This window comes from Massilia niabensis (genome assembly GCF_042655085.1).
GTDB lineage: Bacteria > Pseudomonadota > Gammaproteobacteria > Burkholderiales > Burkholderiaceae_D > Telluria > Telluria niabensis.
Genome location: NZ_JBHSMU010000008.1, coordinates 53,663 through 111,333, shown reverse-complemented (window position 1 = coordinate 111,333; position 57,671 = coordinate 53,663). Strand labels below are relative to the sequence as shown.

Genomic DNA, 57,671 nt, shown 5'->3' with positions numbered 1-57,671 from the left:
CATTACGGGCGCCCGGGGCACGATGGCGGCGCCGCCGGCTCATCAGTGCGTGGCTTAAATATTGACTCTTGTATAATCACTCTCCCTCATTCCGCTTTCCTTACTGGCAACTTCCTTCGATGCGAACCAGGACCCGTTTCCTGCTTTTAGTCCTATCCGTACTGGTTCCCTCGTTCATCGCGGCGGCGCTGGCCGTTGCCTACGTTTACCGCGACGCGCAGGCTGCGCAAAACCGCAGCATGGCCGAGACGGCGCGCGCCATGGCCTTATTGGTCGACAACGAGCTGGAAAAGAAGGAGGAAGTGCTGCGCGTTCTGGCGGCGTCACCCGCGCTGGCGGACAACCGCTTGCCCGTCTTTTACGATTACGCCCGGGACGTGGTGATTGCACCGGACGCGCATATCGTCCTGTTCGACCTCGAATCGCGCCAGTTGCTCAACACGCTCCGCCCCTACGGCAGTGTCCTGCCGATTCGCAACGTCTCGAACCTTTCCCAGTTGATGACAAAACATGGAAACGGCGGCATGCTGGTGTCGGACTTGTTCACTGGGCAAGTGGTCAAGCGCCATGTGTTCGCGATCCAGGTGCCCGTCAAAGCGGGCGGTTCCGTACGCCACCTGCTGGCCATGGCCGTCAGCGCCGGTTCGCTGCAGGGCCTGCTGATGCGCCAGCACCTGCCCGCTGCCTGGCTGGCGACCGTGGTCGACCGCAAGGGCGTCATCGTGGCCCGCACTCGCGATCCGGAACGCTATGTCGGCAAAATGGTGCGCGAGAGCTCGCGCATCCGCATGGCCCAGGCCCCGGACACGATGTACGAATCGCGCACCCTGGACGGCATCGATTCGCGCGTATTCGCCAGCACGGTGCCGGGCGCGGAATGGAAAGTGCTGCTCAGCGTTCCGCACAGCGAGCTGCGCCAGGCGCCGCTGCGCGCGGCCGCCCTGCTCGGCGGCCTGATGACCCTGCTGCTCCTGATCGGCCTGGCCGCCGCACACCGTTTTGCCAACCGCGCAATGGCCCCGCTCGAAGCGCTTGGCGAAAGCGCGAAGGCGCTCGGTGACGGCGTCGAGCTGCCTTACCGGCCGCTCGGCTGGGCCGAGCTCGACACCGTGGCGCAGCGCCTGGCCGAGGCCAGCACCCGCATCCGCCATGCGCAAAGCGAGATGGAGGCGCGCGTCGCCACTGCGATCGCCGCCACCGAACGGGCGCAAACGGCGCTGCTGAAGAACCAGAAGCTCGAAGCCCTCGGGCGCCTGACCGGCGGCATCGCCCACGAATACAACAACCTGCTGCAAACCCTGACCACCGCACTGCAGCTGGCGTCCTTCAGCACCCGCGAAGACAAGGTCAAGACCCTGATCCAGACCTGCCAGCGCACGGTGACCCGGGCCACGGTCCTGACCGGCCAGCTGGGCTCCTTCGGGCGCCAGCAGGAAGCGCGCGTGGCGACGGTCGACATCTGCGACCAGCTGCACAGCGCGGTCCAATTGATAAAAGGTTCGCTGCGCAACGATGTCACCGTCGAGGTGCATTGCGAGAAAGACGTGTGGCCGGTGACGCTCGAGCCGCTGCAGTTCGACATCGCCCTGCTCAACCTGGCCCTGAACGGGCGCGACGCCATGCCTGGCGGCGGCACGCTGCGCCTGCAGGCCAGCAATGTGTCGCACGATGGTGTCGACGGCACCTTGCTACGCGGCGACTACGTCCTGGTGAGCATGACCGATACCGGCTGCGGCATGACGCCGGACGTCATGGCGCGCGCGCTCGATCCCTTCTTCACCACCAAGCCGCCCGGCCAGGGAACGGGCCTGGGCCTGCCGCAAGCCTATGCGTTCGCGGTCCAGGCCGGCGGCACGCTGGTGCTCGACAGCATTCCCGGTATCGGCACCCGGGTCGACATGTACCTGTTGCGCGCACAGGAGGTGGTCCCGGTGGTGGCCGCCCCCCCGCAGGCCGCGTCCTCATCGCGGGCCAGCGGCACTGTGCTGTTCGTGGAAGACGATCCGCTGGTGCGCGAGGCCGTGGTGCGCGCCCTCGGCGACAGCGGCTTCGAGGTGCTGGTGGCCGACAACGGCGAGGCCGCATTGCGGCTGCTGGAAAGCGAGGGCTGCCGTCCCGACGTGGTGTTCTCCGACATCGTGATGCCGGGCCAGGTCAGCGGCGTCGACCTCGCCACCATCCTCAAGCAACGCTATCCTGGCCTGCCGATTGTGCTGGCGACCGGCTACACCGAACAGCAGGTAGCGCTGCCGGGCATCAGGATCGTCGCCAAGCCGTACCGGATCGAGGAAGTGGTGGACTTGCTGTCGAGCGCCGTCCGCGGCCAGGCAGGCAACTGAGCAAGAGGGCCTGCCGCACAGCAGGCTTTCACACCGTTCACGAGCCGAAAGCGGCCGTCCAGCACCGCGATCTCCCGGCGGTATCCAGCTTGGCGATACTGGTTGTGCCCCGGCCATGCCGGCCACTTACCCTGTCGCCACTGGATTCCCGTGACCTTTCGCCCCTCCATTCTCCCTTGCCTCCTGCTGCCGCTGGCAGTCTTTGCCACCCCTGCCCTCGCCGCCGGGCAGGCCCCTGCCCTGCCCCACGCCGCGGTCCGGGTGCAGGACGACCTGTTCCTCGCCGCCAACGGCGCCTGGCTGGACCGCACCACCGTTCCCGCAGATAAGTCCGAGGTCTACGCCGCCGACTTGCCGGCAATTATCAACGCGCGGGTGCGCGCCATCGTCGACGACTTGCGCCGCCAGCCGCAGCCGGCGGGCAGCGACGCGCGCAAGCTGGTCGACTACTTCGACAGCGAGATGGATACCGCGGCGATCGACCGCACCGGCCTGGGTCCGGTGCGCGCGCAACTGGCGGCGATCGACGCCATCGCCAACCCGCTCGAGCTGGCACGCTGGCAGGGACGCGTGCAGGGCATCCTGAAAACCCCCTTGTGGCTGTGGGGAGGCTTTGCCGACTTCAAGGACCCCGGCACCAACCGCGTGCTCGTGATGCAGGGAGGACTGGGCTTGCCCGACCGCGACTACTACCTGAATAAAGGGGCGCGGATGGAAAGCGCCCGCGCCGCCTACCTGGCCTACCTGGCAACGCTGGCCAAACTGTCCGGCGAACGCCATCCCCGAGCGGCAGCGCAGCGGGTGCTGGCCCTGGAAAAGCGCCTGGCGGCGGCGCACGTGCCCGCTGCCGAGGCTACCAATCCGGCCCGGGTGCAGCCGCTCGCCGCCGCCGGGCTGGCCGGTACGGCGCCCGGTCTCGACTGGCAGGCCTTCCTGGCGGGAGCGGGGATCAAAGCGGGCGAAACGGTGAACCTGGTGCATCCGCCCGGGGCCGCGGCGATTGCCCGCCTGCAGCACGAACTGCCGCTGGACGACTGGAAGCTCTACTTCCGGCTGCGCACGCTCGACTCGGCGGCGCCGCTGCTGCCGGAACCGTTCCGCGCTGCTCATTTCGCCTTCCGCGGCAAGGCGCTCGGCGGCCAGGCGGTACCCGCTCCACGTGCCGAACGCGCGCTCGACTCATTGAGCGCAGCGCTGGGCGACGCGCTCGGACAGGCCTATATGCACCGCCATTTTTCCGCGCAGGACAAGGCGCGCGTCGAGCGCATCGTGGAGGTCGACTATCTGCTCAAGCCGATCAGCATGGAACGCCTCGGTCAGGCCTTGCGCAAGCTGGAGGCGCGTGCCCTGCCCAATGGGCCCGTTGCACCCAAAGCGCCACTGGAAGAATCGAGCAGGATTTTTATCAAGGACGGCGAGCGCTGCCACATGGTGGACCTGGCGGCGATCCGCTGTTTTGAGAGTTGCAGGAACCATGTGCAGGTGTATTTCGGGAACCAGCATGCCTATATCCGGAAAGCCCTGAATGCCGTCGAGGAGCGCTTTGACCATCCTTTCAATGCCGCTCGGAAATGCTTGATGCCGCTCGTCACATGTTGCGTCGCGAAGAGCCAACTCATCAGGAAAATTGCAAACAATTGTGCTTCGTTGTTGTTCACTTATGCCTATAATCGATTTGCTTTGTTAAGCCCGGTGCTGGCGTTACGCGTTTCATTACCGCAAGCCCAAGCAAGGCAAACACAAATAATCTATAGGGGAGCAACAACATGACGAGCGGTACTGTTAAATGGTTCAACGATGCGAAGGGTTTTGGCTTCATTACCCCGGACGGCGGTGGTGAAGACGTATTCGCGCACTTTTCGGCTATCAACTCCACCGGCTTCAAGTCGCTGGCCGAGAATCAGCGCGTGAGCTTCGAGATCACGACCGGCCCAAAGGGCAAGCAGGCTGCCAATATCCAGCCGCAGTAATGGTTTAGCTGTACGCGTTGCCACGAGCGACGCAGTGCGGTTGGAATCCATGCGAAAGCGCCCTTCCAGGGCGCTTTTCTTTTGGCGGCGCCGTTGATAGCCGCCCTCGCTTGGGCGTTGTAGCAATCAGGAAACTGCAATACTATGCAGAAACCTGTGGCCTGCCGCAACGGCTGCCCGCCCTATCCCAGGAAGCCAATGACATGAAGACTATTCCATCGACCCTCTTGCTGGCCGCGTGTTTTACCTCGGCCTTGACCTCGGCCGTCGCGCTTCCCGCACATGCCGCAAAGCCGGCACAGGCCGCGTCCAGGGCGGGGCTGAAAGTGGACTTCCAGAAGTTCACGCTGCCAAACGGACTCGATGTCATCTTCCACATTGACCGCTCCGATCCGGTCGTTGCCGTGAACCTGACGGCCCATGTGGGTTCAAGCCGCGAGAAAGCCGGCCGCACGGGCTTCGCCCACCTGTTCGAACACCTGCTGTTCCTGGAATCTGAAAACCTGGGCAAGGGCGGCCTCGACAAGATGAGCGCCCGCATCGGCGGCTCCGGCGCCAACGGGTCGACCTCGCAGGACCGCACCAACTACCTGCAGACGGTCCCCAAGGACGCGCTCGAGAAAATGATCTGGGCCGAAGCGGACAAGCTCGGCTGGTTCATCAACACCGTCACCGATCCGGTACTGGCCAAGGAGAAACAGGTCGTCAAGAACGAGAAACGCCAGGGCGTCGACAACGCGCCCTACGGCCACACCCGCTACGTCATCAACAAGGCCCTGTACCCGGCGGACCACCCGTACAACTGGCAGGTCATCGGCTCCCTCGACGACCTGCAGAATGCGACCCTCGACGACGTCAAGGAATTCTTCCGCCTGTGGTACGTGCCGAACAATGTGACCCTGGTGCTGGCCGGCGACTTCGATCCGGTCCAGGCACGCAAGTGGGTCGAGAAGTACTTTTCCGAGATCAAGCGCGGCGATCCGATGAAGCCCATGGCCAAGCGCCCGGGCGTGGTGGAGCAAACTGTAAAACTGGCCCACGAAGACAATTTCGCGAAACTGCCCGAGCTGACCATGGCCTGGCCGACGGTCGAGGACTTGCATGCCGACGCCTATGCACTCGAAGTGCTGGCCGAATACCTGTCGCAAACGAAGCGCGCGCCCTTTTATAAAGTGCTCGTGGAAGACGGCAAGCTGGCGCCGAACGTCCAGATCGGCAACCAGAGCTCGGAACTGGCGGGCCAGTTCATGCTGCGAATTCGTGCTTTCGAAGGCAAGCCCCTCGACGAGGTGGCGGGCGCGGTCGACAAGGCGTTTGCCAAGTTCGAACAGGAAGGCATTTCGCAGCGCGACCTGAACCGGATCAAGGCCGGCCTCGAGACCCGTTTCTATAACTCGGTGTCCAGCGTGCTCGGCAAATCGGCGCTGCTTGCGGAATACAACTATTTGACCGGCAATCCAGGGTATGTCGTGGAGAGCGTCAGGAAAACGCTGGCGGTCACGCCTGCCGACGTGCGGCGCGTGTATGACACCTATATCAAGGGCAAGCCTTACGTTGCGACCAGTTTCGTCCCGAAGGGCAAGCTGGCGCTTGCCCTCTCCGGCTCGGCCAAGGCCGACGTCGTCGAAGAGAAAGTCGTGCAGGGGGCGGAGAAGACGGTCGATGCGAGTGGAAATGCGGAATATACGAAGACCGCGTCCAGCTTCGACCGCAGCAAGGAACCTGCCTACGGGGCTCCTGCCGCCCTGAAGGTGCCGCAGGTGTGGGACACCAGGCTGGCCAATGGCATGCGCGTGGTCGGCATCGAGAACAACGAAGTGCCGCTGGTGCAGTTCGATATCGCGATCGATGGCGGCCTGCTGCTCGACAAGCTCGACAAGGTGGGCGTCGCCAACCTGATGGCGCGCATGATGACCCAGGGCACCGCCACGAAAACCCCGCAGGAGCTGGAAGAAGCGATCCAGCAACTGGGCGCGACGATCAATGTGTCGGCCCGGGTCGAGGATGTGCGCATCAGCGTGACGACCCTGGCGCGCAATTACCGAGCGACCCTGGACCTGGTCCGGGAAATCCTGTTGCAGCCACGCTGGGACGAGAAGGAATTCGCCCTGATCAAGCAGAGCGTACTGAGCCAGATTCGCCAGCAGGAAGCCGATCCGAACGCGCTGGCAAGCAGCAATTTCGCCAAGCTGGTCTACGGAAAAGACGACATCCGTTCGCGCAACATCCTCGGCACGGCCGAGACCGTGAATGCGATCACCATCGACGACCTGAAGGGCTACTACCGGGCCAACCTGACGCCTTCCAACGCACGCATGCACGTGATCGGCGCCCTGCCGAAAGCCGCCGTGGCGCGTTCGCTGGCCGAACTCGGCCGCGAATGGAAGGCGCGGCCGGTCGCGCTGCCGCCAGCATCGAGCGCGGCTGTCCCGGCGCCTGCCAAAGTCTACTTCGTCGATGTGCCGGATGCGAAGCAGTCGGTAATCCAGGTGGGCTACCGCGCGCTGGCGGTCACCGACCCGGACTACTACCCGGCTACCGTGATGAACTACATCCTCGGCGGTGGCGGTTTCGCGTCGCGCCTGACCCAGCAGCTGCGCGAAGGGAAAGGCTATACCTACGGGATCAATTCGAATTTCTCGGGCAGCAAGAGTGCCGGGCCATTCGTCATCGCCAGCGGCGTACGCACCAACGTCACGCTCGAGTCCACCCAGCTGGTGAAACAGATCCTGCAGGACTACGCCCCGACCTACACGGCGGCCGACCTGGAGACGACCAAGAACTTCCTCATCAAGAGCAATGCGCGTGCCTTCGAGACGTCCACCGCCAAGCTGGGCATGCTCGACAACATCAGCAAGTACGGCTGGCGCGCCGACTACATCAAGGACCGCGAACAGACGGTGAAGGCGATGACGCTGCCGCAAGTCCAGGCCTTGTCGCAGAAGTATCTTGATCCGTCGAAGATGGTGTGGCTGGTGGTGGGCGATGCGAAAACGCAGCTGCCGAGGATGAAGGAACTGGGTTTCAATACGCCTGTGCTGATCGAGAAGTAAAGTGGGCACACTGCTGCATGCGACTGCATGCGGCTGGAGCCAAAGCAAAAAGCGCCCTTTCAGGGCGCTTTTCTTTTGAACACGCCGGCGGTAGCGCCGGACCCGCTTTATCAGTGGCTATGCCCGCCGCAGCCGCCGGTACGCACCGGCGCACCCGGCAGCACGGTGCCCGGCTCGCGTCCGCTATCGCCCTCGAACCCGGCCGCATGCAGGCGCGCCATGTAGTCCGCCCACAGCGCATCGTGCTCGCTGCCCAGCTTGTACAGGAAGTCCCAGGTATAGATGCCGCTTTCGTGGCCGTCGTTGAACAGCGGTTTCACGGCGTAATTGCCGACCGGCTCGACGCCGCGGATGCCGACCTCGCGCTTGCCCACTTGCAGCACCTCCTGGCCGGGGCCGTGGCCCTTTACTTCGGCCGAGGGCGAATACACGCGCATCAGCTCGAACGGGATCGAAAACGCGCTGCCGTCATCGAAAGCGATGTCGAACAGGCGGGATTTTTGATGGACGGTGAGTTCGGTCGGCGTTGGCATGATGGTTCTTTACGATTGTTGCAGGCGGCGCGCGATGGCCTCCTGCAGGTGCGGCAGTTGCGCGCGGCGCGCTTCGAGAACGGATTCATCGCTCTTGCGCACGGCGGTGGCCCAGACCGGCGCCGGGAAATGGGCATCGTCCGCATAGCGCGGAATGATGTGCCAGTGCAGGTGCGGCACGACGTTGCCGAGGCTGGCCACGTTCATTTTCGTGGGCGCCATCGTTTCGCGCACCGCCTGCTCGACATGGAAGACCACTTCGTTGAGCAGCAGGCGGTCTTCGCGCGACAGGTCGCTCATTTCGCGCACATGGTCTCGCCAGATCACCCGGCAAAACCCGGGATAATTCGCGTCGTCGACGATGATGACCGACAGCTTGTCGTCGGCGTACACCGCCGGCGTCGCATTCGGCCCCCCCTGCGCGCACAGTTCGCACCCTTCTTCCTGCATTGACGTACCACTCACACTAACACCCTTTCGATACCGCCGTTATTGGCGCGTGCCACATAATCCGGCAGCCAGTTCTCGCCCAGCAAGTGCTTGGCGATTTCGACCACGATGTAGTCGGCCGAGGTGCCGGCGTCGCCATTGTAGCGCGACAGCCCTTGCAGGCAGGACGGGCAGCTCGTCAGGATCTTCACTTCGCCCTCGAAACCGTCTTCACGCAGCTTGGCCGCGCCCTTCTCGACTTCGCTTTCCTTGCGGTAGCGCACCTGGGTGGCGATGTCCGGGCGCGTCACGGCAAAGGTGCCGGATTCGCCGCAGCAACGGTCGTTCTTCTCAATCTTGACGTTGTCGAAGGTCTGCACCAGCGCGTTCACGGTCTTGATCGAGTCCTGCATCTTCATCGGCGTGTGGCAGGGATCGTGGTACATGTAGCGCGTGCCGCTCACGCCTTCAAGTTTGACCCCTTTTTCGAGCAGGTATTCGTGGATGTCCATGATGCGGCAGCCAGGGAAGATCTTCTCGAACTCGTAGGTCGCGAGCTGGTCGTAGCAGGTGCCGCAGGACACCAGCACCGTCTTGATGTCGAGATAATTCAGGGTGTTCGCCATGCGGTGGAACAGCACACGGTTGTCCGTCATCATCTTGTCGGCCTTGTCGTACTGGCCGGCGCCGCGCTGCGGGTAGCCGCAGCACAGGTAGCCGGGCGGCAGCACGGTTTGCACGCCGACTTCCCACAGCATCGCCTGGGTCGCCAGGCCCACCTGCGAGAACAGGCGCTCGGAGCCGCAGCCGGGGAAGTAGAACACCGCCTCGCTGTCGGCATTCGTCGCCTTCGGGTTGCGGATGATCGGGATGACCTTGTCGTCCTCGATGTCGAGCAGCGCGCGCGCCGTCTTCTTCGGCAGGTTGCCCGGCATCTTCTTGTTGATGAAGTGGATCACCTGCTCGCGGATCGGCGGCTTGCCCGTGGTCGGCGGCGGCGCCGCGGTCTGCTCTTTCGCGAAGTTCTTCAGCAGGCGGTTCCCCAGGCGCTGGGCCTTGAAGCCGATGCCGACCATCGCCGCGCGGGTGGCGTTGATCGTGGTCGGGTCGGTCGCGTTCAGGAAGAACATCGCGGCGCGGTTGACCGGCTTGAAGCTGCGCTTGTCCATCTTGCGCAGCAGATTGCGCATGTTCATCGAGACGTCGCCGAAGTCGATGTTCACCGGGCATGGCGTGACGCACTTGTGGCAGACGGTGCAGTGGTCGGACACGTCCTCGAATTCTTCCCAGTGCCGGATCGAGACGCCGCGCCGGGTCTGCTCTTCGTAGAGGAAGGCTTCGATCAGGGCCGAGGTGGCGAGGATCTTGTCACGCGGCGAATACAGCAAATTCGATTGCGGCACGTGGGTGGTGCAGACCGGCTTGCACTTGCCGCAGCGCAGGCAGTCCTTGATGGAGTTCGCGATCTCGCCGATATCGCTCTGCTGCATGATGAGCGATTCGTGGCCCATCAGCCCGAAGGACGGCGTATAAGCGTTGCGCAGGTCGGCGTGGGCGCCTTCCAGATTCAGGAGTTTGCCCTTGTTGAAGCGCCCTTCCGGATCCACCCGCAGCTTGTAGTCGCGGAATTCCTGGATTTCGTCATCGTGGAGGAATTCGAGCTTGGTGATGCCGATGCCGTGTTCGCCCGAGATCACGCCGTCGAGCGAGCGCGCCAGCTTCATGATGCGCTCGACCGCCTTGTGGGCGTCCTGCAGCATGGCGTAATCGTCCGAGTTCACCGGCAGGTTCGTGTGGACATTGCCGTCGCCGGCGTGCATGTGCAGCGCCACGAACACGCGCGAGCGCAGCACCCGCTTGTGGATGTCCGTGCATTCGTCGAGGATGCATTTGTAGGCGGCGCCGTTGAAGATCTGGCGCAGCGGCGCGCGCAAGTCGTATTTCCAGGACACGCGCACGGTGTGGTCCTGAACCACGTCGAACACGGTCGCATCCGGCTGGTTGCCGATGCGGTTGTCCAGCACGCCCGACAGATGGCTCAAGCCGAGCTCATTGAGCTGGTGGTGCGCGTCGACCAGGCGCTGGTCGAGGTTCGCCAGCAGGTAGGTCCAGCGGGCGCGCACGCTTTCCACCAGCGCCAGCGCCTGCTCGGGACGGTCGCCCATGATCTCGTCGCGGGCCACGCCGTCGCCGCTGGCGTCGTCGCTCTTTTCCAGCGGCAGGTGGCCGTTCGAGAGGTAAGCGTGCAGTTCGCCGGCCAGTTGCAGCTTGTTGCGGATCGACAGCTCGACGTTGATGCGCTCGATGCCGTCCGTGTACTCGCCCATCCGATTCAGGGGAATGACGACGTCTTCGTTGATTTTAAAAGCGTTGGTATGGCGCGCGATGGCCGCGGTGCGGGCGCGGTCCAGCCAGAATTTCTTGCGCGCCTCGGGGCTGACGGCGACAAAGCCTTCGCCCACGCGCGTGTTGGCGATGCGCACCACTTCCGAGGCGGCCAGGGCCACCGCGTTTTCGTCGTCGCCGACGATGTCGCCAAACAGCGCCATTTTCGGCATCGTGCCACGCTTGGATTTGGTGGCGTAGCCGACCGCGCGCAGGTACCGCTCGTCCAGGTGCTCGAGGCCCGCCAGGCGCAGGGTTTCGAACTCGGGCTTGCCGTTCTTCGGTAGCCCGTCAAGGTAGTCCTTGATTTCGACGATCGACGGAATCGCGTCGCGCGCCTGGCCGAAGAATTCCAGCGCCACGGTGCGGGTGAACTTCGGCATCTTGTGCAGGATCCAGCGCGCGGACGTGATCAGCCCGTCGGTGCCCTCTTTCTGGATGCCCGGCAGGCCGGAGAGGAATTTGTCGGTGACGTCCTTGCCTAACCCCTCCTTCCGGAATTTTCGTCCGGCAATCGTCAGCGTCTCGGTACGGAAAGGCTGGCCTTTTGGCGCCCCCTTTACCGACGGGTGCGTCCATTCGAGCCTGAACACCGCGGTCGGGGCGTCGTGGATCTTCGACAGGTTGTGCTCGAGGCGCGTGACTTCCAGCCAGTCGCCGTTCGGGTCGACCATGCGCCAGGAGGCCAGGTTGTCCAGCGCCGTGCCCCACAGCACTGCCTTCTTGCCGCCGGCGTTCATCGCGATATTGCCGCCGATGCAGGAGGCGTGCGCCGAGGTCGGGTCCACCGCGAACACGAAGCCGGCCTTTTCGGCCGCCTGCGAGACGCTCTGGGTCACCACGCCGGCGCCGGTGTGGATGGTCGCGTAGTCGCGGTCCACGCCCGGCAGGCGCGTCATCTCGACTTCGCCCAGGCCGATCAGTTTTTCCGTGTTGATCACGGCCGACATGCTGGTCAGCGGAATCGCGCCGCCCGTGTAGCCGGTGCCGCCGCCGCGCGGGATGATGGTCAGCCCCAGCTCGATGCAGCCTTTGACCAGGCCCGCCATTTCCTCTTCGCTGTCGGGCACCAGCACCAGGAACGGGTATTCGACGCGCCAGTCGGTCGCGTCGGTCACGTGCGAAACGCGGTGCATGCCGTCGAAGCGGATGTTGCGTTTATCCGTGTAGGCGCCGAGCACGGCGCGGGCGCGCTTGCGCAGGTCGTACATCTCGCGGAACTCGCGGCCGAAGTCGTCCACGGCGCGGCGAGCCGCAGCCAGCAGTTGTTCGACAGCGCTGCTACGCGATGCCGCCACCACCGCATCACCTTCGCCCGTATCGACGCTCAAGCGGCGCTTGTCGACTTCGGCCAGCCGGTGGTGCAAGGCGTCGATCAGCTTCTGGCGCCGCTTCGGGTTGTCCAGCATGTCGTCCTGGAGGTAGGGATTGCGCCGTACCACCCAGATGTCGCCCAGCACTTCGTACAGCATGCGCGCCGAGCGGCCGGTCTGGCGCGCGCCGCGCAGCTCGTCGAGCAGCTGCCACGAGGATTCGCCCAGCAGGCGGATCACGATTTCGCGGTCCGAAAACGAGGTGTAGTTATAGGGAATTTCGCGCAGGCGCGTCTGGGCGTTGTCAGCCAGGAGGGTATGGATATGTGCTGGGGCGTTCATGATGAGATCAAACTTTGGTCTGGCCCGAAGGATATCCATTCTAGCTTATTGCGACGCACAATGCTGGGCTGGGGTGGATTTGCCAACCTGGCTCCCGCAACAAACTGCCGCCAGGCCGCCCTCCGTGCAAATTACATTTGCACGAACGACTGCTGAGGCATCGAAAAGACGCCCACAGGCCAATACCCCGCCATCCTGCGCCCCTGCCGGGTCAGCCCGTGATCCGCGTGATCATGTCGCCAAGGCGGCGCCAGAAATCGTCCGGCACGTAGAGCAGCACCAGGGTCATGGTGAGGTAGCGCCCGAATTTGCCGATCATCATGTACATCACGCTCGACCAGAACGGCAGGTGCAGCCAGCCGGCCAGGGTGCAGAGCGGGTCGCCGATGCCCGGCAGCCAGGACAGCAGCATGGTCTTCGAGCCGTATTTCGCCAGCCAGCCGAACCAGCGGCTCTGGCGCTCTTTCGCAAACGCGATTTTTGCGCGGTAGCCGAGGTAGTAGTCGACCGCCCCGCCGAGCGTGTTGCCGATGGTGGCGACGATGATCGCCGGCCAGAACATCGCTTCGTTGGCCTTCACCACCGCGAACACGGCCGGCTCGGAACCGAGCGGCACCAGCGTGGCGGAAACGAAACTGATGAGGAATACCGATGTGAGCCCGACTGTCGGCGCGGCGAGGACCTTGAGCAGCCAGAGGACAGCGGTTTCGATCATCGGTGGAATTAAAAGTGGGAGGTGTTTATTATAATGAGGAAAACACTTCGCCCCGACACGATACGACGAGCCTGCCACCCAGCGCCTCCGCATTATCGCACCGTAGCACTGCAGCTCCCGGTTACCCATCGGAGAAAACAGTCTCGCGTCACCCGCACCAGGACACTGGCCGACCATATTTCGTTTTTCCCGTTTTTGGCTTGACCATGACTATCGACTACCTCAAGAAAATCCTGACCGCCCGCGTCTACGACGTCGCCGTGGAAACGCCGCTCGAACTCGCCCCGACCCTGTCGCAGCGCTTCGGCAACCGCATCTGGTTCAAGCGCGAGGACATGCAGAGCGTGTTCAGCTTCAAGCTGCGCGGCGCCTACAACAAGATGGCGCATCTCTCGCCTGAAGCCCTCAAGCGCGGCGTGATCTGCGCCTCGGCCGGCAACCATGCGCAGGGCGTGGCCCTGTCCGCCGCGCGCCTTGGCTGCCGCGCGCTGATCGTGATGCCCACCACCACCCCGCAGCTGAAAATCGAGGCGGTCCGGGCGCGCGGCGGCGCGGCGGTCGAGGTGGTACTGCATGGCGACTCCTACACCGATGCCTACAACCACGCGCTGACGCTGGAACGCGAGCAGAAACTGACCTTCGTGCACCCCTTCGACGATCCGGACGTGATCGCCGGCCAGGGCACGATCGGCATGGAGATCCTGCGCCAGCACGCGGGGCCGATCCACGCGATTTTCGTCGCCATCGGCGGCGGCGGCCTGATTTCGGGCATCGGCGCCTATGTCAAGGCGGTGCGGCCCGACATCCGCATCATCGGCGTGCAAACCGTCGATTCGGACGCCATGGCGCGCAGCATCAAGGCGGGCGAGCGCGTAACTCTGGCCGACGTCGGCCTGTTCTCGGACGGCACCGCGGTGCGCCTGGTGGGCGAAGAGACCTTCCGCGTGGCGCGCGAGGTGGTCGACGAGATCATCCTGGTCGACACCGATGCGATCTGCGCCGCGATCCAGGACGTGTTCCAGGACACGCGCAGCATCCTCGAGCCGGCCGGCGCGCTGGCGGTGGCCGGCGCCAAGGCCTATGTCGAGCGCTCGCAGATGTCGCGCCAGCCGATTCGCAACGAGACGCTGGTGGCGGTCGCCTGCGGCGCCAACATGAATTTCGACCGCCTGCGCTTCGTGGCCGAACGCGCCGAACTGGGCGAGGCGCGCGAAGCCGTGTTCGCGGTCACCATCCCCGAGCAGCGCGGCAGCTTCCGACGCTTCTGCTCGCTGGTCGGGCCGCGCAACGTCACCGAGTTCAACTACCGCATCAGCGACGCGCGCCAGGCCCACATCTTTGTCGGCGTGCAGGTGGGCAGCCGCAGCGAGTCCAGCCTGCTCGCGCGCACCTTCGAGCAGCACGACTTCCCGACCCTCGACCTCACGCACGACGAACTGGCCAAGCTGCACGTGCGCCACCTGGTCGGCGGGAAAAGCACCCTGGCGCAGGACGAGCTGCTGTACCGCTTCGAGTTCCCCGAACGCCCCGGCGCCCTGATGCGTTTCCTCGACAGCATGGCGCCGAACTGGAATATCTCGCTGTTCCATTACCGCAACCAGGGCGGGGACGTGGGGCGCATCCTGGTCGGGCTGCAGGTGCCGGGCGGGGAAATGGACGAGTTCCGGCAGTTCCTGGCGACGCTGGGGTACCGGTATTGGGATGAGAGCAGCAATCCGGTGTACAAGCTGTTTTTGTAATGTCTGTAGCAGTACCTGCAGGGTGGGCGGTCCGCCGCCCACCCTGCATCCCCAACCAAGCTGGACGCGCAGTCTGATCCGGAAAGGTGTACGATACGCCGCTTTGCCGCCCACCCCGCGTCACCAAGGTGGAGCGCCGGTACATCGAGACGACCATGAACAATACCCCCGATCAATCGCCACTTGGCAAATCCTCCGCTTACCAGACCCAGTACGCGCCGGACTTGCTGTTCCCGATCCCGCGCCAGCAAAAGCGCGACGAACTGCAGCTGACCGGCACCCTGCCCTTCTTCGGCCTGGACATCTGGAATGCCTACGAACTGTCGTGGCTGAACATGCGCGGCAAGCCGCAGGTGGCGATCGCGACCATCAGTGTGCCGGCCGATTCGCCGAACATCGTCGAATCGAAGTCGTTCAAGCTCTACCTGAACTCGTTCAACCAGACACGCGTGGCCGGCCCCGACGCCCTGCTGGCGCTGCTGCGCGACGACCTGTCGAACGCCTTCGGCGCGCCGGTGCACATCACGCTGACGGAACCCGAACACTTCGGCAAGCTGAAGATGGGTGAACTCGAGGGCTATTCGCTCGACCGCCTCGACATCGAGATCGACGACTATTCGCCGGCCCCGCACCTGCTCACCGCGAATGTCAACGAAGCGCCGGTCGAGGAAACGCTGGTATCGAACCTGCTGAAATCGAACTGCCTGGTGACCGGCCAGCCGGACTGGGGCAGCGTGCAGATTCACTATGTGGGACCGCAGATCGAGCAGGAAGGCTTGCTGCGCTACCTGATTGGTTTCCGCGAGCACAACGAATTTCACGAACAATGTGTCGAGCGGATTTTTGTCGACATCCTGCGCCAGTGCAAACCGACCAAGCTGGCGGTGTATGCGCGGTATACGCGCCGTGGCGGGCTCGACATCAATCCCTGGCGGGCCAACTTCAGCACCGGGCGTCCGCCCAACCTGCGCGGTGCGCGTCAATAACAAGACCTCGGCAAAACGCGGACGGCATGTACCTTTCCAGCCACAGAAACTGACGAAAAAACAACGATTAGCAACTTGTTTCGAATTGCCCGTTTTTTAGGCAAAAACGGGGGAATGACGGCCAATCGGCCTTCTCTCCCCCATTTATTCATCCTGCATTCATTTTCGTAATGGAAATTGCGTGAACCCTTGCGCAAGCGCAAACAGCCGCCGACGTATCGTTCGGCGCGGGTTCCAAAGCAGCCGATGACGGGGGTAGGATACCGACGCGAAAGCGAATTACATGGCCGGAAAACAGGCATATAATTCCGCACCGCAAGTCGGCGTCCGCGCCGCAACATTAGAAGCGTGTTATGACCAACCTCAGCAAAATTCTTTCGCTTGAAAACGTCCAGCTCGACATCGAAGTGTCGAGCAAGAAGCGCGCCTTCGAACAGGCCGGACTGATTTTCGAGAACAACTGCGGCATCGCGCGTTCGACCGTGTCCGAAAACCTGTTCGCGCGCGAGCGCCTCGGTTCGACCGGCCTTGGACATGGGGTGGCCGTCCCGCACGGACGCATCAAGGGCAGCAAGAGCCTGAAGCAGCCGATCGCCGCCTTTGTGCGCCTGGCCGACCCGATTCCGTTCGAGTCGCCTGACGGCCAGCCGGTCAACCTGCTATTCTTCCTCCTGATCCCGGACCACGTGACCCAGCAGCACCTTGAAATCCTGTCGGAAATCGCGGAGCTGTTTTCGGACGAGGCAATCCGCACGGCGCTGGCCACCGATCCGGACCCGCGCTCGATCCATGAACGTATTATCAACTGGCAACCCAGCTTGCAAGCCATGGGGTAATATTGCAGCATGCTGCAAACTCCGCTCACCATCCAACGGCTGTACGACGATAACCGCGACAGCCTGCAACTCGGCTGGTTCGCCGGCTTTCCCGGCGGCGAGCGCCTGATCTCGGGCGACGTCGCCTCGGCCGCCGACCAGGTCGGCCACCTGAACCTGATCCACCCGGGCCGCATCCAGGTCTTCGGGCACCAGGAACTGAATTACTACCACCGCCTGAAATCGAGTTCGCGCAGCCACGTCATCGGCGAACTGATCGGCGGCGGCCCGCCGGCGCTGATCATCGCCCAGGGCCTGGAAACCCCGCCCGACATCCTCGCCATCTGCGACGAGCAGAACATCCCGCTGTTCTCGACCCCGCTGCCGGCGGCGCAGGTGATCGACTTCCTGCGCGTGTATCTCTCCAAAAAGCTGGCGCAGCGCGTCATCATGCACGGCGTCTTCATGGACGTGCTGGGCGTGGGCGTCCTGATCACCGGCGACTCGGGCCTGGGCAAGAGCGAGCTGGGCCTGGAACTGATTTCGCGCTCGCACGGCCTGGTGGCCGACGACGCCGTGGAATTCTCGCGCATCGCACCGAACATGATCGAAGGGCGCTGCCCGCCGCTGCTGCAAAACCTGCTCGAGGTGCGCGGCCTCGGCCTGCTCGACATCAAGGCGATCTTCGGCGAGACGGCGGTGCGCCGCAAGATGCGCCTGAAACTCATCGTCCACCTGGTCAAGCGCGGCGTGCTCGACGAAGAAGTCGAGCGCCTGCCCTTCCACTTCCCGACCGAGGAAGTGCTGGGCCTGCCGATCCGCAAGGTCGTGATCCCGGTCGCAGCCGGCCGCAACATCGCCGTGCTGCTCGAAGCCGCGGTGCGCAACACGATCCTGCAACTGCGCGGGATCGATACGCTGCAGGAGTTCATGGAGCGGCAACGGCAGGCCATGAGCGCGGATTGAGGGCGTGTAGGGTGGTCGGCTCCACCCGGGGCTTTGATCTGCCCGCAACGCTGGCGCCGCCCACGCGTTCAACGTACATGTGAGGCGACGCGATTGTTCTGCAGCTGGTTGAACGCGTGGGCGGCGCGAAACGTTGCGGCTGACCAAGCGTCCGGGTAGAGCCGACCACCCTACGTCCTTTGGCGCCGTACCCGGTCGATGCAGACGCCGTGAACAGCACACCGGCCAAGTCCACGCGTTCCACAAGCCCCGCCAATAGCAGCCCCGACATTCCCCGCTATCTCGCGCCATCGGAACGTATTTACGCCGATCGTGCCCCGTGCCAGCACGCTGACCGCGACAAGCCCCATGCTGTTGCGGTATCATCGGGCCATGCACATCGTTCTTATTACCGGTATCTCCGGCTCGGGTAAATCCGTGGCCTTGAACGTCCTGGAAGACGCAGGCTACTACTGCGTCGACAACCTGCCGCCGGGCTTGCTACCGCATGTTGTCAAGGCCGTCTCCAGCCAGGGCACGGACAAACTGGCCATTGCCGTCGATGCCCGCTCGTCCGAGTCGCTGACCGAACTGCCGCTGACCATACGCAAGCTGAAAGACGAAGGGCATGAGCTGAAGGTCATGTTCCTGACCTCGAGCACCCATTCGCTCGTGGCGCGCTTCTCGGAAACGCGCCGCAGCCACCCGCTGTCGCACGAGCTGCGTCCCGGCGAAAATCCGGCATCGCGCCGCACCCTGATCGAATGCATTGCCGAAGAGCGCGAGCGCCTGGCGCCGTTCGAACAGCTGGGCCACGTGATCGACACCTCGGAGGCGTCGGCCAACAAGCTGCGCGGCTGGATCAAGGAGCTGGCCGAGGTCCAGCATGCGCCGCTGACGCTGTTCTTCGAGTCCTTCGCCTTCAAGGTCGGCGTGCCGCTCGACGCCGACTTCGTGTTCGACGTGCGCGCCATCCCGAATCCGTATTACGACCACACACTGCGCCCGCTCACCGGCCGCGATGCACCGGTGATCGCCTTCCTCGACGCCCAGCCGAGTGCCGGCGAAATGCTGAACGATATCCGCCAGTTCGTCGAGAAATGGCTGCCCTCGTTCAAGACCGACAACCGCAGCTACCTCACCGTGGCCGTCGGCTGCACCGGCGGACAGCATCGCTCGGTGTACATGGCCGAGCGGCTGGCGGCGTATTTTGGCGAGTCAGAGCGCGTGGTGCTGCGGCATCGGGAACAGTCCTTTTGAATTTCACAGGGTGGGCCGGGCGGCGAACCGCTCTTGAGCCCACCCGTTCAGTCCAGATGCTTCAGCGGATGCGCGTGGGCCGGCCACACCGGCTCGAAGAAGCGTTCCACCATCCCGGGCGTCACCTCGCCCAGCGTCGGCGGGTTCCACTGCGGCGCGTTGTCCTTGTCGATCACCAGCGCGCGCACGCCTTCCAACACTTCGCCATGTTCGAAATTGCGGCGCACCAGCGAGCGTTCCATGCGCAGGCAGTCGGCCACGCCGAGCGCGGCCCCGCGCAGCAGCATTTCATGCGTCACGCTCATCAATAGCGGCGAGCGCTGGCGCATCGCCGCCAGGGCCTTTTGCGCGAACGGGGTGCCGTCGTTTTCAAGGGAAGCCATGATCGCCGCGACCGACCCGGCGCTGAAATGCGCATCGATCGCACTGCGCGCGCCTTCCAGTGCACTCGGGCCTGCCTTACCCGCACACTGCGCGCCGAATGCGCGGATCGCCGCCACCAGTTGCGCGCCCGGCGTGGTATCGATCAGCGCGTTCAGTTCGCCCAGCTGCGCGCCCGGCACGAACAGGTCCGCCAGCCCGACATACAGCGCATCGGCCGCGCCGATCGTCAGGCCCGTCAAGCCCAGGTAGTTGCCCAGCTGCCCAGGGGCATGCGACAGGAAATGGCTGCCGCCGACGTCGGGGAACAGGCCGATGTTCACTTCCGGCATCGCCATCCTGGTGCGATCCGTGGCGATGCGCAGGCCCGTCTCCGGTCCACCCTGGGCGATGCCCATGCCGCCGCCCATCACGACCCCATCCATCAGCGAGATATACGGTTTCGGGTAGAAGTGGATCAGGTGGTTCAGCGCATATTCTTCGGTGAAGAAATCTTCTAGCAGCGCGCTGCCGCCCGTCGGGCTTGCGTGGCCGGCCTCGTGGAAGAAGCGGATGTCGCCGCCCGCGCACAGGGCTTTTTCGCTGCTGCTGGTGATCACGACGGCGTCGACGGATGCGTCGTCGCGCCAGGCCAGCAGGGTCTCGGTCAGGCGCCGCACCATGGCGAGCGACAGCGAATTGAGGGCCTTGGGCCGGTCGAGGGTAATCACGCCGGTGCCGTTGGCAACGCGGGTCAGGACATGGTCGGTCATGGCGGGCAAGATGGTTGAAGAGGCATGCATTTTACCCAAGCCGCTGCGCCGGTTCCACAATTGAAAAGGGCGCCCTTCGGCGCCCTCGTTCAGACGGTGCTTCGTTGCCGATCAGACAGCAACAGCCTCTCCGCCTTCAGGACGGCGCTTGAGCGCCTCGTGACTATGGTTTTGCAGGATGGTCTTGTACTTCATCACCTGGCGATCCAGCCTGTCCATGAGCAGGTCGATCGCGGCATACAGGTCTTGCGCCACACTTTCCACGTGCACCATCTTGCCGGAAAGGCGCAGGTTGATCTCGGCTTTCTGCCTTTTGTCTTTTTCAGTGAGGTTATCGATGGCGAGGATGACGTGGGAGTCGATCACTTGATCGAAATGGCGCGTGATGCGTTCCAGCTTGTTCTGTACGTATTCACGGATGGCAGGGGTAACGTCGAGGTGGTGACCGCTGATAGTGAGATTCATACACACTCCTTTGAAAAAGAAACGGCTGACGCAGCACGCTTGGGTCGCGCATGGCTGCCGTTGTTACAAGGATTTGCGGAGACTGACCGGAGGGATCTTGAGGGCCTCACGATATTTTGCAACCGTGCGGCGCGCGATGACCATGCCTTGTTCACCGAGCATTTCCGCGATCTTGCTGTCGGATAATGGGTTCCTGGGGTCCTCTGCTCCTGTCAGTTGCGCAATGAGCGCCCGGATCGCCGTCGAAGAGGCTTCGCCCCCCGCTTCGGTGGCGACGTGGCTTCCGAAGAAATACTTCAGCTCAAACATGCCGTGCGGGGTCAGCATGAATTTCTGAGTTGTCACGCGAGAAATCGTGCTCTCGTGTAGGCCTAGTGTATCAGCAATCTCGCGGAGCACAAGGGGACGCATGGCAACCGCGCCATGGCTGAAAAAGTTGCGCTGACGCTCGACGATGGCCTGCGAAACGCGCAGGATCGTGTCGAAACGCTGGCGCATATTTTTAATTAACCACTTCGCTTCCTGCAGTTGCGCGCTCATCTGGCCTTCGCCCTTGCCCTGCTTGAGCAGGGCCGCGTAGACGTTGTTCACGCGCAGGCGCGGCATGACTTCGTGGTTCAGCATTACGCTCCAGCCGGACCCGGTCTTGCGGACAATAACGTCCGGAACCACGTAGTCCGAGGTGCTCGACGCAAAGGCCGCGCCCGGGTGCGGATTGCACTGGCGGATCACGGCTTGCGCTTCGCGCAGGTCTTCGTCGTCGCAGTCGAGCGCCTTTTTCAGCTTGTTGAATTCGCGCTGGGCGAACCAGGTCAGATAGCCCTCGACGATTTTCAGGGCCATGCGCCGGGTCACCAGCGGCACGCCCGGCATCTGCCGGATCTGCAGCGCCAGGCACTCGCTGGCGCTGCGTGCGCCGACGCCGACCGGATCGAGGCTTTGCACCAGCGCCAGCGCGCAGCGCAGCTCGTCCATATCGACTTCCAGCTCTTCGGGCAGGCGCGCGTGGATCTCGTCGAGCTGCTCTTCCAGGTAGCCGTTGTCGTCGATGGCGTCGATCACCAGTTCGGCCAGCGCGCGGTCGCGCGTACTCGCACCCGTTACCCGGATCTGTTCCGACAGGTGCTCGCGCAGCGTCACGCCAATGGCGCCCAGCTGCGGCCGGCCATCGTCGTCGCCGTCGCTGCCGGATGCACGCGGCGCGTCGCCCCAGTCGGCATCGGCCTCGCCGCGCTCGACATCGCCGCCGTTGGCATCGAGCGCCTCGCCAGCCTCCCCTGGAGCGGCTGGCTCGTCCCCGTTCGGCGCCGGCGCATCGGGCTGCTGGACGGGCGAATCGTTGATGGCGCCGTCAGCCAGCAGGCGCACGGAATTGTCGAGCGGGTCGTCGATCCGCTCGAGCAGCGGGTTATCGGAGAGGATCTGCTCGATCTCCTGGTGCAGTTCGAGCGTGGACAGCTGCAGCAGGCGGATCGACTGCTGTAGCTGTGGCGTCAGCGCCAGGTGCTGCGAAGTCCGGAGTTGCAGGGATTGTTTCATGATGCCGCTTGGTTCTTCGTTTTAACTACATGCGGAAGTGTTCGCCGAGGTAGACGCGTCGTACCGACTCGTCGGCGATGATGTCGTCAGGGCGGCCCGAGGCCAGCACGGCGCCCTGGTTGATGATATAGGCGCGGTCACAGATGCCAAGCGTCTCGCGCACATTGTGGTCGGTGATCAGGACGCCGATGCCGCGCTCCTTCAGGAAGCGCACGATGCGCTGGATCTCGATCACGGCAATCGGGTCGACCCCGGCAAACGGTTCGTCGAGCAGCACGAAACGCGGGTTGGTGGCGAGCGCGCGCGCGATCTCGACCCGGCGCCGCTCGCCGCCCGACAGCGACAGCGCCTGGTTCTCGCGCAGCTTCTCGATCTGCAGTTCGGCCAGCAGGGAGTCGAGCCGCTCGTTGATCGCGGCTTTGGTGAGCGCCTTGCCGTTGTCGTCACGCTGCAGTTCCAGCACGGCGCGGATGTTGTCTTCCACCGTCAGTTTGCGAAACACCGAGGCTTCCTGCGGCAGGTAGGACAGTCCCAATACCGCGCGCCGGTGGATCGGCAGGCTGGAAATGTCGGTGCCGTTGATTTCGATGGTGCCGGCGTCCGACGGCACCAGGCCGACGATCATGTAGAACGAGGTCGTCTTGCCGGCGCCGTTTGGCCCGAGCAGGCCGACGACTTCGCCGCAACCCACCTCGAGCGACACGTCGCGCACGACCAGGCGCTTGCCGTAGCTTTTCTGCAGCCCCCGCACAACCAGGGTGCTGCTGTCGCGTACATCCTTCATTATTTCTTTCCTGCCTGCACTGGTGTGGGAGCCTGCGCCTGTGCCGGCGCCGCTGCCGGAGCTGTACGACGGGGCGCGATGATCAGGGTGCCGCGCCCGCCGCCGACTTTCGTCTGGCCGCTCGGGTCGTTGCGCACGGCGGCCACTTCGCGCCGGTTGTCGTAGGAGATGTAAGGACCGATGAGTTCGTTCGTGACGCGTCCGTTTTCGAGTTCCTTCACGACCGCTTTCGAGAACAGCTTCACCACTTCTTCGCGCTCTTCGTACTCGATGCGCTCGGCCTGGCCTTCCATCCACAGGTCCGGCCCGCCGTCGCGCTTCTGGCGGAAGGTCGCCACGCGTCCCGGATTCGAGGTCAGCGTCACGCTCATGTAGCCTTCCGGCGTTTCCTTGACCAGCGCGCGGTCGGATTTCAGCGTCAGCGTGCCGCGGGTGACGATGACGTTGCCCGTCAGGATGCGCGTCTGCGTGACCTCGTCCAGGTCGGCCGTATCGAATTCGATGACGGCCTGCTTGAGCGAATCGGCCTTCTCGGCCGAGGCCGACAGCGACAGCAGCGCCAGGCAAGCGGCGGCGAGCACGTGGTGGAAGGTTTTTTTCATGTGTTCTTGTTCCTGTTATGGAGTGGGGGCGGCCTGCCGGCGCGGCGGATAGACGATCCGCCCGCGTCCGCCGAGCTGTATCTTCTGGGTCGGGTTCTCGGCCACCAGGCCGACCCCATCTACCGAAGACGCGCCGAGCGTCATCTGCACCGGGAGCTTCGTTTTGATGATTTCGTCGTCGGCCAGCACAGTCAGCGCCTCGGTCCGGGCGTGCAGCGCTTCAGTGGTCGGCGTGGCCGGGCGCACGATGTTGACCTTGCCCATCAGTTCGACCCGGTTCTCGCCATGGAAGACCTGGCCGCGCTCGGCCTGCATCGTCATGCGAGGGCGGCCCGGGGCCATGCTCTCGACCACGGGCCGGGTCACCTCCGACATGTCGGGCTTGGGATGGTGCACCAGGCGCGCGCCGGACATGACATAGCGCGGCGAGCCGGTCTCGGTCATGCGCACGAAACTGAAATTCTCGACAATATAATCGGGCTCGCTTCCCCCGTTGCCACCGACCACCTCGTCTTCCGACTGGATCGCCTGCAGCAGCCAGAAGCTGCCGAACGCAAAAAACACCGCGGTGAGCATCAGCCCCAGCGTGCGCCAGCGGTGAGCGGTGCGTTTATTCACGTAGGTCGCCATGCTTGTGTTTGTCCCTTAAGCAAAATAAGGGGCCAGTGCCTGTTCGTAGCTGCCCTGGGCGCGCATTACGAGGTCACAGACCTCGCGCACGGCGCCGCGGCCGCCGCCGGCTTTGGTGACGTAATGGGCGCGGTGCTGCACCTCGGGATGGCCCGTGGGCACCGTCACCGCGAAGCCGACCTTGGTCAGCAGCGGCAGGTCGATCACATCGTCGCCGATGTAGCCGCACTGCTCGGCCGTGATGCCGGTCTGCGCCAGCAATTCCGCGAACGCGACGCGCTTGTCGTGGAAACCCTGCCAGACGTGGGTGATGCCCAGGTCCCTGGCGCGTGCGTTGACGATCGGCGAATTGCGCGCGCTGATGATCGCGGTGGCCACGCCCGTCTTTTGCAGCAGCTGGATGCCCAGGCCGTCGAGCACGTTGAAGGTTTTCGTGACCTCGCCGTCCGGGCCGTAGGTCAGGCTGCCATCGGTCAGGATGCCGTCGACGTCGAAAATCATGACCTTTACACGCGCCGCGCGTTCCATGTGTGCAAGTGGCGTCATCAGATCACCTTCGCCCGGGTCAGGTCGTGGATGTGCAGCGCGCCGACCAGCACGCCGTCGCTGTCGACTACCAGCATCTGGTTGATGCGGAATTCTTCCATGATCGCGACCGCGTCCACCGCCAGCTGGTCGGGGTGGACGGTGCGGGCGCCGACGTGCATGACGTCGCTGATGAGCAGCTTGCTGAAGTCCTGCTCGCGCTCGATCAGGCGGCGCAGGTCGCCGTCGGTGAAGACGCCCAGCGGGTGCATTGCCGCGTCGACGACGGCGGTCATGCCCATGCCCTTCTGGCTCACTTCCAGCAGCGCCCGGGCCAGCGGCAGGTCCGGGGCGACGGCGGGAATCGCCTCGCCGCTGCGCATCACGTCGCGCACATGGGTCAGCAAACGCCGTCCCAGGGCGCCGCCCGGATGCGAGCGCGCAAAATCTTCTTCCCGGAAACCCCGCACATCGAGCAGCGCCACGGCCAGCGCATCGCCCAGGGCGAGGGTGACAGTGGTGCTGGCGGTCGGCGCCAGGTTCATCGGGCAGGCTTCCTTCGCCACCGAAATGTCGAGGTGGACGTCGCTCAGCAGCGCCAGGCGCGACTGGGGCTTCCCGGTCATCGCGATCAGGGGCGCACCCATGCGCTTGACCACCGGCAGGATGTCCATCAGTTCCGACGATTCGCCGGAGTTGGAAATGGCGATGAACACGTCTTGCGAGGTCACCATGCCGAGGTCGCCATGGGCGGCTTCGCCAGGGTGCACGAACATGGCCGGGGTGCCGGTCGAGGCCAGCGTCGCGGCGATCTTGCGCGCGATGTGGCCGGATTTGCCCATGCCCGAGACCACTACGCGGCCCGTGCAGGCGTACAGCACGGCCACGGCGCGCACCAGGCTGTCGTCGGCGTCGAGCCGCGCGTGCACGGCAGAAATGGCTTCGGCTTCGATCGCCAGCGTCTCGCGCGCCAGTGCCATCACGCGCCGGGACTGGTTCTCGTCAAAACTGTTCAGCATTGTTTTTTCATCGGTTACACTCATGACCGAAGTATAAACGAATTGAGAAAGCAAAAAACTTGCCAGACGTAACAAACTACGACATCGTGGGTCCACAACCCAGCACTGCATGGCATCCGGCCTCGAACTGACCCTCCTCCTGCTCGGCAGCGCCGTGCTCGGCGTGGTCGTGTTCCGGTCGCTGCACCTGCCGCCGATGCTGGGCTATCTGGCCGTCGGCGTGCTGATCGGGCCGCATGCGCTCGGCCTGGCGGCGGAGACCGGGTCCACCCACGCGCTGGCCGAATTCGGCGTCGTGTTCCTGATGTTTTCGATCGGGCTGGAGTTTTCGCTAGCCCAGCTGCGCGCGATGCGGCGCATCGTGTTCGGCCTCGGGCTGGCGCAGGTCGTGCTGACGATTGTCGCGGCCATGCTCGGGGCCCTCGCGTTTTCGATATGGATGCCGCAGCTGGCCGTCAGCTGGCAGGCTGCCTTTGCCCTGGGCGGAGCGCTGGCCATGTCCTCGACCGCGATCGTCGTCAAGCTGCTCACCGAACGGCTGGAACTGGAAAGCGAACACGGCCGGCGCATTATCGGCATCCTGCTGTTCCAGGACCTGGCCGTGGTGCCGCTCCTGATCCTGATTCCCGCACTGGCGAAAAATCCCGAAGACCTGGCGCCGACGCTGGCCTGGGCCGCCGTGAAAGCGGCCGCGGTGCTCGCCCTGCTGCTGTTCTTCGGCCAGAAGCTCATGCGCAGCTGGTTCACCATGGTTGCCAAGCGCCGCTCGCAGGAGCTGTTCATGCTGAACCTGCTGCTCGTGACGCTGGGCGCGGCCTGGATCACCGAGCGCGCCGGGCTGTCGCTGGCGCTGGGCGCCTTTGTCGCCGGCATGCTCATTTCCGAGACCCAGTTCAAGCACCAGGTGGAAGAAGACATCAAGCCCTTCCGCGACGTGCTGCTCGGGCTGTTCTTCATCACCATCGGCATGCTGCTCAACCTGCGCCTGGTACTGGAACATTGGTGGCTGGTGCTACTGTTGCTTGTTATTCCAGTCTTGCTGAAATTCGCGCTGATCGCAGGGCTGGCGAAAGCCTTCGGCTCCTCGGATGGCGTGGCAATGCGCACCGGCCTGGCCCTGGCGCAGGCCGGGGAATTCGGCTTCGTGCTGCTGAACATGGCCTCGGGCTCGAAACTCATCGACCCGTTCCTGATGCAGCTGGTGCTGGCGTCGATGGTGCTGTCGATGCTGGTCGCGCCGTTTATCATCGAAAAATCCGACCGCATCGTGATGAAGGTGTCGGCCAACGAATGGATGATGCAGTCGCTCCAGCTCACACAACTGGCGAGCCGCACGATGGCCGCACAAAAGCACGTGATCCTGGCCGGCTTCGGGCGCAGCGGCCAGAGCGTGGCCACCCTGCTGACCGACGAGAAGCTGCCCTGGTACGCGCTCGACCTCGACCCGGAGCGGGTGCAGGAAGCGCAGGCGGCCGGCTCGAGCGTGTCGTATGGCGACGCCGGGCGCCGCGAGTCGCTGATTGCCGCCGGCATTAATCGGGCAAGTGCATTGGTCATTACCTTTGCCGACACCCGCGCGGCCCTGAAAGTGCTGCACCTGGTGCACGAGCTGGCGCCGACGCTGCCGGTGATCGTGCGCAGCCACGACGACAGCGACCTCGACATCCTGCGTGCGGCCGGGGCCACCGAAGTGGTGCCGGAAGCGCTCGAGAGCAGCCTGATGCTCGCATCGCACGCACTGGTGGTGGTCGGCGTGCCGCTGCGGCGCGTGGTGCACCGCGTGCAAAGCGCGCGCGACGAACGCTACGCCGCGCTGCGCGGCTACTTCCACGGCTCGAGCGACATCACCGACGACCCCGAGCACATGTACGTGCGCCTGCATTCGGTGGTGCTGAACGAGGACGCGCAAGCGGTCGGGCGCCGCATCGACGAGCTGGGGCTGGAAGAGCTGGGCGCGGAAGTGAGCGGCATCCGGCGCGACCGCAGGCGCGTCGAGCCGGAGCCGGACACGGTGCTGCGGGCGGGGGATGTGGTGGTATTGCGAGGGTCGGCGGATGCGGTGACGCAGGCCGAGGGGCGGTTGTTGTAGGGTGAAAGAATATTTCACCCCAACGCATCAGTCGAAATCTTCTTTCATTCGGCTCGCACCACCCGATTGCGCCCCGCTTCTTTCGCCTGATACAAAGCCCCGTCCGCCAGCGCCACCAGCTGCTGCGCCACCACCTCGATCGGCAGCTCGCAGGCCGCATCGTCCAGCGCCGACACGCCGATCGACACCGACACGTTCATCCCCTGCCCGCCCGCCAGGTCGAAGGGCTTGCCAACCACGCCGGCGCGGATGCGCTCGGCCACCATGGCCGCTGCCGCCAGGTCGGCATCAATCAGCAGGACCACGAATTCCTCGCCGCCGAAACGCGCCAGCGCGTCCGACACGCGCAGTTCCATCTTGATGCGCGCGGCCACTTCGCGCAGCACGTCGTCGCCGGCCTGGTGCCCCACGCGGTCGTTCACGGACTTGAAATGGTCGACGTCGATGAACATCACCGAAATGCAGTAGTCCTGGCGCCGCGCCCGCGCAACCTCCTCTACCAGTCGCCGGTCGATGTAGCGGCGGTTGTAGACGCCGGTGAGCGCATCGGTCAGCCCCATGTACTTGAGCATCTCGTTGCTGATCACGTTTTCCAGGCAGATCGCGATGATCGACGCCATGTGCTCGACGAAATCGGTCCCAAGCGCCCTGGTAAAGCGCTGGATATCGGTGCTGCCCAGGTTCAGGCTGCCGATCAGGCGCTTGTTGCGTAGCAGCGGCACCAGCGCCACGCTTTGCAGCCCGGTGGGCGGATGGGGAAAGGATGCGTGATGCTCGGCGCGCGTGTAGGGCCCGAGGCGCGGACGCAGGCGCTCGCCCTCGTAGCTCTCGAAGCCGAGGCACACCGCATGCTCGCAGAACAGCAGGTCGGGCAGCGCCTCGAAATCGACGCCCAGCTTGTACATCACCGTATAGATGTCAGCATCCGGGTCGACCAGCGACAGGGTGACGGTGTCAAGCTCGGAAATGATGGGCAGCATCCGGAAGATGGTGCCGACCAATTCCGTAAAAGTCGAGGCGCCGACGATTTCCAGGTCGAAGGCCTGGTGGCGCGACATGATCTCGTGGTTGCGCCTGGCCTGCTCCATGACGTAGCTCATCCTGGCGCGCAGGGCTTCGTTTTCGGCAACCAGGTCGCGCGACTGGGCGGCCGTCTGAGCGTCCGGCTGGGTGTCCGGCTGGTACATGAGGCATTCCTTTCAGCAATGCCCATTACATTACGCGATCCGCCCCGGCTTGGATACGATATTGCTGCGTTTCCGGCCCACCGACCCGGGAAGCGCGGCCTTAAAACGACAGGCTGGCGTCGAAGGCCTGCCCGACCCGCAGCAGACCGCCGCTACCCTCGGCAACGATGCAGTTCATGCCGACGCACACGGCCCCCTCCAGCACGGCCTTGGTACGCCAGGTGTGCAGGATGTCGAGCGGGTCCGGGCCTGGAATGCCGGTGGCCTGGTCGATTGCCGGGATCGGGCAGCGCGCGCAGGGTTTGACGGGCTTGATGACGATGGCGCCCGATTGCAGCGACCCGGTGTAGTCTTCCTCGAACGCTTCCAGGCCGGTGACCACCAGGTTCGGGCGGAAGCGGTCCATCGGCAGCGCCTCGCGGCCGGCGGCAAGCATGCGCCCGTTGATGTCATCGAGGGAGGCCTGGCCGATCAGCAGCAGCGGATAGGCGTCGGCGAAGCGCGCGCTTGATGGCGCGCCGCCGGTCCATTTTGTGCTGGTCGGGCGGGCCAGCGCCGGCCTGAAGCGGACCAGGCGGCAGGCCGTGCCGAGCGCCTGCCCGAACCATTGTGCAGCCGTGTCGCCGCAATCGTCCGCCTCGATGGCATCGTCCCAGATCTGCACGCGCAGCGTTGCGCATTCCCGGTGCGCCAGCGGCAGGCGCAGGGGTGGCATGCCGGGCGCGGTCACAAGCAGCGCGTCTCCGTCTACCCGCGGCACGATCGTCGCCATGTGCGGGAATTCGCGCTGGGTCAGGAACAGGCCTTCGTTCGTGACCAGCATCCATTCGCGGTCGTGGATCCCGTGCGCCGCCAGCCCCGACACGGTGGCGACGGCCTCCTCGACCGCCAGGCCGGCGCAGGACTTGATCGGATAGACGATGAGTTGCGAAATGATGGCCATGCGTGCCCCGCTGTTGGAAGGGCAGCAGTATCGCATCAATCGCAGCGGCAGCGATCAGTCTTGCATCACCCTTTCGCCAACCGCGTCTGGCTCAACTCCGCCGTCAAATACCCAACGGCCGCCCCAAACTTGTCCTTGTAATTCGCCCGCACCAGCGGATCGAGCGTCCCCTTCACCACATTGTGGATGCCGCCCCAGTCGCCCGCGTGCTGGAAGTTGCTCATGATGTAGGTCCAGCCGTTGAGCTCATCCACCGCATGCAGGCCGGTCGATTCGCCGCCCGCCGGGATCGACATCACGCGCGACAGCTGCCGGGTGTCGATGTTGTACGCCCACAGGAAGTTATTCACGTGCTGGCCGCTGTCCTCGCCGATGAACAGGGTGCGCATCTTTTCCGAGAACTTCAGGTTGTCCGGGTTGGCGATGCGGTTCGGATTGGCCGTGTTGCCGAGCGCGTCGGCGGCGATGTCCTCTCCGGTCAGCAAGGCCTTCAGGTCGACCGGCATCCATTCGCTGGCAATCGCGCCCCCCGCGGTGTCCGTCTGCCCGCCCTTCAGGTTCAGCGCCATTACCGCGCCGGCCAGGAGCGCCTTCGGGATCGACACGCCATCGCCAGGCACGTTCACCGCATTCCCGGCGACCATCGAATCCCGGCAGTTCTGCAGCGCCGAATACGCCACCTTGTCGCGTGCGTTGACGGTGGTGCCTTCCATTTTGCTGAAGCCCATCGATGCGCCCACCAGGCTGGCGTAGCGGTGCGTCTCGAGGAAGGCGGCGGCCTTTTCCATGCCCGGCATGAGCTTGATCCACTCGATGGCGCCATTCGCCGCGACCTTTTTGAAGGACGGGTCCTGCGGGTCGGTCGTGCGCACGTCCATGATCTGGGTCGGTTTCACGGAGGCGGCCAGCGTGCGGATTTCCGCGCTGGTAGCCGAACCCAGCTTGATCCAGGTGAGCGGCGCGCCAGCCGCCTGCGGGTCGAGCGAGAAGCCGGCGCCGACCTTCGCCACGTACAGGGTGCCGGACGACAGGTCCTTGGCCTTGTCGGCGATGAACACGAAGTAGCCGCTGTTGGTGGCATCGTCGCCCATCAGCACGGTGCGCTCGTCCGGCATCACCTGCACCAGCTCGTGCGAGATGCGGCCCATGCAGTAGTGCTTCTTGATCGAGGCGGTGCCGTCCGGGTTGACGGTCACTTCCGGCATGTGGCCGTAGTTATACGGGTTGGCCGCGGTTTCGCTGCCGTACAAATTCTGGCTGAACGCCTTGAACTGCGCGTCGGTTGCAGCAGTAAAGGCGTTCGGCTCGTATTCCTCGCTTGACAGGTGCGTGCCCCACGGCGACAGGCTGGCGCCGCAGGTGATCCACAGGCCTTCGACGCTGGAGGTGTCGACGTTGTGGTACTTCACCAGGGTCAGCTTGCCAGTGGTCTGGTCCTGGTCGAGCGTGAGCACGCCGATCGGCGACGGCAGGCGGCCGTACATGCCGGTCTTGCCGTCCTGGGCGAAGGTCGCGTATTCGAACTGCACCACGGCGAACACCGGTTTGCCCTTCACGCCCGGCACGCTGGCGTTCGGCACGGAGAGCAGCGAGGTGCCGTCCGGCGCGTCCGAGAAGAACTGGCGCTCCTTGCCGGCGACGGTGGTGTCGATGATCGGCTGGTTGCGGATGTTGTAGTAGCCGCCGGCCAGCGTGCTGCCGCCGCTGCCGTTCGGGACCATGTCGCCGGTGACGAAGAACGGTTGATAAGCCAGCTTGAAGTCGAGTTTGCTGGTATCGCTGAAATTGACCGTCATGGTCGAGCCGACGGTGGTGGTTGCCATCGCGGCGGCGTTGGCCAGGGTCGGCGCGGCCATCGAGCTGAAGCTGACGGTGCCCATGGTGGCGACTGGCGCCGTTGGGGCGGTCGCGAGCGAGTCGTCGTTGTCGTCGCTACCGCCACAAGCGGTCAGGAGCGAGGCGCCGGCGACACTGGCCAGCGGCAGCATCGGGATGCCTCCCAACAGGCGCAGCAGGCGGCGGCGGGACAGTTCAGGGGTCGTGGTCATGCGGTTTCTCTCCAGGGTTGCGTGATTGCTTGCGGCGGTGGCCGCGTCCATGGAGAGGCAGAATAGTTGGCGGATATGTCATGCTGATGACAGTCTCCAAAGCAGGTGGACTAAGAAAAGCCTCACGTGAAAGGCTTTTCATTGCCGGGTTCCACCGGCAATGAGTCTGAATGAACTTCCCTAACTGGGGATATATCTAATCTGAACCGTATTGTCCTGGTCAGGAAGCTCCGATCGGTGCTGATGGCCTTTATCGTCCGCATCAGCATTGGCTGAGGGAAACATGGCATGTTCTACTTGCGGTTCACATGGGCATAACAGGCGAACTTATGGCGCTGCAGTTTTCGCCAGGGATCGCAGGAGAGTAATCGATGAGCGTGATCGGCGCGATCGGCGGGAGCGGCGTTCTGGTCCTGTTAATTGGCATGAGCGGCGTTCGAGCCGCATATCGCTGCCGTTTGTTCAGGAATCGCCTGACAAATCAATGATTCTCAACAACTGCTCCATGCAGCAATTTTTGGAAATTTTTACCGAAGAATTTAATTGCTTAGTGCATTTATATTGGCCCAAGAACGCGCATTATTTCGAAGAAAACCTGAAGCTGTTCCGCAAGAATGAACCTTGGCTGCTGACAGCCACCCCGGGACACGGCATCCGTCAACCTGAGTGTCCGTCACTCAACTTCTTCGTCCCAGATAAAGAGTTTGTTAGAGGATATCCAAACACGGTGTCAGCACGCAATTTGCATCGGGGGTTACTGATCCAGCGCGCAGCGATTGAAGCCTGGACCGACATACCTGGATACGAAACCGCCAATGTCAGGGTAATCCCGCACCCGAACGTCTTGCAAAACGAGCACAGTAGCGACGACTGGAAATACGATATCGGCCGGTATCGACGTGGCGCAGTGCACGACATTAGCCATGCCCAGTTCGTCCGTTTAGCAACCCTACGCAAGGATGAGGCGCGACGCATTCCGATCCAACGGCAGGATATACTGGCATGGTGGCATCTCTCCTCCAGCAGCGAACTTGTTTTTACAGTGGGTATTGAATCACCCCTGCTGCAAGCGTTGATACGGCGATGAGTGGCGATTAACAAGACGGCTGTGTCAGCGATAATGCGGATAAAAAAAGTCCCGGCACCACAGGGCGTCGGGGCTTTTGTTGTGCGCCGGAACCCACCGGATTCCGACCTCATGCTTAGACGTTGAACAGGAAGTTCAACACATCCCCATCCTTGACCACATACTCCTTGCCCTCGGCGCGCATCTTGCCCGCTTCCTTGGCGCCGCCTTCACCCTTGTAGGTGATGTAGTCGTCGTACGAAATCGTCTGCGCGCGGATGAAGCCGCGCTCGAAGTCGGTGTGGATCACGCCGGCTGCCTGCGGGGCGGTGGCGCCGACCTTCACGGTCCAGGCGCGCACTTCCTTCACGCCGGCGGTGAAATAGGTCTGCAGGCCGAGCAGTTTATACGCGGCGCGGATCAGGCGGTCCAGGCCCGGCTCGTCCATGCCCATGTCGCCCAGGAAGGCGGCCTTGTCGGCATCGTCGAGGTCGGCGATCTCCGATTCGATGGCGGCAGAAATCGCCACGATCGGGGCGTTCTGCTTGTTGGCGAACTCGGTCAGCTGGTCCAGCAGCGGGTTGTTGGTGAAGCCGGTGTCGGACACGTTGGCGACATACATCGCAGGCTTGGCGGTGATCAGGTGCAGCTCGCGGATCAGGGCCAGCTCGTCGGCGTCCAGGCCCATCGTGCGCACTGGCTGGCCTTCGTTCAGGTGCGGCAGCATGCGCTCGCAGATCGCCACCAGCTTGGCAGCGTCCTTGTCGCCCGAGCGCGCCTTCTTGTTTTCGCGGTGGATCGCCTTCTCGACGGCGGTCAGGTCGGCCAGCGCCAGCTCGGTCTGGATGACTTCGATGTCGTCGATCGGGTTGACCCTGCCGGACACGTGGATCACGTTGTCGTCTTCGAAGCAGCGCACCACGTTGACGATGGCGTCGGTCTCGCGGATGTGCGACAGGAACTGGTTGCCCAGGCCTTCGCCTTTCGACGCGCCCGCCACCAGGCCGGCGATGTCGACAAACTCGACGATGGCCGGCACGACGCGCTCAGGCTTGACGATGTCGGCCAGCGCCTGCATGCGCGGGTCCGGCACCTCGACTACGCCGACGTTGGGCTCGATGGTGCAGAACGGATAGTTCTCGGCCGGAATGCCGGCTTTGGTCAGCGCATTGAACAGGGTGGACTTGCCGACGTTGGGCAGGCCGACGATGCCGCATTGGAGACTCATGGGAATTCTTTCTTTCGATAGTGGTGAGCCCGTTAGTGCAGCCCGTAACCCCACATTGTAACCGGGGACGGCGTTGAATGCCGCAAAAACAGGCGCATGCGCGGCACCGAAGGGCGCCGCGCCCTGTCCGCCAGCGCGGCTGCCTCAGGAGCCCTCGGGAGCTGCTTTCACAGCCGCGCGCTCCCGGATTTCCCGGTTCACCTGATTGACCAGGAAGCCCCCTGCGATGGTGGTCGCCACCAGCACCCAGCCCACCCGTTCAAATCCATGCAGCCTGCCATCGGCCCCGATGCTGACGAGGTGCCCTGCCACAACCGCGGCCACGCCGCCCGACAGTTGCTGAATCGACGCACTGATCGCGTTGAAGGAACCGCGCATCTGCGGTTCAGGCACCGACGCGGACATCGCCTGGTAGGGAATCATGCGCGCGAAAATCCCCAGGAACATCACCACATTGATCAAGACGAGCACCGGCAGGGACGCGGTCGTCAGGTTCGTGTAAATCAACACCATGACGATCGTCACTGCGCTACCGGTCAGGAAGACGGGCATCCTTCCGGTGGCGTCGACCATTTTTCCAATGAGCGGCCCGGCGACAATCGTACAAATACCGGTCAGCAGATAGATCGTCGGTAAGTCGCTGTTGGCAAGCCCCAGGTTGTTGACAACGAAAAGGCTACTGAAGGGCATGATCATGAAGCCGCCCGTCGACAGCAGGACGGTGGTGGCGAAGGCGGGAAGGTGGCGGCGCGCCGTGATCGTGGCGCTCAGGTGCCTGGCCGGATGCACGTCCTTTGCATCTTTTAAGTGGGCTGTCACGGGCTTGAGGCGCCACGCCACCAGAACGCCACCCACACCGCCCAGGGCGACCATCAGGTAAAACGGGGCATGCCAGTCCCAGTGGTTGGACGTAAACAGCGCCAGCGGCAGGCCCAGGACCTGGCTGGCGGCGAACGCAGTCTGGATAATGCCCATCACGCGCCCGCGCAGGCCCGGGCTGTATAAATCGGTTGCGATCGCAAGCACCACGGAGCCGATGACGCCGCCAAACAATCCGGTGGCGATACGGGCGCAGAGCAGCGCTTCGAAGGTCCGGGCAAGACCGCACCATAGGGTCGCGGCCAGGAAGCCGACGTAAAAGAACAGCAACAATTTCTTGCGGTCGAAGCGGTCGGCAAACCCGGCGGCAAGCAGTCCGCTCAGGCCAGCGCTGAACGCGTATGCCGAGACAATTATGCCAAAGCGCGCCGGGGTGATGTCCAATGCGGGAATGATCAGCGCGCCGAGCGGGGCCATGATCATGAAGTCGAGAATGACGGCAAACTGCAGGAAGGCGAGCAAACCAGCCACGACTTTCTGGTAACCGGTGAACTGGCTTGCCGCAGCCGGTTCTAGCGGTACTTTTTTTCCTTCGGACATACGTTTCCTTTTACGGCTTTCCGCACGGTCCTACATCATGCTAATGAAGATCGGCATCCAAATCGCGAGGATCAGTCAGCGTGATCAGGCCCTTTGCGATGTACAGCACGATGAGAATGCCAACGATATCGCCAGTGATCATTGCTACAAGCGCAGTCCAGTCCACCAGCCCGGTCTGCACCCACATGAAAGCATGGTGGGAAACGGGACTCACGACCCCACACAGCACCCCCGTCAACAAGAGCCGCTGCGCTGTCAGGTTCCTGAGACGCGGCCCTAAATCAAACCAGTGTTTCGCGAAAAGATAGGCGAGGTAGGGGCCACCCGCCGCGGCGACTGCACCACTCGCCGCACGAACGTCCTCGAAGGCGAAATGGTGGAAGTTGAGGTAGAGGCTTGCCAGGAGCAGGCCTACGAAACCGGCGAAGCCAAAAAGCAGCGTTGCCAGAAGGCGGACTCCGGCCGGGAGGAAGACCCAATTGACCCCGCTACTTTGCTCGAGCCGAATGAACAGCAATTCATTAATCCAGTTCAGCCCGATAAACGAAATGATCGTGATGCCAACGTATCCGAGATGCTTTAGGGCTTTTTCTTTCAGGTCGGCCATTGTCGTGTGAAGTGACTTAAAGTAACTGATATTGTTACATATTGGAAATGCATTGCAAGCTCAATAAGATAAACGGCGGCTCCGCTATTCGACCCAAAGTGGCTCAGCTCAGTCTCAAGCGCTCACACGGCGCGCAGGCGCGACAGGTCGGGCCGCTCGACGAAGGCAGCGAGCTCGTCGCGCAGCCGGCCACCCTCCCCCATCGCCTGCCCCCATGCGCGGATGCGCGCATCGTGGTCCAGTCCGAAGTGCTTGAAGTCGGCGCGGTCAGGCAGCTTGGCGCGCGGCAGCTTTTTCACGAATTCCGGTGACGGCGCCACGATCAGCACATTGTCGAGCCAGCCGCGGTTCGGCCCGCGCGCGCAGCGGCGCCAGGGCATGGCCTTGTCCAGCCAGCCGGGTACGATGTGTTCGTTGAAGTGCGGGTAGAGCACGATCGCGTTCGGTTCTTCCCGCTCCAGGCGCGCGTAGGGCAGCGCGAGGTGGTAATCGATGATGCCGCCGTCCCAGTAATGCCCCTGCGGTGCCCCCTCGATGCCGGTCACCGGCTGCATGATCAGCGGCAGCGTGCCCGACGCGAGCAGGCTCGATGCCAGGTTGCTGCGGGTAAGCGTGGCGAAATGGGTAGCGAAGCCATCGAAGGCCTCCCGGAGCCAGCCCGCCTGCGCGCGCGGGTCGGCAAGCACAACGCGCTCGAGCAGGCCGCCCAGGCGTGCGCGCGATGCAAAATTGGTCAACGCAGCGGCGGCAAACCCGCGCATCTCCGCGCGCCGGTGCGTCGGAGATGCCAATGCGCCCTTGCCGCGCACAGCCAGCAGGTGCAGGCGATGCTGGGGGTGGGCCAGGATATCGTCCTCGTGGCCGCTGACGAATTCGTGCAGGAAGCCCTGCACCACCTCGTTGATCTGGCGGGGACTGGGCTTGGTGGTGGTGTAGCGCTGGCTGGCATACAGGCTGCCCAGCCGCTCGAAGGCGCGCACCGGATCGCGCTGGCAGGCGGCGGCCATGCGCCAGGCGCCGATCGAGGAACCGATCAGGGTGCGCTCGCGCGGGTGGCTGGGCAGCCACTCGCCGAACATGTACTGGTCGAGCTTCTGGAAGATCAGGCCCTTGGGGCCGCCGGCGGCGGCCGGGATGACGGCAACGTCCCGGGCACGCAGGCCGTGCGCGCGGATCTGGGCCAGCGCGCGCGGCCCGGCGTGGAAGGTGAGAGCACTCATGCGTGGAATTATCGCAGGACGGGCGGGTTCGCGCCGGTGCTGAGAGCGACCGGTTCAGGCCGTGTGCAGCCGCATCGTCGCCGTATCGAACTTGCCTTCGACCGCCAGCGGGATGATGTGCAGCGCCTTGTCGATCGATTCCTCGATCAGCGATTGCTCGTCCTTGCGCGGGCGGTGCAGGACGAAGTCGGCCACGCCCTGCTGCAGGTTCAGGCTGCGCGGGTGGCCGATGCCGAGTCGCAGGCGCCAGTATTCCTGGGTGCCGAGGCTTGATGTGATGTCCTTCAGGCCGTTGTGGCCGCCCGAGGAGCCGCCCTTTTTCAGCTTGGCCACGCCCGGCAGCAGGTCGAGTTCGTCGTGCACGACGAGCACTTCGTCGGGGTTGATCTTGTAGAAGCGCGCCAGCGCGCCGACCGACTGGCCGGAGCGGTTCATGAAGGTCAGCGGCTCGAGCAGCCAGACTTCGTTGCCGCCGATCGAGGTCTTGGCCATCATCGCGTTGAAGCGCGATTCGCGCTGCAGGCGGCAGCCGGGCAGGCTGTTGGCGAGGTTGTCGACCAGCCAGAAGCCGGCATTGTGGCGGGTTTGTTCGTATTCTGGGCCAGGGTTGCCGAGGCCGACGATGAGGCGGATGGACATAGCGGTCGCGTCAGGAAAAAGAGGATTATCGCCGAAATGGGGCGCAGGAATTAAAAAACCCGCCGGCTTGCGCGCGGCGGGTTTTCGCTTTCTATCGCCGCTTGCGCGGCGAATGAAAAATTACTTCTTCTCTTCGGTCGCAGCGTCAGCCGAGACGGCGCCACGTGGGATCGACGAGGTGACGACGGTCAGGTTCTGGCCGTGGGTCAGCGCGGTCACGCCTTCTGGCAGGACCAGGTCGCCGGTGTGGATCGACTGGCCGGCTTCCAGGTTGGCCAGGTCGACTTCGATGAACTCAGGCAGCTTGCCTGGCAGGCAGGACACGTCCAGCTCGTTCAGCACGTGCGAGATGACGGCTGCGCTCAGCTTGACGGCTGGCGAGGTCTCGGCGTTGATGAAGTGCAGGGCGACCTTGGTGTGGATCGGCTGCGATGCGTCGACGCGCTGGAAGTCAGCGTGCAGGACCAGTTGCTTGTATGCGTGCATCTGGAAGTCACGCAGCAGGACTTGCTGGGTGGCGCCTTCGATTTCGAGGTCCAGCACGGAACCGTGGAAAGCTTCTTTCTTGAGCGCGTGCCACAGGGCGTTGCCGTCCAGGGAGATCAGGACCGGGGCAGCAGTGCCACCGTAGATGATGCCTGGGGTCTGGCCAGCCTTGCGCAGGCGGCGGCTCGCTCCGGTGCCCTGCAGGGTGCGGTTGAATGCAACTACTTTCATGTGAAACTCCATAAGTTTGGGATCGCATGCAGGTATTCCTGCCCGATTTCCCGGTTGTGCCCGCCCCCGCGACCAGGGGCTGGCTTGGCTGAGCGCCAACTACGCACTCAAGAAAAAACGAATTCTTTTAACGGTACAACGGCGCGCCGGGCTCGAAGCCGGGCGCGCCGCAAATCTGAGAGCGTCTCACAAAACTTTCAGGGCAAGGCGCATCGTCGAAGACAGTACGCTAGTACGGCGAGACGATGCAACGCCGCCATGGAAGTTTTTGAGGCGCTCTCTTAGTCGACGAACAGCGACATGACGGAGTCGCCCTTGACGATACGCTTGAAGGTTTCGGCCAGCAGCGGTGCACAGGTCAGCTGGCGGATCTTGCCGCATGCGCGGCCGGCTTCGCTCAGCGGGATGGTGTCGGTCACGACCAGCTCATCCAGCGGCGAATTGGCGATGCGCTCGATCGCAGGACCCGACAGGACCGGGTGCGTGCAGTAAGCAACAACTTTCTTGGCGCCGCGCTCTTTGAGCACTTCAGCCGCCTTGGTCAGCGTGCCGGCGGTGTCGACCATGTCGTCCATGATGACGCAGTTGCGGCCTTCGACTTCACCGATGATGTTCATGACTTCCGACACGTTCGCCTTCGGGCGGCGCTTGTCGATGATCGCCAGGTCGCAGCCGAGGCGCTTGGCCAGCGCACGGGCACGCACCACGCCGCCGACGTCCGGCGACACGACCAGCAGGTCGTCGTAGTTGCGCTTTTGCAGGTCGCCCAGCAGCAGCGGCGAGGCGTAGATATTGTCGACCGGGATGTCGAAGAAACCCTGGATCTGGTCGGCGTGCAGGTCCATGATCAGGACGCGCTCGACGCCGGCTTCTTCGAGCATGTTGGCCACGACCTTGGCCGAGATGGCGACGCGTGCCGAACGCGGACGGCGGTCCTGGCGGGCGTAACCAAAGTAAGGAATGGCGGCGGTGATACGGCCGGCCGATGCGCGCTTGAGCGCGTCGACCATCAGCATGATTTCCATCAGGCTGTCGTTGGTAGGTGCACAGGTCGACTGCAGGACGAAGACGTCCTTGCCACGAACGTTCTCGTTAATTTCGACCATGACTTCGCCGTCGGAGAACTTCGAGACCACGGCTTTACCGAGAGGAATACCGAGGCTTTTCGCGACCCCTTCTGCTAGCGCCGGATTAGCGTTGCCGGTAAAAACCATCAGGTTTTCGTAAGCCATGGGAGTTCCAGAAGGTGAAGTTGATTCTTGAAAAACAATCAGCCGGCTATACCGGCTGATTATGCGCTTAAAGACAGGCCGCGGGAGCGGGTACCGCCTGATTCATCCGCTGGACGCATACGCATCGACAGTCCGGACAAAACGAATGGCAGGGGAACAAGGATTCGAACCTTGGTATGCCGGAATCAAAATCCGGTGCCTTAACCAGCTTGGCGATTCCCCTACGCAACTTACAGCTTGCCGCAACATTTAACTACTTCGTCAAACCCTGCGACAGGCAAAATTTTATTCTACAACTCATTGTTTTGCAAGAGCGATTTCATCGGGTGTCGCTTCAGCGACCGGGCTTTCCACGCTCGCCAGTTGCCGGGCACCTGCCCCAACACCTGATCCGCTTCAGCCTCGCCTGGCATCGCGCAAAACACGCAGGCACCAGAACCAGTCATCCTCGCCGCACCGTACTCCCCCAGCCACTCGACCGCTTGACCTACCGGCGGGAATAAACGGGACGCTACTGCTTGCAAATCATTTTTCCCGAACTCATTTAATAAATGTGCTGCAGGAAAGTCCGCTATTCTAACGGGCTTCGTGTCGCGCGTCAAATCCTCTGCGGTAAAAATTGCAGGCGTAGGTACGGAGACGCCTGGTTCGATCACGACATACCAGCAATCCGGGCCCTCCACCGGCTGCATCGCCTCCCCTACCCCTTCGACAAATGCGGTCTGGCCGTAGATGAAGAACGGGATGTCGGCGCCCAGCGGCAAGCCAATGTCCATCAGCTCGGCATCGGTAAAACCGGCCTGCCACAGGTGGTTGGCGGCCATCAGCGCGGTGGCGGCGTCGGACGAGCCGCCGCCGAGCCCGCCGCCCATCGGCAAGATCTTCTCTACCGCTACGGCGATACCCGGTGCCGCGCGCCCGTGCCGCTCCTGGTAAGCATCGGCCAGGCGCCGCAGGGCGCGCACGATCAGGTCGCTCTCTTCCGGCACGCCGGGTACGTCAGTGGTGCGATTGACGCGCCCATCGCCGCGCAGGTCGAAATGCAGCGTATCGCCGCGGTCGATCAATTGGAACACGCTTTGCAGCAGGTGGTAGCCGTCGGCGCGGCGGCCGACGACGTGCAGGAACAGGTTCAGTTTGGCCGGGGCCGGGCAATCGTGCAGCGAAGTCATCGTCATGAGGCCGAATTGATCGCGATACGGATCGACAATTCCTCGGTCGTGGCGGTAGCGCTGCGCTCGGCATGGATGACACTCGGGGTCGGCGCGGCCGCCTTCTGGTTCCAGGAGACGAAGCGCAGGCGCCAACCGTCGGCGGTGAACACCTCGTTCTTCGCCGGCGAAGCGGCAAAACGCTTGCCGTCCGTGCCCGTCGCATACCCCTGCAGCCAGTCGCGCAGGCCCGAGACCGGCAGCGACCAGCCGAGCGCCTGCGAGGTCAGGGTATCGATGTCCTTCGCGCTGCGCGGCGCCTGGTTGGCCTGGGTCAGCGTCGCTTGCTGCGGCGTGACATTGATGGTGGCGACGGTCTGGCCGGTGGGCGAAACGAGGGTGACATCGATGCGCCCCGGTTGCTGCGACCACTCGAAGTTGCCGGTGACCGAGCCTGGCTGGCCATCCTTCTGGTAGTTCACCGACAGGCGCCCGCCCAGGTCGATGGTGTCGCGGTAGGCGCCGACGCTCGCATCAGCGCTGGTGCCCGGCTGGTTGCTGGTGGTGGCGCAGCCGGCAAGGACGGCGGCAATGGCGAACAGGGAGAGACGACGGGCAATCCGGCAAGTAAGCGGTCGAGTAAGCGGCATTGGTCAGGAAGAGAGTTGAACAGAGGGCATTATTTCACAGCGACTGGCGCAGGCGCGCCAGCGTGCTGCGCAGCGTGCCGTTCTGCGGGTCCTTGGCGCGCGCTTCGCGCCACAGGTTGCGGGCGTCGGCCTGCATGCCCTTCTGCCACAGCACTTCGCCCAGGTGCACTGCGATTTCCGGATCGCGGCGCAGGCCGTAGGCGCGGCGCAGGTGGGCTTCGGCGGCATCGAGGTTGCCGAGGCGGTACTGCACCCAGCCCATGCTGTCCATGATGAACGGGTCTTCCGGCGCCATCGACAGCGCCTTTTCGATCAGGGCGCGCGCCTCTTCCAGGCGCACGTTGCGCTCGGCCAGCGAATAGCCGAGGGCGTTGTAAGCATGGTGGTTGTCCGGCGCCAGGCGCATCACTTCGCGCAGCGTCGCTTCCATGACGTCGAGGTGGCCGGTCTTTTCGGCCAGCAGCGCGAAGTCGTACAGCAGGTCGGGGTTCTTCGGGAAACGCTTGGCGGCCGCCTGCATCAGCGTGAAGGCCTGTTCGGCCTGGCCGGCGTCGCGCAGCACCTGCGCTTCGGCAGCGGCAACCTGGGCCTGGGCGGCCGGGTCCGCCGGTTTCAATGAGGTCAACAGGCGCCGGGCGGCCGGCACGTCGCCGCCCTTGCCGAGCAGCTGGGCACGGCGCAGCTGGACGCCGAAGACGGTCTTTTCGTCGCCTTCGGGCAGCTTGTCGAGCCAGTCGACGGCCGCCTTCAGGTCGCCGCGCTCCTCGGCCAGCTGCGACAGGATCAGCAGCGCTTTCGACGGGTCACGCTCGTCGTTCGGGTTGCGCCCCAACACGTCCACGAAGCGCGTGAAATAGCGTTCCGCGCCGCTCGGGTCGTTCAGCTGGGTCGACAGCACGCCGAGGGCGTACAACGTGGTGACATTGTCCGGCTGCTGCTTGTCGAGCAGCAGGAACTCGGTCCGGGCTTCCTCGAACCGCTTGTCGTTGACCAGCATGCGCGCGTAGGCGGCGCGCACCTCGCGCGCCTCCGGATGGGCGGCGATGAAGCCCGTGAGGATGCCGCGCACCTGATCGTCGTTCTCGCTCGCCTGCGCCAGCGTCAGCACGGCGATCTCGGAGGCCGGCGCCAAGGCCAGCGCTGCGCGCGCTTCGCGCACGGCGCCGGCCTTGTCTCCTTTCCCTATCAGCCCCTGCGCCAGCACGACATGGCCTTCGAGCGTGTTGCGGTAGGGCGCGATCAGGCGCTCGAGCATCGCGCTTGCCGCCTCCTTGTCCTTGGCACGCGACAGCAGTTGCTGCACCTGGTACAGCACGATGCCGCGCGCATTCGGCGGCGTACCTTCGAGACGCTTGCGGAAGATGGCTTCGGCATCGGCGATATTGTCGGACAGGATCACCATCCCCAGATAGTATTGGGTGGCTTCGTCCGATTGCGGGTCGAGCTGGCGCCACTGGCGCACGGCGGCCAGCGTGTCTTCGGGCTGGCGGGCGGCCAGCGCCATTTCGGCAGCGCGGCGCGCCAGGCGCGGATCGCGCGTCTGCTGCGCCAGGCTCAGCATGGTGAGATAGGGGCCTTGCCAGTCGCCATTCCGGAAACCGAACTCGGCGCGCAGCAACTGGTTCAGCAAGGCACTCGTCAGTGGGACTTTCGGCAGCCGCGCGCGTTCCGCCTCGGCGCTCGCCTTCTCCGCCGCCAGCGCCGCCGCTTCGGCAGCCTCGGGCGTGACCGCAGCCGCTTCGGCGGCAGCGACCTGCGCCGCCATTTTGCTTTCGGACTGGGGTTGTGGCGCCACAGCACACGCCGACAGCACGCCGGAGAGAGTTACAATGACGAAAGCGTTTTTCAAGGCAAGTCCATGTGTCGAGTGATGTTCGATTCTACGCCGGAGTCCAAAAGCGCGTGCGACCCCGCAACACGAATTTACAAGAATTTTGTCAAATCTTCATGCCTGAACTCCCCGAAGTAGAAGTGACCCGGCGCGGGGTCGCACCGCACCTGGAAGGCCGCGTGGTCGAACAGGTCGTGTTTCGCCGCGAGGGCCTGCGCTGGCCCTTCCCTGCGCACATTGCCGAGCTGCTGGTAGGCCGGACGATCCTGCACGTCCGGCGGCGCGGCAAGTACCTGCTGGTCGGGTTCGAGTCCGGCACGCTGATCGTCCACCTCGGCATGTCGGGCCACCTGCGGGTGCTGCCGCCCGGCGTGGAGCCGAAAAAGCACGACCATTTCGACCTTGTGGTGACTGATGGAGCCGTGCGCCCGGGGTTGCGTCAAGTACTGCGCCTGCACGACCCGCGCCGCTTCGGCGCCGTGCTCTGGCACCCCCACGACGATGGCGACCTCGGACAGCACGTGCTGCTGCGCGGCCTGGGCGTCGAGCCGCTCGAGGACGGTTTCTCGGCCGAGCTGCTGTACAAGGCGACGCGCAAGCGCAGCGCGCCGATCAAGCAGGTGCTGCTGTCGGGCGACATCGTGGTCGGAGTCGGCAACATCTACGCCTGCGAGAGCCTGTTCCACGCTGGTATCAGCCCGAAGACGGCGGCTTCGCGCATCAGCCGTGCCCGCTACGAGAAGCTGGCCGCAGCCATCCGCACGGTACTGGCGGACGCCATCGTGCAGGGCGGCAGCACACTACGTGACTTTATTGCCGTAAATGGCCAATCTGGATATTTCCAGCAGACATATTTCGTCTATGATCGTGCTGGAGTGCCTTGCCGCAACTGTGGCGCGCCGGTGCGCCAGATCAAGCAGGGGCAGCGGTCGACGTTTTACTGCGCGACCTGCCAGCGGTAAGCAAGACGACTGGGCGAAGACATGCAAGACATTGAAGAATACGGCGCTTGGCGCGCCGCCATCGGAACGGGGCTGGACGACTACCGCGCGGCGCTGGCGGCATTCGACCTGTCGGACGCGGCGACGCAGCAGCGCACGGCGCAGGCAGCGGCGCGCCTGCGCGACGACCGCCTGTCGGTGGCCTTCGTCGCCGAATTTTCGCGCGGTAAATCCGAGCTGATCAACGCGATCTTCTTCGCCGATTACGGCCAGCGCATCCTGCCCTCCTCGGCCGGCCGCACCACGATGTGCCCGACCGAGCTGCTGTATGAGGCGGCATGGGAACCCTGCATCCGGCTGCTGCCGATCGAAACCCGGGCCCAGCAACTCTCCACCAGCGATTTTCGGGAAGATGCATCGGCGTGGACCGTGCTGCCGCTCGACCTGGACGCGCCCGCCAGCATGACCGAAACCTTCCGCCAGGTCAGCATGACGCGCCGCGTGAGCCCCGAGGAAGCGCAGCGCTACGGCCTGTACGACCCGGAAGACCCGGAGCTGGCGGACGCGGTCGGGCCTGACGGCCTGGTCGAGATTTCACAGTGGCGCCACGCGATCATCAACCTGCCCCATCCGCTCCTGAAACAGGGCCTGGTGATCCTCGACACGCCCGGCCTGAACGCGATCGGCACCGAGCCGGAACTGACGCTGAACCTGATCCCGAACGCGCACGCGGTGCTGTTCGTGCTGGCTGCCGATACCGGCGTCACGCGCAGCGACATCGAGGTGTGGCGCACGCATATCGGCGCGGGCCCCGGGCGCATCGTCGTACTCAACAAGATCGACGCGATGTGGGACAGCCTGCGCAGCGACGCCGAGAACGAAGCGGAGATCGCGCGCCAGCAGGCAGGCGTGGCGCAGCAGCTTGGCTTGTCGCCCGACCAGGTGTATCCGGTGTCGGCACACAAGGCGCTGGTCGGCCGCATCCAGGGCGACATGGACCTGTTCGAGCGCAGCCGCCTGGGTGCACTCGAAGCGGCGCTGATGCACGGGCTGATCCCGCAAAAGCGCGCCATCATCGGCAAGCAGCTGGCCGAGGACCTGGCGGAGATCAAAAAAGCCCAGGCAAGCGCGATCGCAGGGCGATCGCGCAGCCTGGTCGAGCAGCTGCAGGAACTGAAAAGCCTGCGCGGCAAGAACCAGACCGTGCTGGCGCACATGATGCGCCGCATCGAGGCCGAGCGGAAGGATTTCGACGCCGGCCTGCTGCGCCTGCAGGACGCGCGCACCCGCTTCGCCACCCTGTCCGCCAACCTGTACTCGACACTCGGCACCGACGCCCTGCATCGCCAGGCCGACGCGGTGCGCGTGGCGATGCAAGGGGTGCGCTTCGCGACCGGCATGCGCGTCCCGGTGCGCGGTTTTTTCGATGCCGCACGCGCCAGCCTCGACGCCGCCGGCAGCCAGGTGGCTGAAATCGGCGCGATGACGGACGCGATGATGCGCGGCTTCGCCACCGAGCACGGTTTGACCATGTCGCCGTCGATGCCGCTGTCCCTTGGCCGCTACCGCGAGGAGATCGACGCCGTCGAGGCGCTGTACGCGCGCCAGTTCGGCACCGCCACCCTCCTGATGACGAGCCGCGCGACCCTGCTCGAGCGCTTTTTCGATTCGATCGCCTCGCGCGTGCAGCGCACCTTCCGCGCGGCGAACGCCGATGTCGAAGCCTGGCTGAAGGTGATCATGGCGCCGCTGGAATCGCAGATCCGCCAGCACAAGGAACAGCTGCGCCACCGCCTCGCCTCGATCCAGCGCATCCACGACGCCACCGACAGCCTGGAGCAGAAAATCGCCGCTTTCGAGGCCAGCCAGGGAACGCTGGAAGGACAGCGCCGCGAGCTGGCGCTGCTCGCCGATGCCGTGGGCGCGCAGCTGGCCGAACCGGCGCTGCGGGAGGCCGCGTGAAGCGTTTGACCGAATTCGGCTTGACGGAATTGAATGAGCTGGCCGACCCCACCTTTTCCGAGGCGGTGGTCACCTGGCAGCGCGCGCACGGCCGCCACACCCTGCCCTGGCAAAACACGCGCGACGCCTACCGCGTGTGGCTGTCCGAGATCATGCTGCAGCAGACGCAGGTGGCCGCCGTGCTCGGCTATTACGCGCGCTTCCTCGAGCGCTTCCCGACCGTGCAGGACCTGGCCAGCGCGCCGATCGAAGAGGTGATGGGCTACTGGAGCGGCCTCGGCTACTACACCCGCGCGCGCAACCTGCATGCCTGCGCGGTCCGTGTGGTGCAGGAATACGGCGGCGTGTTCCCGGCCGACCCGGCGCTGCTGGCCGACCTGCCGGGCATCGGCCGCTCGACTGCCGCCGCGATCACGGCGTTCTCGAACGGCACCCGCGCTGCGATCCTGGACGGGAACGTCAAGCGCGTGTTCGCGCGGGTATTCGGCGTCGAAGGCTATCCGGGCGAAAAGCGCATCGAAGACGGCTTGTGGCGGCGTGCCGACGCGCTGCTGCCCGAAGAAGGCATCGAATCGTACACGCAGGGCCTGATGGACCTGGGCGCCACGCTCTGCACCCGATCAAAGCCCGATTGCGGCCGCTGCCCGGTACAAAGCCGCTGCGTGGCCTTCGCCACCGGCCGCACGGCGGAGCTGCCGGTGCGCAAACCGAAAAAGGCGTCGCCGGAAAAGCGCGCCGACATGCTGGTCGTGATCCACGACGGGCAGGTGCTGCTGGAGCAGCGGCCGGGCAGCGGGATCTGGGGCGGGCTGCTGTCGCTGCCGGAGGTCGATGGCCATGTGGGCATCGACACCCCTATTGACGCCGGGCTGGCGCTGTCAACGGCCCTGCCGCGCTTCGGCGACGTGGAGGAAGTACAGGCGCTGCTGCCGCTGGTGCATGTGTTCACGCACTACAAGCTGTTCATCCATCCGCACAAGGTGACGCTGGCCGCGCGCGGGGCGACGCCGGCGGGACACGTGTGGGTCAGTCTGTCGGAGGTGGGAGACGCAGCGCTGCCGGCGCCCGTCAAAAAGCTGCTGCTGGACCTGGCGCGGCCGAGTTTGTTCGGTTAAAGCTCATCCAGCGAAAAAATCCGCTTGTGCTCGCGGATCGCATACCGGTCCGTCATTCCCGCAATGTAATCGGCAATCTTGCGCGCCTGCCGGTGCGTGTCGCCGGCAGCGACCTGGTAATCCGGCGGCAGCAGCACCGGGTCCGTCATGAAGGCGTCGAACAGCTCGCGCACGATGCGGCTGGCTTTTACCCGCATGCGGTTGACCTTGAAGTGGCGGTACAGGTTCGCGTACAGGAAGCGTTTTAAAGCCGTGGTCTCGGCACGCATCCCGTCGGAAAAGCGGATCAGCGGGGGCGCCGTGCGCACGTCGTCGATGCCCTGCGGCGCGGCGTCCAGCAGGAGCGCGGCCGAGGTCCCGACCAGGTCGGCCGTCATCGCCGTGATCATCAGGCGGATCGTCTCGTACACCGCGCGCCGTCCCGGCAGGCCCGGGTACTGCGCTTCCACGGCGTGGCGGTGGCGCGCGAACAGCTCGACCTCCATCATCTGCTCCATCGTGAGCAGCCCCGAACGCAGGCCGTCGTCGATGTCGTGGTTGTTGTACGCGATCTCGTCGGCCAGGTTGGTCAGCTGCGCCTCGAGGCTGGGCTGGCTCCTGTCGATGAAGCGCTGGCCCAGCTCGCCCAGGGTGCGCGCATTGTTCAGCGAGCAGTGCTTGAGGATGCCCTCGCGCGTCTCGAAAGTCAGGTTCAGCCCGTCGAAGGCACCGTAATGCTCTTCCAGGTGATCCACCACGCGCAGGCTCTGCAGGTTGTGCTCGAAGCCGCCGTAGTCCTTCATGCAGTCGTTGAGCACATCCTGGCCGACGTGGCCGAAGGGCGTGTGGCCGAGGTCGTGCGCGAGCGCCGTGGCCTCGACCAGGTCTTCGTTCAGGCGCAGGCTGCGCGCCAGGGTGCGGCCGATCTGCGCCACTTCGATCGAGTGCGTCAGGCGCGTGCGGAACAAATCGCCCTCGTGGTTCAGGAAAACCTGGGTCTTGTATTCGAGCCGCCGGAAAGCGGTGGAGTGGACAATGCGGTCGCGGTCGCGCTGGAATTCGCTGCGCGAGCCGGGCGCCGGCTCGGGAAAGCGGCGCCCGCGCGACTTCGACGAATGCGCCGCATACGGGGCCAGGTTGCAGTCGAAATCGATCATCCGAAACTCCTCATTCGTCGCTGTTGGCCGCCACGCAGCTGGACAAGGTGGCGCGCAGCAGCTCATGCGGCACGCTGGTGATGCTCGGGCTGCCCAGCGGCTTAAGCAGGATGAACTTGATCGCCCCGCCCTCGTTCTTCTTGTCCACTTCCATCAGCTCGATCCAGCGCGCCTCGCCCAGGTCCGGTGCTGCCGTCGGCAGCCCCGCAGCGGCAACCAATGCGCGCACGCGCTCGACTGCGGCGGCGTCGATGAAACCGAGGCGCTGCGACAAATCGGCCGCCATCACCATGCCGCAGCCGACCGCTTCGCCGTGCAGCCATTCGCCATAGCCCAGGCCTGCTTCGATCGCGTGGCCGAAGGTGTGGCCGAAATTGAGCACGGCGCGCAGGCCGCCTTCGCGTTCGTCCTTGCGCACGACTTCGGCCTTGATCTCGCAGGAGCGCGCGATCGCATGCGACAGCGCGGCCGGGTCGCGCGCCATCAGTTTCTCGATGTTCGCCTCGATCCAGTCGAAAAATGCCGCGTCGAGGATGGCGCCATGCTTGATCACTTCGGCCAGGCCCGCCGACAGCTCCCTGCCTGGCAAGGTCGCCAGGGTGCTGGTGTCGGCCAGTACCGCGCGCGGCTGGTAGAAGGCGCCGATCATGTTCTTGCCGAGCGGGTGGTTGATGCCGGTCTTGCCGCCCACCGAGGAGTCGACCTGCGCCAGCAGGGTGGTCGGAATCTGCACGAAGGGCACGCCGCGCATGTAGCTCGCCGCGGCAAAGCCGGTGAGGTCGCCGATCACGCCGCCGCCCAGCGCCACCAGGGTGGTCTTGCGGTCGCACTTGTTGGCCAGCAGCGCATCGAAGACGGCCATCAGCGAGCCCCACTGTTTGTGCTCTTCGCCGTCGGGCAGGATGATCTCCACCACCTCGCGCCCCGCTGCACGCAGCGGTGCGGCGACTTTTTCCAGGTAGAGCGGCGCCACCGTCGTGTTGGTGACGATGGCGACCTTGTTGCCGCCGATGTGGCGCGCGAGCAGCGCGCTGTCGTCGATCACGCCGGGGCCGATGGCGATCGGGTAGCTGCGATCGCCGAGGTCGACGTTGAGGTTGAGGTGTGCTTGTTCGTTCATCGATGTCGCCCTTGCGCGCCGGGCGCGCCCTCCTTCGAGCGCTTCCAGCTGGTCCAAAATGGTCTGAACCATCGATTGTACGTTAGGTCGGCCGGTATCGATGACAAGGTCGGCGATCTCGCGGTAGAGCGGCTCGCGCTGGGCCAGGAGTTCCTCGAGTTTCCTGCGAGGATCGGCCGTCTGCAGCAGCGGGCGGTTCTTGTCGTGCGCCGTGCGCTGCAGGATGCTGCTGATGCCGGCACGCAGGTAGATCACGGTGCCGCGCTCGGCCAGGTAGGCCCGGCTGGCGGGGTCGAGCACGGCGCCGCCGCCGGTGGCCAGCACGACGCCGCGCTGGCTGGTCAGTTCGCGGATCATGTCCGCTTCGCGCCGGCGAAAGCTCGCCTCCCCCTCGATTTCGAAGATCCAGGGGATGGTGGCGCCGGTGCGCGCCTCGATCGCATGATCGGAATCGATGAAGCGCTTGCCCAGGCGGCGCGCGATTTGCCGTCCGATGGTGGTCTTGCCAGACCCCATCAGCCCGACAAGGAACACATTTTCGGATTTCACATCAGTTGGCGGTGAATTTGAACTCCGTAATCTTACCTGTTGGCGTCTTGGTCTGGAGCGAAAAATCGCCTGGGGCACAGCTTGCGTCCGGCGTCACCGTGAATTGGTGGACGGTGCCGCCGCTGCTGCGGGTCGACGTGAGCACGGCAGGCGACACCCCGGCCACCGAGAGCTTGTTGGCCGATACCACCGACACCGTGGTGCCGAATGGCAGCGGATTGTTGTTATCGTCCGTCAGGCGCACCGCCAGTTGCTGGGGCGCGCAAGAGGCGCCGGCAGCGCCGGGAACCGGGATCGTGGCGCCCGCCGTGTACACCGTATTGGCGCAAGCGCCGTTCCGGCACAGCTCGGTGATCCGCGCGTACGAGCCGCTGAACACGACTTCGATCGAGCTGCGCAGGTAGTTCAGGCCCCACTTGCCATCGCCGGCCGCGGTGTACGACGCGTGACCGTAGGGGAAGGGTCTGTCGCCCGCGAGCGCGTTGTAGACGCCGTCGCCCTGGGTATCGAGGAAGGGATCGCCCATGTCGTCCCCGGGGACCGGGAACGGCTCGCCGCCGCTGACGCAGGTATCGACCAGCGGCCGGTACACCGCCGGCACCTTGCCGCTGGCGTCGACATAGTTGGTGCAGCTGTACTGGCCGTCGCCGTTCAGGTCGACGAAGTTCTCGATGCCTTGCGCGTAAGCGAGCACCGTGACGCGGCCGTCGGCAGGACGGAAGTTCTGGGTCACCAGTTCGACCGTGCAACCGTCGCCATCGGTGACGCAGCCGCCCTGGGCCGGGGTACCGACCGCGCCGCCTTCGGTGACGAAATTGACGGCGGTGCCGTCCGAGACCGGGTTGCCATACTGGTCGGCCATGCGCACCGTGATCTTCACGCGGGTACCGTCGACGTTGCCGCCCTCGACGTTGTAGTGTTCGGCGCTCATCGACATCGCGCGCTGGATCGGCAGGCCGGTCGAGACGATCAGCGTGTCCGACAGGCCCGTGATGGTGGCGCCATTGCGGCTGGCCGAGGCCAGCACGCGCACCGGCGTCGGGATCGTGCCCGAAGACACCATGGTGCTGACGTTGCCGGACGCATCGGTCGTCGCGCGGGCCGGGCTCACCGCCAGGCCGCCGATACTGGTGGTGGTGCTGAAGTCGACGTCGACCCCGGCCAGGCCCTTGCCCTGCTGGTCGACGACGCGGAAGGTCAGCTGGGCCGACTCCGAACGCCCCTGGCCGCCCGACCCCTTGAGCACGATCGAGGTGCCCGTAAGGCTCGCTCCCGAGAACTGGACGGCGCCGATGTTCGCGGCGCTGACGTCGAGCGCGATGGTCTGGCTCGAGTTGCCGATCGACGCCGTGATCAGGTCGCGGCCGCGCGTGCAGCCATTGTTGGTGTAGGTCGCCACCTGGACGCCGTTGCTCATTCCGCTCGGGACCAGGGTCGCGGTGCCGTCGCCCACGCACAGCGAGCTCAAGGCAAGGCCGGTCGACTCGGTGGCGGGTTTGCCCGCGCTGCTGACCGGGATGTTCAGGGCCAGCGTGGAGAATGCCGGCAGGCTCGCCTTGGGGGGCTCCACGAACGCCAGCGTGCCGACCGTCAGGGGCGCGGCGCCGATGGCCATGTTCACGCTGGCGCTGCCGGTCTTGCCTTCGACCACCGAGGTAGCGCTGACCGCCGCCGCGCCCGACACCGTGTAGCTGGCCGGCTTGATCGTTACCACGGCCACGCCGTTGGCGTCGGTCAGTGCCGAGCCGGTTTCGGGCGTGAAGCTCACCAGGCCCTGCGTCGTCGTGGCGAACTGGACGATCGCACCGGCGGCCGGCTTGCCGGCCGGGGTCAGCACGGTCGCCTTCAGCGTCCCCGCCTGGCCGCCCGACAGGCTGGTGACCGTGTTGCCGGAACCATCGACCATGACCAGGCTGACCTTGGTGTCGGTCGCCACCGGCGTGGTGACGGTACCGCCGGTGCCGCCGGTGCCGCCGCTACCCGAGGCGGCCGGCACCGCGCCAGGGTCGCCTCCACCGCCGCCGCAGGCGGAGAGGACCGCCGCGGCGATCAGGGTCAGGGCTGCCGTGCGTTGGAACGCGGCAGTGGAAGTGCGTACGGTGCGAGTCGGGATGTGCTGCATGATGGTTCCAGTTATTGTTGATTGTTTGGTTTGTCAGGCGATGCAAACGGCATGGATTGCGGTCCCTGAAACGACACAGCGACACGCAGGGCGTGTCGCTGTGGGGATGGGAGGGCGATTATTCGTTGACGGTGAAGGCGCAGGCCGTGCGGTAAATCAGCGGTTGCCTGGCGCGCGGTCGGCCACGATCTTCGGCGTGATGAAGACCAGCAGTTCGGTCTTCGTGTTCTCGCGCCCCTCGGTCTTGAACAGGTAGCCGAGCACCGGGATATCGCCCAGCAGCGGCACCTTCGACTCGTTGCTGCGCTCGGACTGCTGGTAGATACCGCCCAGCACCACCGTCCCGCCGTTTTCGACCATGACCTTGGTCTTCACGTGCTGGGTGTTGATCGCAAAGCCGGCGCGCGTTTCTTCGCCCTTCGAATCCTTGCTCACGTCCACCTCCAGCACGACGTTGCCGTCGGGCGTGATCTGTGGCGTCACTTCGAGGCGCAGGTTGGCCTTCTTGAATTCGATCGAGGTCGCGCCGCTCGACGATGCCACCTGGTACGGCAGTTCGATACCCTGCTCGATCACGGCCACCATCTTGTCTTCGGTGACCACGCGCGGGCTGGAAATGATCTTGCCCTTGCCGTCGGCTTCCAGCGCCGACAGTTCCAGGTTCAGGAAGCGGTTGTCGGCCGACGAGAACAGGGAAAACGCGATGCTCGCCGGCGAGATGCCGCCGATCGCGGCCGCCGGCAGGTTGACCATCGTCGTGTCGCTGAAGGCCCCGCCGTCGGCCTGGCCGGTGGCCTGGCCGACGTTGTTCAGGTTGCCGCCGATGGCGGCGCGGTTGTTGCCGCCGCCGATGCCATAGCCGACGTCGCCGCCGCGCAGGCCGCGCATGTCGTTGAAGCCGATCTTGGCGCCCAGGTTGCGCGAGAAGCCGTCGTTCGCTTCGACCAGGCGCGCTTCGATCAGCACCTGCTTCGAGGCGACGTCGGTCTTCTGGATCAGCATGCGGATGTCTTCGATCTTCGAAGCGATGTCAGTGACAAACAACTGGTTCGTGCGCGGGTCGATGATAGCGCTGCCGCGCTTCGAGAGCACGCGGTTGCGGCTGTCGGCGGTGGCGCCGCCACCGGCGTCGAGGCCGAACACGGTGCGGAACGACTCGGCCTTCTGGTAGTTCAGCTGGAAGATTTCCGAGCGCAGCGGCTCGAGGTCCGAAATTTGCGCGCGCTGCTCGAGTTCGAGCTTTTCCTTCGTCAGCAGCTCTTCTTTCGGCGCGATCCAGATGACCGTGCCGTTCTTGCGCATGTCCAGGCCCTTCGATTGCAGGATGACGTCGAGCGCCTGGTCCCAGGGCACGTCTCTCAGCTTCAGCGTCAGGCTGCCGGCGACCGAATCGCTGGCGATGATGTTCAGGCCCGAGATGTCGGCCACCGCCTGCAGCGCGGCGCGCACTTCGATGTTCTGAAAGTCGAAGCTGATCTTCTCGCCGCGGAAGCCCTGCATGCCCTGCGCCACCCGGTTCGGGTCCTGCTTCACCGGGCGCACGGCGACCACCAGCTGGGTGTCGCTCTGGAACACCGACTGCTCCCAGGCGCCTTGCGCTTCGATGATCATGCGCGTGTGGGCGCCATGCGCGTTCGTCGTCACGCGCGTCACCGGGGTGCCGAAATCGGTCACGTCGAGGCGGCGGCGCAGCGTTTCCGGCAGGCCGGTATTGAAGAAGTCGACCTGCACCTTGTTGCCGAGCTGGCGGACGTCGACCGCGACGCCGTTGTTCGGCAAGTCGACCACGACGCGGCCTTCGCCTTCGCTACCGCGGCGGAAGTCGAGGCTGCGCAGTTGTTGGCGCGGCGCGGCGGCGGCAGGCGCCGCCGGGGTGGCAGAAGCAGAAGAAGAGGCAGAAGCAACGGCCTGGCCGCCCGCGCCCTCGACCGTCACCAGCACCGACTTGCCGCTGATCGCCGTCGCATACGCCACCGGGCGCTTCAGGTTCATCACGAGGCGGGTGCGCTCGCCGGCCTGCGCCACGTTCACGCCGCGCACTTCGCCGAGGTTGATCTCCTGGCTGCTCTTGCCGGTGGCGTTGCTGGTGGCGCCGAAGTCGAGCGCGATGCGCGCCGGGTTGGTGATCGCAAAGCCGAGCGGCAGCTTGGCCGGCGGGTTTTTCATCGCGATGTTGACCACCACGTTGGCGCCCTGCTGGTTGGCCGTGATCGATTCGATCGCATTCTCCTGCGCCCAGGCCGTGCCCGTGCTCCAGGCGAATACCAGCGCCGCGCACTTCATTGCGAATGGGGTCATTTCACGATCTCCTTACTTTCCTGCAATTCCAGCTTCGATATCCGCTCGACCCAATCGCCGCCTGCGTCCTGTACCATTTCCCGAATCTCGATCGCGCTGGGGGTCACGCGCCTGACCTGGCCGAAGTTCTGGCCCAGCCGCTGCCCTGCCCGTATCCGGTAGACGCTGCGGTCGATCTGCACCAGCGCAAAACCGACACCGTCCTTCTGCATCATGCCCACCATCCGCATGGTGTCGAGCGGATAGTTTTCCAGCGCTTCACGCGGACGCTCCAGGTCCGGCTGCTGGGCGCTCGGCGCCGCCGGCATCGCGCCCGGCCCGGCCAGCTTCTCCGGGTTGAAGGGGTCGACCGCCGTGCCCTGGTTGTAGGCGTAGGGCACGAATTCCTTCGGCGCCGGCAGCGGCTTCACGGCCGGTTTGGTCTGCGCTTTCGTCTCCTCCATCCAGGTACGCACTTCGCGCACGTCACTGTCGCCGCAGCCGGCCAGCAGCAGGGCCGCCAGCAGGGTGCAGGCATTGTTGATCTTGCAACTGAGGATTTTCATGGCGTTGCCCCCGCGGCGTTCTGGCCTTTTTTCGCCTTCAGGCGCGCCGCCTTCTGCGTCGACAGTTCGTCGGCGTCGAGGTAGCGGAAGGTCTTGGCGATGGCGTCCAGGGTCAGCTTGCCGTCCTTGTCCGCCTTCAGCTTCATGTTGTTGAGCGTGACGATGCGCGGCAGGTGGGCCATGTCGGCCGCGAACGCGCCCAGGTCGTGGTAGCTGCCGCTGATCTTGATGGCGATCGGCAGCTCGGCATAGTAGTCGCGCACGATGACCTGGTCGGGGCGGAACAGCTCGAACTGCAGGCCGCGGCCGACGCCGGCCTGGTTGATGTCCGACAGCAGCGCGGCCATCTCGGCCTTGCTCGGCAACTGCTTTTCCAGGCGCTCGACCGACTGGTCGACCTGCAGCTTCTGCGCCTGCAGCGCTTCCAGGTTCACCGTCTGGATGATCTTGCTGCGGTATTCCTCGCGCAGCGTCATTTCCTCGGCGGCCAGGGCCTCCTGGGTCTCGAACTGGCCGCTCCAGTACAGGAAGTGGCCGAGCCCGACGGTCGCCGCCAGCACGCCGGCCGCGCACAAGAGGCGCGGCGCCAGCGGCCACAGGCCGGGCGGGCGGCCCTCCAGGCCCTGGAATTGCGCCGACAGCTCGGCGCCGAATTGTTTCAGGTCGATGTTCATGGCTGGGCTCCTGCCGCGCTGCCGGCGACGGTCGTGGACGCCTTTCCTAGTACGTCGGTCTCGTCCGCTTCGCGGGCGCGCTTGATCGCCACGGCCAGCGTGAACTCGACCGCCTTGCGCGCGATCTTGTCCTGGGTCAGCACGGCCGACTTTACCTCGGTCAGCTCGGGGCGCTCGAGCCAGGGCGAATTGCCGGACAGGTTGCGCAGCAGCTCGGCCACGCGTTCCTGCGACTGGGCATAGCCGTTCAGGACCACGCGCTGGCCATCCTGCTCGAAGCCCTTCAGGTAGACGCCGTCCGGCGCCTGGCGCACCAGTTCGTCGAACAGGTAGACCGGCTGGTTGCGGTCGCCCTGCAGGTCTTCGACGGCCTGCTGGCGCGATTTGAGCGCGTTGATTTCTTCCTTCAGGGTCGCAATGTCCTTGATTTTCTTGTCGAGTTCCGCGTTCTCGGTTTTCAGGACCGTGTTGCGCTGTTCCTGGATCGCGATGCGGCTGGCGTTCCAGCCGCCGACCGCCAGCACCACGGATGCGCCCAGCAGCCCGCCGAGCACCAGCATGGCGATGAAAGCCGCCTGTTTCTGTTTGCGTTTCGCTTCCCGGTGCGGGAGCAGATTAATACGGATCATCAGCCAAACCTCCGCATGCCTAAGCCGCAGGCGACCAGGTAGGACGGGCCCTCGAGGCGCAGCTGCGATTCACGCAGGCCCGAAGCCAGCAGCATGCCGTCGAACGGCGACGCCGAGGCGGTCGGGATGCGGGTGCGCCCGCCGACCAGTTCGGCCAGCCCCGGCAGCTGGGCGCTGCCGCCGGCCAGCCAGATCTGGTCGATGCGGGTGTACGGGGTCGAGGTGAAGAAGAACTGGATCGCGCGCGTCACTTCCATCGCGGCGTTTTCGAGAAAAGGGGTGAGCAGGTCGGCGTGGAAGTTTTCCGGCAGGTCGCCCGACTTCTTGCGGGCTTCCGCGTCCTCGTACGACATGCCGTAAGCGCGCACGATTTCCTGGGTCAGGGTGTTGCCGCCGAATGGCTGCTCGCGCTCGTAGATGGTGTCGCCGTTCTGCAGCATCGACACTTGGGTCATGCCGGCGCCGATCTGGAACAGGGCGACGATTTTTTCCGGTCCGCCGGGCGACGCGCGTTCCAGAGCGGCGCGCGCGGCATACGATTCGATGTCCATCACGGTGGCGGTAATGCCTGCCGCTTCGGCGATGGCGACCCGGTCCTCGACCTTTTCGCGGCGTGCGGCGGCCAGCATCACTTCCATGTCTTCCGGCGAGTTGGCGGCCGGGCCGACCACGTCGAAGTCGAGGCTGACCTCGTCGAGCGCGAACGGGATGTACTGGCTGGCTTCGGATTCAACCTGCACTTCCAGCTGGTCTTCGGCCATGCCGGCCGGCAGGATGATTTTCTTGGTGATGACGGCCGCCGGCGGCATGCCGAGTGCAACCAGGCGGGCCTTGGTGCCGCTTTTCTTCCAGATGCGGCGCACGGCGTCGGCGACCTGGTCGAAGTTTTCGATATTGCCATCCACCACGGCGCCGCGCGGCAGGGCCTCGAACGCATGGCGCTCGAGCCGCAGCACGCCCTTGCCGGCATCGGCCAGCTCGACCAGGCGCAAGCCCGACGTGCTGATGTCGAGGCCGGCAAGCGGCGGGCTC

Annotated in this window: 47 protein-coding genes and 1 tRNA gene (1 of these 48 cut by a window edge); 14 read left to right on the top strand and 34 right to left on the bottom strand. The window is 64.6% G+C overall.

The window, feature by feature from the left end; all coding sequences use genetic code 11:
- Window positions 1-119: 119 nt before the first annotated feature.
- The 4 genes from ACFPN5_RS07420 (at window position 120) to ACFPN5_RS07405 (ending at window position 7,362) form a co-directional block, all read left to right on the top strand.
- Complete coding sequence (locus tag ACFPN5_RS07420; protein ID WP_379781670.1) at window positions 120-2,339, top strand: hybrid sensor histidine kinase/response regulator; 2,220 nt, start codon at window positions 120-122, stop codon at window positions 2,337-2,339.
- Between the two features lie 150 nt (window positions 2,340-2,489).
- Complete coding sequence (locus ACFPN5_RS07415) at window positions 2,490-4,109, top strand: hypothetical protein (protein WP_379781668.1); 1,620 nt, start codon at window positions 2,490-2,492, stop codon at window positions 4,107-4,109.
- Window positions 4,106-4,309: a cold-shock protein gene (locus ACFPN5_RS07410; protein ID WP_379738821.1), complete on the top strand. Its 204-nt coding sequence runs from the start codon at window positions 4,106-4,108 to the stop codon at window positions 4,307-4,309. The genes ACFPN5_RS07415 and ACFPN5_RS07410 overlap by 4 nt, the downstream gene beginning before the upstream one ends.
- 203 nt (window positions 4,310-4,512) lie before the next feature.
- Window positions 4,513-7,362 (top strand): M16 family metallopeptidase, encoded by a 2,850-nt coding sequence (locus tag ACFPN5_RS07405; protein ID WP_379781666.1) that lies wholly within the window; start codon window positions 4,513-4,515, stop codon window positions 7,360-7,362.
- Window positions 7,363-7,472: 110 nt separating this feature from the next.
- On the opposite strand, the gene ACFPN5_RS07400 is transcribed toward ACFPN5_RS07405, so the two are convergent.
- The 4 genes from ACFPN5_RS07400 to ACFPN5_RS07385 all read right to left on the bottom strand — a co-directional run bounded on the left by ACFPN5_RS07400 (window position 7,473) and on the right by ACFPN5_RS07385 (window position 13,079).
- The gene (locus ACFPN5_RS07400; RefSeq protein ID WP_379781664.1) at window positions 7,473-7,895 is read right to left on the bottom strand and encodes a gamma-butyrobetaine hydroxylase family protein; all 423 of its coding nucleotides are present in this window, start codon (window positions 7,893-7,895) and stop codon (window positions 7,473-7,475) included.
- Window positions 7,896-7,904: 9 nt separating this feature from the next.
- Entirely contained in the window at window positions 7,905-8,345 is a 441-nt protein-coding gene (locus tag ACFPN5_RS07395) for an HIT family protein (protein WP_379781946.1), read from the bottom strand.
- An 11-nt stretch (window positions 8,346-8,356) separates the two neighbouring features.
- A complete protein-coding gene (locus tag ACFPN5_RS07390; RefSeq protein ID WP_379781662.1) occupies window positions 8,357-12,364 on the bottom strand; it encodes a DUF3683 domain-containing protein in 4,008 nt (1,335 codons plus the stop codon).
- A 211-nt stretch (window positions 12,365-12,575) separates the two neighbouring features.
- A complete protein-coding gene (locus tag ACFPN5_RS07385) occupies window positions 12,576-13,079 on the bottom strand; it encodes a YqaA family protein (protein ID WP_379781659.1) in 504 nt (167 codons plus the stop codon).
- Between the two features lie 206 nt (window positions 13,080-13,285).
- Here ACFPN5_RS07385 and ilvA point away from each other — a divergent pair, with 206 nt between their 5' ends.
- The 5 genes from ilvA to rapZ all read left to right on the top strand — a co-directional run bounded on the left by ilvA (window position 13,286) and on the right by rapZ (window position 18,824).
- Window positions 13,286-14,818: a threonine ammonia-lyase, biosynthetic gene (gene ilvA / locus ACFPN5_RS07380; RefSeq protein WP_379781656.1), complete on the top strand. Its 1,533-nt coding sequence runs from the start codon at window positions 13,286-13,288 to the stop codon at window positions 14,816-14,818.
- Between the two features lie 155 nt (window positions 14,819-14,973).
- The gene (queF, locus tag ACFPN5_RS07375) at window positions 14,974-15,804 is read left to right on the top strand and encodes an NADPH-dependent 7-cyano-7-deazaguanine reductase QueF (protein ID WP_379781654.1); all 831 of its coding nucleotides are present in this window, start codon (window positions 14,974-14,976) and stop codon (window positions 15,802-15,804) included.
- A gap of 353 nt (window positions 15,805-16,157) precedes the next feature.
- Complete coding sequence (locus ACFPN5_RS07370) at window positions 16,158-16,640, top strand: PTS sugar transporter subunit IIA (RefSeq protein WP_379781652.1); 483 nt, start codon at window positions 16,158-16,160, stop codon at window positions 16,638-16,640.
- Between the two features lie 9 nt (window positions 16,641-16,649).
- Window positions 16,650-17,585: an HPr(Ser) kinase/phosphatase gene (gene hprK / locus ACFPN5_RS07365; RefSeq protein ID WP_379781650.1), complete on the top strand. Its 936-nt coding sequence runs from the start codon at window positions 16,650-16,652 to the stop codon at window positions 17,583-17,585.
- Window positions 17,586-17,957: 372 nt separating this feature from the next.
- Entirely contained in the window at window positions 17,958-18,824 is an 867-nt protein-coding gene (rapZ, locus tag ACFPN5_RS07360; protein WP_379781648.1) for an RNase adapter RapZ, read from the top strand.
- 47 nt (window positions 18,825-18,871) lie between these two features.
- On the opposite strand, the gene ACFPN5_RS07355 is transcribed toward rapZ, so the two are convergent.
- From ACFPN5_RS07355 to ACFPN5_RS07320, 8 genes are all read right to left on the bottom strand, one after another.
- Window positions 18,872-19,957 carry an enoyl-CoA hydratase/isomerase family protein gene (locus ACFPN5_RS07355; protein ID WP_379781646.1) on the bottom strand — a complete coding sequence of 362 codons (1,086 nt, stop codon included), beginning with the start codon at window positions 19,955-19,957 and terminating at the stop codon, window positions 18,872-18,874.
- A gap of 111 nt (window positions 19,958-20,068) precedes the next feature.
- Window positions 20,069-20,422: a ribosome hibernation-promoting factor, HPF/YfiA family gene (hpf, locus tag ACFPN5_RS07350; RefSeq protein ID WP_379781644.1), complete on the bottom strand. Its 354-nt coding sequence runs from the start codon at window positions 20,420-20,422 to the stop codon at window positions 20,069-20,071.
- Between the two features lie 63 nt (window positions 20,423-20,485).
- Window positions 20,486-21,961, bottom strand: a complete 1,476-nt coding sequence (locus ACFPN5_RS07345) for an RNA polymerase factor sigma-54 (RefSeq protein WP_379781642.1) — start codon at window positions 21,959-21,961, stop codon at window positions 20,486-20,488.
- Between the two features lie 25 nt (window positions 21,962-21,986).
- Window positions 21,987-22,745 (bottom strand): LPS export ABC transporter ATP-binding protein, encoded by a 759-nt coding sequence (gene lptB, locus ACFPN5_RS07340; protein ID WP_379781638.1) that lies wholly within the window; start codon window positions 22,743-22,745, stop codon window positions 21,987-21,989.
- On the bottom strand, window positions 22,745-23,347 hold the full coding sequence (gene lptA / locus ACFPN5_RS07335; protein ID WP_379781636.1) for a lipopolysaccharide transport periplasmic protein LptA: 603 nt from the start codon (window positions 23,345-23,347) through the stop codon (window positions 22,745-22,747). The genes lptB and lptA overlap by 1 nt, the downstream gene beginning before the upstream one ends.
- A 15-nt stretch (window positions 23,348-23,362) precedes the next feature.
- Window positions 23,363-23,965 (bottom strand): LPS export ABC transporter periplasmic protein LptC, encoded by a 603-nt coding sequence (gene lptC, locus ACFPN5_RS07330; protein ID WP_379781634.1) that lies wholly within the window; start codon window positions 23,963-23,965, stop codon window positions 23,363-23,365.
- 27 nt (window positions 23,966-23,992) lie between these two features.
- On the bottom strand, window positions 23,993-24,523 hold the full coding sequence (locus ACFPN5_RS07325) for a KdsC family phosphatase (RefSeq protein WP_379781632.1): 531 nt from the start codon (window positions 24,521-24,523) through the stop codon (window positions 23,993-23,995).
- The gene (locus tag ACFPN5_RS07320; RefSeq protein WP_379781630.1) at window positions 24,523-25,545 is read right to left on the bottom strand and encodes a KpsF/GutQ family sugar-phosphate isomerase; all 1,023 of its coding nucleotides are present in this window, start codon (window positions 25,543-25,545) and stop codon (window positions 24,523-24,525) included. The genes ACFPN5_RS07325 and ACFPN5_RS07320 overlap by 1 nt, the downstream gene beginning before the upstream one ends.
- Window positions 25,546-25,630: 85 nt before the next feature.
- Between ACFPN5_RS07320 and ACFPN5_RS07315 the strand changes: the two genes are divergently transcribed.
- The gene (locus ACFPN5_RS07315; RefSeq protein WP_379781628.1) at window positions 25,631-27,610 is read left to right on the top strand and encodes a monovalent cation:proton antiporter family protein; all 1,980 of its coding nucleotides are present in this window, start codon (window positions 25,631-25,633) and stop codon (window positions 27,608-27,610) included.
- A gap of 44 nt (window positions 27,611-27,654) precedes the next feature.
- Here ACFPN5_RS07315 and ACFPN5_RS07310 read toward each other — a convergent pair whose 3' ends face one another.
- From ACFPN5_RS07310 to ACFPN5_RS07300, 3 genes are all read right to left on the bottom strand, one after another.
- Window positions 27,655-28,797, bottom strand: coding sequence for a GGDEF domain-containing protein (locus ACFPN5_RS07310; protein ID WP_379781626.1), 1,143 nt, complete (start codon window positions 28,795-28,797; stop codon window positions 27,655-27,657).
- Window positions 28,798-28,897: 100 nt separating this feature from the next.
- Entirely contained in the window at window positions 28,898-29,740 is an 843-nt protein-coding gene (locus ACFPN5_RS07305; protein ID WP_379781624.1) for an MOSC domain-containing protein, read from the bottom strand.
- A gap of 65 nt (window positions 29,741-29,805) precedes the next feature.
- Window positions 29,806-31,788, bottom strand: coding sequence for a PhoX family protein (locus ACFPN5_RS07300; RefSeq protein WP_379781622.1), 1,983 nt, complete (start codon window positions 31,786-31,788; stop codon window positions 29,806-29,808).
- Window positions 31,789-32,272: 484 nt separating this feature from the next.
- Between ACFPN5_RS07300 and ACFPN5_RS07295 the strand changes: the two genes are divergently transcribed.
- Window positions 32,273-32,875: a hypothetical protein gene (locus tag ACFPN5_RS07295; protein WP_379781620.1), complete on the top strand. Its 603-nt coding sequence runs from the start codon at window positions 32,273-32,275 to the stop codon at window positions 32,873-32,875.
- Window positions 32,876-32,990: 115 nt separating this feature from the next.
- Here the strand turns inward: ACFPN5_RS07295 and ychF are convergent, their stop codons facing one another.
- The 11 genes from ychF to ACFPN5_RS07240 all read right to left on the bottom strand — a co-directional run bounded on the left by ychF (window position 32,991) and on the right by ACFPN5_RS07240 (window position 43,566).
- Window positions 32,991-34,082, bottom strand: coding sequence for a redox-regulated ATPase YchF (ychF, locus tag ACFPN5_RS07290; RefSeq protein ID WP_379781618.1), 1,092 nt, complete (start codon window positions 34,080-34,082; stop codon window positions 32,991-32,993).
- 144 nt (window positions 34,083-34,226) lie between these two features.
- A complete protein-coding gene (locus ACFPN5_RS07285; RefSeq protein WP_379781616.1) occupies window positions 34,227-35,501 on the bottom strand; it encodes an MFS transporter in 1,275 nt (424 codons plus the stop codon).
- Between the two features lie 40 nt (window positions 35,502-35,541).
- Window positions 35,542-36,108: a hypothetical protein gene (locus tag ACFPN5_RS07280; RefSeq protein WP_379781614.1), complete on the bottom strand. Its 567-nt coding sequence runs from the start codon at window positions 36,106-36,108 to the stop codon at window positions 35,542-35,544.
- A gap of 122 nt (window positions 36,109-36,230) precedes the next feature.
- Window positions 36,231-37,328 (bottom strand): patatin-like phospholipase family protein, encoded by a 1,098-nt coding sequence (locus ACFPN5_RS07275; RefSeq protein WP_379781612.1) that lies wholly within the window; start codon window positions 37,326-37,328, stop codon window positions 36,231-36,233.
- 54 nt (window positions 37,329-37,382) lie between these two features.
- Window positions 37,383-37,967, bottom strand: a complete 585-nt coding sequence (gene pth / locus ACFPN5_RS07270) for an aminoacyl-tRNA hydrolase (protein ID WP_379781610.1) — start codon at window positions 37,965-37,967, stop codon at window positions 37,383-37,385.
- A 120-nt stretch (window positions 37,968-38,087) separates the two neighbouring features.
- On the bottom strand, window positions 38,088-38,684 hold the full coding sequence (locus ACFPN5_RS07265) for a 50S ribosomal protein L25/general stress protein Ctc (RefSeq protein ID WP_379781608.1): 597 nt from the start codon (window positions 38,682-38,684) through the stop codon (window positions 38,088-38,090).
- 281 nt (window positions 38,685-38,965) lie between these two features.
- Entirely contained in the window at window positions 38,966-39,916 is a 951-nt protein-coding gene (locus tag ACFPN5_RS07260; RefSeq protein ID WP_379781606.1) for a ribose-phosphate pyrophosphokinase, read from the bottom strand.
- A 146-nt stretch (window positions 39,917-40,062) separates the two neighbouring features.
- Window positions 40,063-40,139: transfer RNA gene (locus ACFPN5_RS07255), tRNA-Gln, on the bottom strand.
- A 67-nt stretch (window positions 40,140-40,206) separates the two neighbouring features.
- A complete protein-coding gene (gene ispE, locus ACFPN5_RS07250; protein ID WP_379781944.1) occupies window positions 40,207-41,088 on the bottom strand; it encodes a 4-(cytidine 5'-diphospho)-2-C-methyl-D-erythritol kinase in 882 nt (293 codons plus the stop codon).
- A gap of 2 nt (window positions 41,089-41,090) precedes the next feature.
- Complete coding sequence (locus tag ACFPN5_RS07245) at window positions 41,091-41,717, bottom strand: outer membrane lipoprotein LolB (protein WP_379781604.1); 627 nt, start codon at window positions 41,715-41,717, stop codon at window positions 41,091-41,093.
- A 34-nt stretch (window positions 41,718-41,751) separates the two neighbouring features.
- Window positions 41,752-43,566, bottom strand: a complete 1,815-nt coding sequence (locus ACFPN5_RS07240) for a tetratricopeptide repeat protein (RefSeq protein WP_379781602.1) — start codon at window positions 43,564-43,566, stop codon at window positions 41,752-41,754.
- A 98-nt stretch (window positions 43,567-43,664) separates the two neighbouring features.
- Here ACFPN5_RS07240 and mutM point away from each other — a divergent pair, with 98 nt between their 5' ends.
- From mutM to mutY, 3 genes are read left to right on the top strand one after another with little or no spacing between them, the layout of a single operon-like run.
- Complete coding sequence (gene mutM, locus ACFPN5_RS07235) at window positions 43,665-44,510, top strand: bifunctional DNA-formamidopyrimidine glycosylase/DNA-(apurinic or apyrimidinic site) lyase (protein WP_379781600.1); 846 nt, start codon at window positions 43,665-43,667, stop codon at window positions 44,508-44,510.
- 21 nt (window positions 44,511-44,531) lie between these two features.
- Window positions 44,532-46,451 carry a dynamin family protein gene (locus tag ACFPN5_RS07230; protein WP_379781598.1) on the top strand — a complete coding sequence of 640 codons (1,920 nt, stop codon included), beginning with the start codon at window positions 44,532-44,534 and terminating at the stop codon, window positions 46,449-46,451.
- Entirely contained in the window at window positions 46,448-47,566 is a 1,119-nt protein-coding gene (mutY, locus tag ACFPN5_RS07225) for an A/G-specific adenine glycosylase (RefSeq protein WP_379781596.1), read from the top strand. Before ACFPN5_RS07230 ends, mutY begins: the two co-directional genes overlap by 4 nt.
- Here the strand turns inward: mutY and ACFPN5_RS07220 are convergent.
- The 8 genes from ACFPN5_RS07220 to ACFPN5_RS07185 all read right to left on the bottom strand — a co-directional run.
- The gene (locus tag ACFPN5_RS07220) at window positions 47,563-48,702 is read right to left on the bottom strand and encodes a deoxyguanosinetriphosphate triphosphohydrolase (protein ID WP_379781594.1); all 1,140 of its coding nucleotides are present in this window, start codon (window positions 48,700-48,702) and stop codon (window positions 47,563-47,565) included. The genes mutY and ACFPN5_RS07220 overlap by 4 nt on opposite strands.
- Window positions 48,703-48,712: 10 nt before the next feature.
- Window positions 48,713-50,371, bottom strand: coding sequence for a bifunctional shikimate kinase/3-dehydroquinate synthase AroKB (gene aroKB / locus ACFPN5_RS07215; RefSeq protein ID WP_379781592.1), 1,659 nt, complete (start codon window positions 50,369-50,371; stop codon window positions 48,713-48,715).
- Between the two features lies 1 nt (window position 50,372).
- Window positions 50,373-52,493, bottom strand: coding sequence for a hypothetical protein (locus tag ACFPN5_RS07210; protein ID WP_379781590.1), 2,121 nt, complete (start codon window positions 52,491-52,493; stop codon window positions 50,373-50,375).
- A gap of 156 nt (window positions 52,494-52,649) precedes the next feature.
- Window positions 52,650-54,791 carry a type IV pilus secretin PilQ gene (pilQ, locus tag ACFPN5_RS07205; RefSeq protein WP_379781588.1) on the bottom strand — a complete coding sequence of 714 codons (2,142 nt, stop codon included), beginning with the start codon at window positions 54,789-54,791 and terminating at the stop codon, window positions 52,650-52,652.
- Window positions 54,788-55,336, bottom strand: coding sequence for a pilus assembly protein PilP (locus tag ACFPN5_RS07200; RefSeq protein WP_379781586.1), 549 nt, complete (start codon window positions 55,334-55,336; stop codon window positions 54,788-54,790). The genes pilQ and ACFPN5_RS07200 overlap by 4 nt, the downstream gene beginning before the upstream one ends.
- Window positions 55,333-56,010 carry a type IV pilus inner membrane component PilO gene (locus ACFPN5_RS07195; RefSeq protein ID WP_379781584.1) on the bottom strand — a complete coding sequence of 226 codons (678 nt, stop codon included), beginning with the start codon at window positions 56,008-56,010 and terminating at the stop codon, window positions 55,333-55,335. The genes ACFPN5_RS07200 and ACFPN5_RS07195 overlap by 4 nt, the downstream gene beginning before the upstream one ends.
- The gene (locus tag ACFPN5_RS07190) at window positions 56,007-56,639 is read right to left on the bottom strand and encodes a PilN domain-containing protein (protein WP_379781582.1); all 633 of its coding nucleotides are present in this window, start codon (window positions 56,637-56,639) and stop codon (window positions 56,007-56,009) included. Before ACFPN5_RS07190 ends, ACFPN5_RS07195 begins: the two co-directional genes overlap by 4 nt.
- Window positions 56,639-57,671, bottom strand: the 3' portion of a protein-coding gene (locus ACFPN5_RS07185) for a pilus assembly protein PilM (protein WP_379781581.1). 32 nt of this gene lie beyond the right edge of the window; 1,033 of the gene's 1,065 nt are visible here — the last part of the coding sequence; its start codon lies beyond the right edge, outside the window; the stop codon is at window positions 56,639-56,641. Before ACFPN5_RS07185 ends, ACFPN5_RS07190 begins: the two co-directional genes overlap by 1 nt.

Coding starts and splice junctions, on each gene's coding strand:
- ychF (WP_379781618.1), bottom strand. CDS start 34,082: ATGAGTCTCCAATGCGGCATCGTCGGCCTGCCCAACGTCGGCAAGTCC.
- ACFPN5_RS07245 (WP_379781604.1), bottom strand. CDS start 41,717: ATGCCGCTTACTCGACCGCTTACTTGCCGGATTGCCCGTCGTCTCTCC.
- ACFPN5_RS07260 (WP_379781606.1), bottom strand. CDS start 39,916: ATGGCTTACGAAAACCTGATGGTTTTTACCGGCAACGCTAATCCGGCG.
- ACFPN5_RS07320 (WP_379781630.1), bottom strand. CDS start 25,545: ATGAGTGTAACCGATGAAAAAACAATGCTGAACAGTTTTGACGAGAAC.
- mutM (WP_379781600.1), top strand. CDS start 43,665: ATGCCTGAACTCCCCGAAGTAGAAGTGACCCGGCGCGGGGTCGCACCG.
- ACFPN5_RS07370 (WP_379781652.1), top strand. CDS start 16,158: ATGACCAACCTCAGCAAAATTCTTTCGCTTGAAAACGTCCAGCTCGAC.
- ACFPN5_RS07315 (WP_379781628.1), top strand. CDS start 25,631: ATGGCATCCGGCCTCGAACTGACCCTCCTCCTGCTCGGCAGCGCCGTG.
- ACFPN5_RS07390 (WP_379781662.1), bottom strand. CDS start 12,364: ATGAACGCCCCAGCACATATCCATACCCTCCTGGCTGACAACGCCCAG.
- ACFPN5_RS07280 (WP_379781614.1), bottom strand. CDS start 36,108: ATGGCCGACCTGAAAGAAAAAGCCCTAAAGCATCTCGGATACGTTGGC.
- ACFPN5_RS07210 (WP_379781590.1), bottom strand. CDS start 52,493: ATGCAGCACATCCCGACTCGCACCGTACGCACTTCCACTGCCGCGTTC.
- ACFPN5_RS07310 (WP_379781626.1), bottom strand. CDS start 28,797: ATGTACCAGCCGGACACCCAGCCGGACGCTCAGACGGCCGCCCAGTCG.
- lptB (WP_379781638.1), bottom strand. CDS start 22,745: ATGAAGGATGTACGCGACAGCAGCACCCTGGTTGTGCGGGGGCTGCAG.
- ACFPN5_RS07385 (WP_379781659.1), bottom strand. CDS start 13,079: ATGATCGAAACCGCTGTCCTCTGGCTGCTCAAGGTCCTCGCCGCGCCG.
- ACFPN5_RS07305 (WP_379781624.1), bottom strand. CDS start 29,740: ATGGCCATCATTTCGCAACTCATCGTCTATCCGATCAAGTCCTGCGCC.
- ACFPN5_RS07265 (WP_379781608.1), bottom strand. CDS start 38,684: ATGAAAGTAGTTGCATTCAACCGCACCCTGCAGGGCACCGGAGCGAGC.
- ACFPN5_RS07275 (WP_379781612.1), bottom strand. CDS start 37,328: ATGAGTGCTCTCACCTTCCACGCCGGGCCGCGCGCGCTGGCCCAGATC.
- hpf (WP_379781644.1), bottom strand. CDS start 20,422: ATGAATCTCACTATCAGCGGTCACCACCTCGACGTTACCCCTGCCATC.
- rapZ (WP_379781648.1), top strand. CDS start 17,958: ATGCACATCGTTCTTATTACCGGTATCTCCGGCTCGGGTAAATCCGTG.
- hprK (WP_379781650.1), top strand. CDS start 16,650: ATGCTGCAAACTCCGCTCACCATCCAACGGCTGTACGACGATAACCGC.
- ACFPN5_RS07220 (WP_379781594.1), bottom strand. CDS start 48,702: ATGATCGATTTCGACTGCAACCTGGCCCCGTATGCGGCGCATTCGTCG.
- ACFPN5_RS07395 (WP_379781946.1), bottom strand. CDS start 8,345: ATGCAGGAAGAAGGGTGCGAACTGTGCGCGCAGGGGGGGCCGAATGCG.
- queF (WP_379781654.1), top strand. CDS start 14,974: ATGAACAATACCCCCGATCAATCGCCACTTGGCAAATCCTCCGCTTAC.
- ACFPN5_RS07410 (WP_379738821.1), top strand. CDS start 4,106: ATGACGAGCGGTACTGTTAAATGGTTCAACGATGCGAAGGGTTTTGGC.
- ACFPN5_RS07285 (WP_379781616.1), bottom strand. CDS start 35,501: ATGTCCGAAGGAAAAAAAGTACCGCTAGAACCGGCTGCGGCAAGCCAG.
- ACFPN5_RS07190 (WP_379781582.1), bottom strand. CDS start 56,639: ATGATCCGTATTAATCTGCTCCCGCACCGGGAAGCGAAACGCAAACAG.
- pilQ (WP_379781588.1), bottom strand. CDS start 54,791: ATGACCCCATTCGCAATGAAGTGCGCGGCGCTGGTATTCGCCTGGAGC.
- ACFPN5_RS07295 (WP_379781620.1), top strand. CDS start 32,273: ATGATTCTCAACAACTGCTCCATGCAGCAATTTTTGGAAATTTTTACC.
- ACFPN5_RS07420 (WP_379781670.1), top strand. CDS start 120: ATGCGAACCAGGACCCGTTTCCTGCTTTTAGTCCTATCCGTACTGGTT.
- ACFPN5_RS07230 (WP_379781598.1), top strand. CDS start 44,532: ATGCAAGACATTGAAGAATACGGCGCTTGGCGCGCCGCCATCGGAACG.
- pth (WP_379781610.1), bottom strand. CDS start 37,967: ATGTCCATCCGCCTCATCGTCGGCCTCGGCAACCCTGGCCCAGAATAC.
- ACFPN5_RS07195 (WP_379781584.1), bottom strand. CDS start 56,010: ATGAACATCGACCTGAAACAATTCGGCGCCGAGCTGTCGGCGCAATTC.
- ACFPN5_RS07325 (WP_379781632.1), bottom strand. CDS start 24,523: ATGACGCCACTTGCACACATGGAACGCGCGGCGCGTGTAAAGGTCATG.
- lptA (WP_379781636.1), bottom strand. CDS start 23,347: ATGAAAAAAACCTTCCACCACGTGCTCGCCGCCGCTTGCCTGGCGCTG.
- ACFPN5_RS07300 (WP_379781622.1), bottom strand. CDS start 31,788: ATGACCACGACCCCTGAACTGTCCCGCCGCCGCCTGCTGCGCCTGTTG.
- ACFPN5_RS07405 (WP_379781666.1), top strand. CDS start 4,513: ATGAAGACTATTCCATCGACCCTCTTGCTGGCCGCGTGTTTTACCTCG.
- ilvA (WP_379781656.1), top strand. CDS start 13,286: ATGACTATCGACTACCTCAAGAAAATCCTGACCGCCCGCGTCTACGAC.
- ispE (WP_379781944.1), bottom strand. CDS start 41,088: ATGACTTCGCTGCACGATTGCCCGGCCCCGGCCAAACTGAACCTGTTC.
- ACFPN5_RS07355 (WP_379781646.1), bottom strand. CDS start 19,957: ATGACCGACCATGTCCTGACCCGCGTTGCCAACGGCACCGGCGTGATT.
- ACFPN5_RS07345 (WP_379781642.1), bottom strand. CDS start 21,961: ATGAAACAATCCCTGCAACTCCGGACTTCGCAGCACCTGGCGCTGACG.
- ACFPN5_RS07400 (WP_379781664.1), bottom strand. CDS start 7,895: ATGCCAACGCCGACCGAACTCACCGTCCATCAAAAATCCCGCCTGTTC.
- ACFPN5_RS07200 (WP_379781586.1), bottom strand. CDS start 55,336: ATGAAAATCCTCAGTTGCAAGATCAACAATGCCTGCACCCTGCTGGCG.